This window comes from Nonomuraea sp. NPDC001699 (genome assembly GCF_053596455.1).
Map to the genome: position 1 here is coordinate 950187 of NZ_JBSFGF010000001.1, position 56927 is coordinate 1007113.

53 protein-coding genes (2 of these 53 cut by a window edge) are annotated in these 56927 nt (G+C 71.2%); 35 read left to right on the forward strand and 18 right to left on the reverse strand.

Features of this window, described 5'->3' with window-relative positions:
- On the reverse strand, positions 1 to 857 hold the 5' portion of the coding sequence (locus ACWCSU_RS04580; RefSeq protein ID WP_397040314.1) for a glutamine synthetase family protein. The gene continues 487 nt to the left of window position 1, outside the view; only the first 857 of its 1344 coding nucleotides appear in the window; its start codon is at positions 855 to 857; its stop codon lies off the left edge, out of view.
- Between the two features lie 151 nt (positions 858 to 1008).
- Here ACWCSU_RS04580 and ACWCSU_RS04585 point away from each other — a divergent pair, with 151 nt between their 5' ends.
- On the forward strand, positions 1009 to 1713 hold the full coding sequence (locus tag ACWCSU_RS04585) for a FadR/GntR family transcriptional regulator (RefSeq protein WP_357695268.1): 705 nt from the start codon (positions 1009 to 1011) through the stop codon (positions 1711 to 1713).
- Positions 1714 to 1729: 16 nt separating this feature from the next.
- Here ACWCSU_RS04585 and ACWCSU_RS04590 read toward each other — a convergent pair whose 3' ends face one another.
- A complete protein-coding gene (locus ACWCSU_RS04590) occupies positions 1730 to 3463 on the reverse strand; it encodes a DUF2264 domain-containing protein (protein ID WP_449933520.1) in 1734 nt (577 codons plus the stop codon).
- A 124-nt stretch (positions 3464 to 3587) separates the two neighbouring features.
- Here ACWCSU_RS04590 and ACWCSU_RS04595 point away from each other — a divergent pair, with 124 nt between their 5' ends.
- The 9 genes from ACWCSU_RS04595 to ACWCSU_RS04635 all read left to right on the forward strand — a co-directional run bounded on the left by ACWCSU_RS04595 (position 3588) and on the right by ACWCSU_RS04635 (position 13274).
- On the forward strand, positions 3588 to 4625 hold the full coding sequence (locus ACWCSU_RS04595; RefSeq protein ID WP_357695271.1) for a substrate-binding domain-containing protein: 1038 nt from the start codon (positions 3588 to 3590) through the stop codon (positions 4623 to 4625).
- A 106-nt stretch (positions 4626 to 4731) separates the two neighbouring features.
- Positions 4732 to 6039, forward strand: coding sequence for an ABC transporter substrate-binding protein (locus ACWCSU_RS04600; RefSeq protein ID WP_449933522.1), 1308 nt, complete (start codon positions 4732 to 4734; stop codon positions 6037 to 6039).
- Between the two features lie 54 nt (positions 6040 to 6093).
- On the forward strand, positions 6094 to 6990 hold the full coding sequence (locus tag ACWCSU_RS04605) for a carbohydrate ABC transporter permease (RefSeq protein ID WP_357695275.1): 897 nt from the start codon (positions 6094 to 6096) through the stop codon (positions 6988 to 6990).
- A 5-nt stretch (positions 6991 to 6995) separates the two neighbouring features.
- Positions 6996 to 7820 carry a carbohydrate ABC transporter permease gene (locus ACWCSU_RS04610; protein ID WP_357695420.1) on the forward strand — a complete coding sequence of 275 codons (825 nt, stop codon included), beginning with the start codon at positions 6996 to 6998 and terminating at the stop codon, positions 7818 to 7820.
- Entirely contained in the window at positions 7817 to 8818 is a 1002-nt protein-coding gene (locus ACWCSU_RS04615; protein WP_449933524.1) for a hydroxyacid dehydrogenase, read from the forward strand. Before ACWCSU_RS04610 ends, ACWCSU_RS04615 begins: the two co-directional genes overlap by 4 nt.
- Before the next feature lie 45 nt (positions 8819 to 8863).
- Positions 8864 to 10945, forward strand: a complete 2082-nt coding sequence (locus tag ACWCSU_RS04620; protein WP_449933526.1) for a right-handed parallel beta-helix repeat-containing protein — start codon at positions 8864 to 8866, stop codon at positions 10943 to 10945.
- A 4-nt stretch (positions 10946 to 10949) separates the two neighbouring features.
- The gene (locus ACWCSU_RS04625; RefSeq protein ID WP_449933528.1) at positions 10950 to 11729 is read left to right on the forward strand and encodes a hypothetical protein; all 780 of its coding nucleotides are present in this window, start codon (positions 10950 to 10952) and stop codon (positions 11727 to 11729) included.
- A 58-nt stretch (positions 11730 to 11787) separates the two neighbouring features.
- Entirely contained in the window at positions 11788 to 12546 is a 759-nt protein-coding gene (locus tag ACWCSU_RS04630) for a hypothetical protein (RefSeq protein WP_364101849.1), read from the forward strand.
- A 35-nt stretch (positions 12547 to 12581) separates the two neighbouring features.
- Positions 12582 to 13274: a nucleotidyl transferase AbiEii/AbiGii toxin family protein gene (locus ACWCSU_RS04635; RefSeq protein ID WP_449933530.1), complete on the forward strand. Its 693-nt coding sequence runs from the start codon at positions 12582 to 12584 to the stop codon at positions 13272 to 13274.
- Here the strand turns inward: ACWCSU_RS04635 and ACWCSU_RS04640 are convergent.
- Both ACWCSU_RS04640 and ACWCSU_RS04645 read right to left on the reverse strand, forming a co-directional pair.
- Entirely contained in the window at positions 13241 to 14038 is a 798-nt protein-coding gene (locus tag ACWCSU_RS04640; RefSeq protein ID WP_449933532.1) for an SGNH/GDSL hydrolase family protein, read from the reverse strand. The genes ACWCSU_RS04635 and ACWCSU_RS04640 overlap by 34 nt on opposite strands.
- Positions 14035 to 14610, reverse strand: a complete 576-nt coding sequence (locus ACWCSU_RS04645) for a PadR family transcriptional regulator (RefSeq protein WP_357695288.1) — start codon at positions 14608 to 14610, stop codon at positions 14035 to 14037. Before ACWCSU_RS04645 ends, ACWCSU_RS04640 begins: the two co-directional genes overlap by 4 nt.
- Before the next feature lie 270 nt (positions 14611 to 14880).
- On the opposite strand from ACWCSU_RS04645, the gene ACWCSU_RS04650 reads away from it, so the two are divergent.
- The 3 genes from ACWCSU_RS04650 (at position 14881) to ACWCSU_RS04660 (ending at position 19239) form a co-directional block, all read left to right on the forward strand.
- Positions 14881 to 16587 carry an ABC transporter ATP-binding protein gene (locus ACWCSU_RS04650; protein ID WP_364101860.1) on the forward strand — a complete coding sequence of 569 codons (1707 nt, stop codon included), beginning with the start codon at positions 14881 to 14883 and terminating at the stop codon, positions 16585 to 16587.
- 99 nt (positions 16588 to 16686) lie between these two features.
- Positions 16687 to 18336 (forward strand): urocanate hydratase, encoded by a 1650-nt coding sequence (hutU, locus tag ACWCSU_RS04655; protein ID WP_364101863.1) that lies wholly within the window; start codon positions 16687 to 16689, stop codon positions 18334 to 18336.
- 69 nt (positions 18337 to 18405) lie between these two features.
- Positions 18406 to 19239, forward strand: coding sequence for a MurR/RpiR family transcriptional regulator (locus ACWCSU_RS04660; RefSeq protein WP_364101866.1), 834 nt, complete (start codon positions 18406 to 18408; stop codon positions 19237 to 19239).
- On the opposite strand, the gene ACWCSU_RS04665 is transcribed toward ACWCSU_RS04660, so the two are convergent.
- Genes ACWCSU_RS04665 through ACWCSU_RS04675 form a run of 3 tightly spaced genes read right to left on the reverse strand, consistent with a single transcriptional unit; the run spans position 19219 to position 21460 of the window.
- Entirely contained in the window at positions 19219 to 19968 is a 750-nt protein-coding gene (locus ACWCSU_RS04665) for an ABC transporter permease (RefSeq protein ID WP_449933536.1), read from the reverse strand. The genes ACWCSU_RS04660 and ACWCSU_RS04665 overlap by 21 nt on opposite strands.
- A complete protein-coding gene (locus ACWCSU_RS04670; protein WP_449933538.1) occupies positions 19965 to 20918 on the reverse strand; it encodes an ATP-binding cassette domain-containing protein in 954 nt (317 codons plus the stop codon). The genes ACWCSU_RS04665 and ACWCSU_RS04670 overlap by 4 nt, the downstream gene beginning before the upstream one ends.
- An 8-nt stretch (positions 20919 to 20926) precedes the next feature.
- Positions 20927 to 21460 carry a PadR family transcriptional regulator gene (locus tag ACWCSU_RS04675; protein WP_357695299.1) on the reverse strand — a complete coding sequence of 178 codons (534 nt, stop codon included), beginning with the start codon at positions 21458 to 21460 and terminating at the stop codon, positions 20927 to 20929.
- A 54-nt stretch (positions 21461 to 21514) separates the two neighbouring features.
- On the opposite strand from ACWCSU_RS04675, the gene ACWCSU_RS04680 reads away from it, so the two are divergent.
- The 5 genes from ACWCSU_RS04680 to ACWCSU_RS04700 all read left to right on the forward strand — a co-directional run bounded on the left by ACWCSU_RS04680 (position 21515) and on the right by ACWCSU_RS04700 (position 26907).
- Positions 21515 to 22201, forward strand: coding sequence for an SDR family oxidoreductase (locus tag ACWCSU_RS04680; RefSeq protein ID WP_357695301.1), 687 nt, complete (start codon positions 21515 to 21517; stop codon positions 22199 to 22201).
- 33 nt (positions 22202 to 22234) lie between these two features.
- Positions 22235 to 23404 (forward strand): allantoate amidohydrolase, encoded by a 1170-nt coding sequence (locus ACWCSU_RS04685; protein WP_357695303.1) that lies wholly within the window; start codon positions 22235 to 22237, stop codon positions 23402 to 23404.
- Positions 23395 to 24717: a formimidoylglutamate deiminase gene (locus tag ACWCSU_RS04690; protein WP_449933541.1), complete on the forward strand. Its 1323-nt coding sequence runs from the start codon at positions 23395 to 23397 to the stop codon at positions 24715 to 24717. Before ACWCSU_RS04685 ends, ACWCSU_RS04690 begins: the two co-directional genes overlap by 10 nt.
- Positions 24714 to 25859, forward strand: a complete 1146-nt coding sequence (hutI, locus tag ACWCSU_RS04695) for an imidazolonepropionase (protein WP_449933543.1) — start codon at positions 24714 to 24716, stop codon at positions 25857 to 25859. Before ACWCSU_RS04690 ends, hutI begins: the two co-directional genes overlap by 4 nt.
- A gap of 106 nt (positions 25860 to 25965) precedes the next feature.
- Positions 25966 to 26907 carry a sigma-70 family RNA polymerase sigma factor gene (locus ACWCSU_RS04700; RefSeq protein ID WP_364101887.1) on the forward strand — a complete coding sequence of 314 codons (942 nt, stop codon included), beginning with the start codon at positions 25966 to 25968 and terminating at the stop codon, positions 26905 to 26907.
- A gap of 184 nt (positions 26908 to 27091) precedes the next feature.
- Here ACWCSU_RS04700 and ACWCSU_RS04705 read toward each other — a convergent pair whose 3' ends face one another.
- A complete protein-coding gene (locus ACWCSU_RS04705) occupies positions 27092 to 27658 on the reverse strand; it encodes a TetR/AcrR family transcriptional regulator (RefSeq protein ID WP_357695311.1) in 567 nt (188 codons plus the stop codon).
- Positions 27659 to 27736: 78 nt separating this feature from the next.
- Here ACWCSU_RS04705 and ACWCSU_RS04710 point away from each other — a divergent pair, with 78 nt between their 5' ends.
- Both ACWCSU_RS04710 and ACWCSU_RS04715 read left to right on the forward strand, forming a co-directional pair.
- Positions 27737 to 28540 (forward strand): alpha/beta fold hydrolase, encoded by an 804-nt coding sequence (locus ACWCSU_RS04710; RefSeq protein ID WP_449933546.1) that lies wholly within the window; start codon positions 27737 to 27739, stop codon positions 28538 to 28540.
- Positions 28541 to 28550: 10 nt separating this feature from the next.
- The gene (locus tag ACWCSU_RS04715) at positions 28551 to 29315 is read left to right on the forward strand and encodes an MOSC domain-containing protein (protein WP_357695315.1); all 765 of its coding nucleotides are present in this window, start codon (positions 28551 to 28553) and stop codon (positions 29313 to 29315) included.
- Here the strand turns inward: ACWCSU_RS04715 and ACWCSU_RS04720 are convergent.
- On the reverse strand, positions 29299 to 30219 hold the full coding sequence (locus tag ACWCSU_RS04720) for an ABC transporter substrate-binding protein (RefSeq protein ID WP_449933548.1): 921 nt from the start codon (positions 30217 to 30219) through the stop codon (positions 29299 to 29301). The genes ACWCSU_RS04715 and ACWCSU_RS04720 overlap by 17 nt on opposite strands.
- A gap of 192 nt (positions 30220 to 30411) precedes the next feature.
- Here ACWCSU_RS04720 and ACWCSU_RS04725 point away from each other — a divergent pair, with 192 nt between their 5' ends.
- From ACWCSU_RS04725 to ACWCSU_RS04755, 7 genes are all read left to right on the forward strand, one after another.
- Entirely contained in the window at positions 30412 to 31740 is a 1329-nt protein-coding gene (locus ACWCSU_RS04725; RefSeq protein WP_449933550.1) for an ammonium transporter, read from the forward strand.
- Positions 31737 to 32075, forward strand: a complete 339-nt coding sequence (locus ACWCSU_RS04730; protein ID WP_357695321.1) for a P-II family nitrogen regulator — start codon at positions 31737 to 31739, stop codon at positions 32073 to 32075. The genes ACWCSU_RS04725 and ACWCSU_RS04730 overlap by 4 nt, the downstream gene beginning before the upstream one ends.
- A complete protein-coding gene (locus ACWCSU_RS04735; RefSeq protein ID WP_449933552.1) occupies positions 32072 to 34297 on the forward strand; it encodes a [protein-PII] uridylyltransferase in 2226 nt (741 codons plus the stop codon). Before ACWCSU_RS04730 ends, ACWCSU_RS04735 begins: the two co-directional genes overlap by 4 nt.
- 224 nt (positions 34298 to 34521) lie before the next feature.
- On the forward strand, positions 34522 to 37476 hold the full coding sequence (locus ACWCSU_RS04740) for a nitrate- and nitrite sensing domain-containing protein (RefSeq protein WP_449933554.1): 2955 nt from the start codon (positions 34522 to 34524) through the stop codon (positions 37474 to 37476).
- 21 nt (positions 37477 to 37497) lie between these two features.
- A complete protein-coding gene (locus tag ACWCSU_RS04745; RefSeq protein WP_449933556.1) occupies positions 37498 to 37920 on the forward strand; it encodes a roadblock/LC7 domain-containing protein in 423 nt (140 codons plus the stop codon).
- A gap of 26 nt (positions 37921 to 37946) precedes the next feature.
- The gene (locus tag ACWCSU_RS04750) at positions 37947 to 38309 is read left to right on the forward strand and encodes a DUF742 domain-containing protein (RefSeq protein ID WP_125631446.1); all 363 of its coding nucleotides are present in this window, start codon (positions 37947 to 37949) and stop codon (positions 38307 to 38309) included.
- A complete protein-coding gene (locus ACWCSU_RS04755) occupies positions 38290 to 38868 on the forward strand; it encodes a GTP-binding protein (RefSeq protein WP_357695329.1) in 579 nt (192 codons plus the stop codon). The genes ACWCSU_RS04750 and ACWCSU_RS04755 overlap by 20 nt, the downstream gene beginning before the upstream one ends.
- On the opposite strand, the gene ACWCSU_RS04760 is transcribed toward ACWCSU_RS04755, so the two are convergent.
- Entirely contained in the window at positions 38865 to 39266 is a 402-nt protein-coding gene (locus tag ACWCSU_RS04760; protein ID WP_364101913.1) for a hemerythrin domain-containing protein, read from the reverse strand. The genes ACWCSU_RS04755 and ACWCSU_RS04760 overlap by 4 nt on opposite strands.
- A 75-nt stretch (positions 39267 to 39341) precedes the next feature.
- Between ACWCSU_RS04760 and ACWCSU_RS04765 the strand changes: the two genes are divergently transcribed.
- Positions 39342 to 39794: a MarR family winged helix-turn-helix transcriptional regulator gene (locus tag ACWCSU_RS04765; RefSeq protein ID WP_357695333.1), complete on the forward strand. Its 453-nt coding sequence runs from the start codon at positions 39342 to 39344 to the stop codon at positions 39792 to 39794.
- Here the strand turns inward: ACWCSU_RS04765 and ACWCSU_RS04770 are convergent.
- On the reverse strand, positions 39783 to 40550 hold the full coding sequence (locus tag ACWCSU_RS04770; RefSeq protein ID WP_449933560.1) for a TetR/AcrR family transcriptional regulator: 768 nt from the start codon (positions 40548 to 40550) through the stop codon (positions 39783 to 39785). The genes ACWCSU_RS04765 and ACWCSU_RS04770 overlap by 12 nt on opposite strands.
- 80 nt (positions 40551 to 40630) lie before the next feature.
- Between ACWCSU_RS04770 and ACWCSU_RS04775 the strand changes: the two genes are divergently transcribed.
- On the forward strand, positions 40631 to 41569 hold the full coding sequence (locus tag ACWCSU_RS04775) for an ATP-binding cassette domain-containing protein (RefSeq protein ID WP_449933562.1): 939 nt from the start codon (positions 40631 to 40633) through the stop codon (positions 41567 to 41569).
- Entirely contained in the window at positions 41566 to 42354 is a 789-nt protein-coding gene (locus ACWCSU_RS04780) for an ABC transporter permease (RefSeq protein ID WP_364101923.1), read from the forward strand. Before ACWCSU_RS04775 ends, ACWCSU_RS04780 begins: the two co-directional genes overlap by 4 nt.
- A gap of 7 nt (positions 42355 to 42361) precedes the next feature.
- Here ACWCSU_RS04780 and betA read toward each other — a convergent pair whose 3' ends face one another.
- From betA to ACWCSU_RS04805, 5 genes are all read right to left on the reverse strand, one after another.
- Complete coding sequence (gene betA, locus ACWCSU_RS04785) at positions 42362 to 44008, reverse strand: choline dehydrogenase (protein WP_449933564.1); 1647 nt, start codon at positions 44006 to 44008, stop codon at positions 42362 to 42364.
- A complete protein-coding gene (locus ACWCSU_RS04790; RefSeq protein WP_357695342.1) occupies positions 43984 to 44919 on the reverse strand; it encodes an ABC transporter substrate-binding protein in 936 nt (311 codons plus the stop codon). Before ACWCSU_RS04790 ends, betA begins: the two co-directional genes overlap by 25 nt.
- Positions 44920 to 44981: 62 nt before the next feature.
- A complete protein-coding gene (locus tag ACWCSU_RS04795) occupies positions 44982 to 45959 on the reverse strand; it encodes an ABC transporter substrate-binding protein (RefSeq protein ID WP_449933566.1) in 978 nt (325 codons plus the stop codon).
- Positions 45956 to 47869, reverse strand: coding sequence for an ABC transporter permease (locus ACWCSU_RS04800; protein WP_397040200.1), 1914 nt, complete (start codon positions 47867 to 47869; stop codon positions 45956 to 45958). The genes ACWCSU_RS04795 and ACWCSU_RS04800 overlap by 4 nt, the downstream gene beginning before the upstream one ends.
- The gene (locus ACWCSU_RS04805) at positions 47866 to 48807 is read right to left on the reverse strand and encodes a quaternary amine ABC transporter ATP-binding protein (protein ID WP_449933569.1); all 942 of its coding nucleotides are present in this window, start codon (positions 48805 to 48807) and stop codon (positions 47866 to 47868) included. The genes ACWCSU_RS04800 and ACWCSU_RS04805 overlap by 4 nt, the downstream gene beginning before the upstream one ends.
- 456 nt (positions 48808 to 49263) lie before the next feature.
- Here ACWCSU_RS04805 and ACWCSU_RS04810 point away from each other — a divergent pair, with 456 nt between their 5' ends.
- The 3 genes from ACWCSU_RS04810 to ACWCSU_RS04820 are packed head-to-tail and all read left to right on the forward strand — an operon-like array spanning position 49264 to position 52787.
- Entirely contained in the window at positions 49264 to 51984 is a 2721-nt protein-coding gene (locus ACWCSU_RS04810; RefSeq protein WP_449933571.1) for a sensor histidine kinase, read from the forward strand.
- Complete coding sequence (locus ACWCSU_RS04815) at positions 51984 to 52406, forward strand: roadblock/LC7 domain-containing protein (protein ID WP_352321436.1); 423 nt, start codon at positions 51984 to 51986, stop codon at positions 52404 to 52406. The genes ACWCSU_RS04810 and ACWCSU_RS04815 overlap by 1 nt, the downstream gene beginning before the upstream one ends.
- A gap of 12 nt (positions 52407 to 52418) precedes the next feature.
- Positions 52419 to 52787: a DUF742 domain-containing protein gene (locus ACWCSU_RS04820; protein WP_364101944.1), complete on the forward strand. Its 369-nt coding sequence runs from the start codon at positions 52419 to 52421 to the stop codon at positions 52785 to 52787.
- A gap of 9 nt (positions 52788 to 52796) precedes the next feature.
- On the opposite strand, the gene ACWCSU_RS04825 is transcribed toward ACWCSU_RS04820, so the two are convergent.
- Positions 52797 to 53756 carry an SIS domain-containing protein gene (locus ACWCSU_RS04825; RefSeq protein WP_357695354.1) on the reverse strand — a complete coding sequence of 320 codons (960 nt, stop codon included), beginning with the start codon at positions 53754 to 53756 and terminating at the stop codon, positions 52797 to 52799.
- The gene (locus ACWCSU_RS04830) at positions 53753 to 54874 is read right to left on the reverse strand and encodes a hypothetical protein (protein WP_449933574.1); all 1122 of its coding nucleotides are present in this window, start codon (positions 54872 to 54874) and stop codon (positions 53753 to 53755) included. The genes ACWCSU_RS04825 and ACWCSU_RS04830 overlap by 4 nt, the downstream gene beginning before the upstream one ends.
- 593 nt (positions 54875 to 55467) lie before the next feature.
- Here ACWCSU_RS04830 and ACWCSU_RS04835 point away from each other — a divergent pair.
- Positions 55468 to 56589, forward strand: coding sequence for a polyamine ABC transporter substrate-binding protein (locus ACWCSU_RS04835; protein ID WP_357695358.1), 1122 nt, complete (start codon positions 55468 to 55470; stop codon positions 56587 to 56589).
- Positions 56590 to 56696: 107 nt separating this feature from the next.
- On the forward strand, positions 56697 to 56927 hold the start of the coding sequence (locus ACWCSU_RS04840; protein WP_357695360.1) for an ABC transporter permease. The gene runs 528 nt beyond the window's last position; only the first 231 of its 759 coding nucleotides appear in the window; it begins with the start codon at positions 56697 to 56699; its stop codon lies off the right edge, out of view.

Consider the following 56927-nt stretch of genomic DNA (forward strand, 5'->3'; position numbering starts at 1 on the left):
AACCGCGCGCCGAGCGGCGAGAGCCCGTACGGCCCCTCGCCCGCCATCGCGGGGTCGCCGTCGGGGCCGCGCAGCGAGATGTGGATGTGGCAGGAGTTGCCCTCGCGCTGGTTCGGCTTGGCCATGAAGGTGATCGAACGGCCCTCCTGGGCGGCGATCTCCTTGGCGCCGTTCTTGTAGATCGAGTGGTTGTCGCAGGTGCGCAGCGCCTCGTCGAAGCGGAAGGCGATCTCGTGCTGGCCCAGGTTGCACTCGCCCTTGGCCGACTCGACGTACATGCCGGCGCCCTCCATGTCGCGCCTGATGCGCCGGAGCAGCGGCTCGACGCGGGCGGTGCCGAGGAGGGAGTAGTCGACGTTGTAGAGGTTGGCGGGGGTCAGGTCGCGGTAGGCGCGCCGCCAGGCCTCCTCGTAGCTGTCGTCGTAGACGACGAACTCCAGCTCGGTGCCCACGTACGCGGCCAGCCCCCGGTCGGCCAGGCGGGCGAGCTGGCGGCGCAGGATCTGGCGCGGTGAGGCGGTGACCTCGCCGCCCTCCTCCCAGGCCAGGTCGGCCATGACCAGGGCGGTGCCGTCCTGCCAGGGGACCCGGCGCAGGGTGGACAGGTCGGGTTTCATCGCGAAGTCGCCGTAGCCCCGGTCCCAGGAGGACATGTCGTAGCCCGAGACGGTGTTCATGTCCACGTCGACCGCGAGCAGGTAGTTGCATCCCTCGGAGCCGTGGTGCAGCACCTCGTCCAGGAAGTAGCGGGCGGAGAGCCGTTTGCCCTGCAACCTGCCCTGCATGTCGGCGATGGCGAGCAGCACCGTGTCGATCCGCCCGATCGCGGCCTCGCCCCGCAGTTCCTCGACGGACAGGAATCCGTTGCCCGCTGGTTCGCTCACCCTAGGTCGCTCCGATCTCGTCTGAAGCGCTTTCCCGTTGATTGGGCTAGTCTCAGACCATTGATGTGCATGCCGGGATCGCTTGTCAAGACCTGAGGACACCTTGGACGATTCGGCGCGTTTGATGACAGTGCTCCGCCCGGTGAGGGCGGGAAACGCCTTCGAGGAGACCGTGGAACGGCTGCTCCAGGCGATCAAACTGGGCGTGGTGGCGTACGGCGACAAGCTGCCGCCCGAGCGCGAGCTCGCCGTGCGGCTGGGCATCAGCAGGGTCACCCTGCGCGAGGCCATCCGCGCCCTGCAGGACGCGGGCTACCTCGACGTGCGGCGCGGCCGGTACGGCGGCGCGTTCGTCACCTACGTGCCGCCCCGGCCCGACGCGGGCGACCTGCGGCAGGCGGTGGCCGACATGGGCATGGCCGAGCTGTCCGACGCGCTCACCTTCCGGCTGGCGGTCGAGTGCGGGGCGGCGCAGGTGCTGGCCACCTCCGAGCTCACCCCCGGCAAGCGGGAGGTGCTGCTGCGCCGGCTGACCGAGCTGAACGAGGCGCCGCTGGAGGACTACCGGCGCCTCGACACGGCCTTCCACCTGTCGATCGCCGAGCTGACCGGCTCGACGCTGCTCGCCACCACGTGCGCCGACGCCCGCTCCCGGGTGAGCGACCTGCTGAACATGATCCCGATGCTCCAGGTGAACATCGAGCACGCGGCCGTCCAGCACCGGGCCATCGTGGACGCCGTCCTGGCCGGCGACCCGGACGCGGCCCGCCGGGCGATGGCCGAGCACCTGGAGGGCACGGCGGCACTCCTGCGCGCCTTCCTGTCCTGAGCGTGGGCCGGGGCCGTCAGGCGGTGTCGCCGCCCGGTTCGCGGACGGGGAAGGCGTGGTGCGTCCCGTCGGGCCAGGTCAGCGTGATGCCGTCATCGGTCACCGACGCCGACGGGACGCCGGCCGAGCCGTCGCCCAGGACGGCCGCGCTGACCGCCCAGCCGTCCTCCGCCACCCCTTCCAGCACGGGCACGGCCGCCGGAGCCCCGAAGGCGCTGCCCTCGGGATCGTCGGCGACGTAGGCCCGGCTGTAGCCGCAGACCGCGACCAGCTCGGAGACCAGCCCGTCGCCGTCCCGGACGCGGGCGCCGGGCCCGTCGGCCGGGTCCGCGACGAGCGCCCAGCCGGTCTGCCGGACCGGCGAGCCCGGGGCGACCCGATGGACGCGCACCTCGACCGCCCCCCTGATCACGCTCAGGCTCTCCACGCCGTCGCCCGCCGAAGCGGCCCACGCCAGGTCGCCCGCCGAGCCCGCGCCCCGGGGCGTGATCGTGCCGCGCCCGGTGACCGTGCCGTCCGGGCGGACCAGGCCGAAGTGGTTGTCGGGGACGCGGACGGTCGGGGCGGTGCGGGTGGAGTAGGCGTAGCGGTCGTACAGGGGGTCGCCGGGGTGGTGCTGGCTGCCGTGGTTGAGCAGGCGGGCGACGTCACCGGTGTTCTGGACGACCAGGCCGGGGCCGGGCAGCGCGGCCAGGCCGGTGGGGCCGGGCTCCTCGGGGGACGTCCAGACCGGGTGGTCGGCCGGCAGCAGCAGCCCGAGGAACGCCTTCGAGGCCCAGTACGGGGACGCCGAACCGGAGTAGGACTGCAACGAGGGCTCGTGAGGGCCGTGCCAGCCGAGCGTGAGCAGCCCCTCGGCGGACAGCGCGCCCGCGTCGAGGAAGCGGCGCAGGACGCCCGAGGCGATTCGGCGGGTCTGGCCGGGGGACAGCGGCGTGGCGTCCAGCAGCGCCCCCGCGAAGAGCGAGGTGGCCGAGGCGAAGCGGTAGGTGAGCGAGCGTCCCTGGTGGAGCATGCCGCCGTCCTGGTCGAAGGTGAGCGCGTAGCTCTCCAGGAAGCGGCGCAGGCGGGGGCCGGGGGAGCCGTGGCCGGACAGGTGGGCCAGCAGGGCCGGGTAGAGGTGCATGGCCCAGCCGTTGTAGTGGTCGAAGGAGCGGTTGTCGCCGTCGGCGTACCAGCCGTCGCCGGCGTACCAGGGCTCGATGCGGGCCAGGCCGCGCTCGACCGCCGCGTCGGCCTCCTCCGTGTGCAGGCCGGCGGCCGACAGGAAGCCGCCCACCATGGCGGGGAACAGCCACCAGTTGTTGTCCACCGGCTCGTGACACAGGGCCTCGGCGAGGTAGGCGGCGACGCGTTCGCGGGTGGCGGGGGGCAGCCGGTCCCACAGGCGCTCGCGGGTCAGCCAGAGGGACAGGGCGATCGAGGCGGCCTCGACCATGGGCTGGGTGCGGTCCTCGACCGGCTGCCAGACGCCGGGGCCGGACTCCAGGCCGCGCGCGTAGGGGGCGAGCAATTCCTCGGGGCCGCCGCCGGCCACGCGGAAGGCGGCGAGCAGGAAGGTGCGCGCGTACCCCTCCAGGCCGTCGCAGCGTGACCAGCTCTCGCGCCCCGGCAGGTTGATCACGGCGCCGTCCGCGGAGCGGTACGGTTCCACCGCGGCCAGCAGCCCGTCGGCCACCGCCTCCCAGTGGGCGCGGGTCCAGCCGGTGTACGGGCTGAGCGTTCGATCCTCCGGCGGAAGCGGGAACATGCGGCACTCCAAAGGGACGTCCGGTCTCCGGCGGGACCTTAGCATCCTGATCGAACGAAAGCATCCGTTCAAAAACGAAAGCACTTCCCGGTAGGATCGTAGGGTCGAGTCAGAAGGAGTCGCGGTGTTCGCCGAACAACGTCATGAACTGATCCTGCGCGAGGTGCGCGAGCGCGGTTCCGTACGCCTGGCCGAGCTGGTCGACCGGCTCAACGTCTCGATGGTCACCCTGCGCAGGGACGTCGAGCACCTGGCCGGGCAGGGCCTGGTCAACCGCGTGCACGGCGGCATCACCCGGCCCGAGTCCGTGCCCGCGCCGGCCCGGGAGCGCTCGCTGACCCTCGGCATGCTGGTGCCCTCGGCCACCTACTACTACCCGGCGGTCATCAAGGGCGCCCGCGAGCAGGCCGAACGTCTGGGCGCCCGGCTCGTCCTGGGCGTCTCGCGCTATGACGACGACGAGGACCGCACCCAGGTCAGGCAGCTCGTGGACGGCGGCATCGAGGGCCTCCTGCTGACCCCGAGCAGGCAGCCGGACGCCTCGCACGAGCACTGGCTGGCCGAGCTCGGCGTGCCGGCCGTGCTCGTCGAACGGCGGGCCGAGCTGGGCGGACCCGCCTCCCTGCTGGACGCGGCGGCCTCCCATCACGCCCATGGGGCCTTCCTCGGCGCGCGGCATCTGGCCGGGCTCGGGCACCGGCGGCTGGCCATGGTGTCGCGCGACAGCCCGACGGCCCCGCGGGTGCGGCACGGCTTCCTCGCCGCCGTCCGAGACCTGGGGCTGGACGAGCCCGTCCATCTCGACGTCGCGCAGGAGGGACCCTCGCGCGAGCAGGTGGCCGACGTGGTCGCGGCGATCAGGGGCGGGGTCACCGCGATGCTCGTGCACAACGACGAGGACGCGTTGCTGCTGGTCCAGCACCTGCGGGCGGCCGGGGTGCGCATTCCCGAAGAGGTGTCGCTGGTCGCCTACGATGACGAGGTGGCGGCGCTCAGCGACCCCCCGCTCACGGCCGTCGCGCCCCCCAAGGCCGCGGTCGGCCGCTGTGCCGTCGACCTGCTGGTGAGCCGGATCCAGGAGGGCCCGCGGCGCCCTGCCCAGCACGTGGCGCTGCTGCCCGAGCTGAGGGTCCGGGAGTCCACGGTCGCGCCGCGCCCATAAGTTACGCATCCATTTCGTTATTGATCGATTTGTGGCCTCTCTCTAGACAACCGATCGAGTCTGAGCGAATGATGCCTTATCGATCGAAAGCGATGAGGAGCCATCGATGGGACGCAAGAGCGCCGGCATTGCCGGACTGCTGGCCGGTATGAGCCTGCTCGCCGCCGCGTGCGGCAGCACGGAGCCGGCGCAGCCCGCGGGTGAGGCGGGCAAGCCCGTCCAGGTGACGTTCTGGGGCTGGGCGAAGGGCACCCAGCAGGTCGTGGACGCCTTCAACAAGTCGCACCAGGACGTGCAGATCACGTACGAGGAGATCCCCTCGGGCAACGCGGGCGGCTACGCCAAGTTCTCCAACGCCGTCAAGGCCGGCAACGCCCCCGACGTCATGTCCGTGGAGTACCCGCAGCTCCCCGACTTCGTGAACCAGGGCGCCCTCCAGGACATCTCGGCCGACGTGGCCGACGTCAAGTCCAAGTACCCGGCCGAGGTCTTCAGCCTGGTCGAGCTGGGCGGCAAGGCGTGGGCGCTGCCCATGGACGCCGCCCCGCAGGTGTTCTTCTACCGCAAGGACCTGTTCGAGAAGAACAAGATCGAGGTCCCGAAGACCTGGGACGACTTCCGCGCCGCCGCCGAGAAGGTCAAGAAGGCCGACGAGAAGTCGCGCATCGCGACCTTCTTCCCCGACGACCCGAGCGTGCTGGCCGCGCTGTCGTGGCAGGCGGGCGGCAAGTGGTTCGGCACCGAGGGCGACGCCTGGAAGGTGACGATCAACGACGAGCCCAGCAAGAAGGTCGCCGACTACTGGCAGGGCCTGGTCAAGGACGACCTGCTGAAGGTCCAGCCGTCCTTCAGCCAGGAGTGGAACGCCGCCTTCGAGGACGACACCCTCTGGGGCTACGTCGGGGCCAACTGGGGCGCGGGCGTCATGAAGGGCAACCACGCCGGCCAGTCCGGCAAGTGGGCCATCGCGCCGATCCCGAACTGGGGCACCCCGGCCAGCGGCATGCTCGGCGGCACCACGTTCGGCGTCAGCAAGGGGTCGAAGAACGCCAAGGCGGCCGTCGAGGTCGTCAAGTGGCTGACCGGCTCGGAGGAGGCGTGGACCGCCCGCCTGTCCTCGGGCACCTCCAGCGGCTTCCCGGCCATCGCCGACCTCGTGCCGGTCGCGGCCAAGAGCTTCGACGCCTCCTTCTACGGCGGCCAGGACATCTACGCGCTGTTCTCGCAGTCGTACAAGACGGTCCAGCCCGGCTGGACGTGGGGCCCGAGCATGGTGCAGACGCTGACCACCTTCAAGGACGCGCTCGGCAAGGTCGGCAGCGGCGAGACCACCATCCCCGGCGTGCTGGACACCGCGCAGACCGCCACCGTCGGCGAGATCAAGAGCCGCGGCCTCAACGTCGCCCAGCAGTAGCACGACGCGCGCGGCGGAGCGCAGGCTCCGCCGCGACCCACCGAAAGGCAGCTTGTGACTCCTCCAGCAGGAAGCGGTCGCGGCGGCGAGGGGTGGCGGCGGCGGGGGGCGATCCTGCTGTTCGTCGGGCCGTTCTTCGCGCTGTTCGCGGCCGTCATCGTGGCCCCGCTGGCCTACGCGGTCTACCTCAGCCTGTTCAGCGAGAAGTCGTCGGGGCTGGGCTTCGGCGGCGCGGAGACCGTGTTCGTCGGGCTCGGCAACTACCTGGACACGCTCAGGGACTCCGCGTTCACCGACGGCTTCCTGGTCATCCTCGGCTACTGCGTGCTGTACATCCCGCTGATGATCGGCGGCGCGCTCGCGCTGGCGCTGCTGCTCGACTCCGGGCTGGCCAGGCTGGGCAAGTTCTTCCAGCTCGCGCTGTTCATGCCGCACATCGTGCCCGGCGTGATCGCCGGGCTGATCTGGCTCTACCTGTACCTGCCCGGCATCAGCCCCATCGTGGACCTGCTCGGCGACGTCGACTTCCTCGGCGGCGACCACGTGCTCGGCTCGGTGGTCAACATCGCGCTGTGGGAGTGGGTGGGCTACAACATGATCATCTACTTCGCGGCGCTCCAGGCCATCCCGGCCGAGGTGGTCGAGGCGGCCAGGATGGACGGCGCGGGCCCGCTGCGCGTCGCGCTCCAGGTCAAGGTGCCGCTGATCCGCGGCGCCGTGGTCACCACCGTGCTGTTCACGATCATCGGCTCGCTGCAGCTGTTCACCGAGCCGATGGTGCTCGACAACGTCAGCGACGGCGTGGTCAGCACCTGGACGCCCAACATGTACGCCTACAACGAGGCGTTCGGCAACAACGACTACGGCCAGGCCGGCGCGGCCTCCATCCTGCTCGCGCTGCTCGCCGCCGTGCTGTCCTACGCCGTCACGAAGTGGGGGAACCGCCGGTGAAGTGGATGTCCCGCGCCACGGTCAACGTGCTGCTGATCATCTCCGCCCTCTACACGCTGCTGCCGCTGACGTGGCTGCTGTTCGCCTCCACCAAGTCGCTGTCCGACCTGTACTCGACGCCCGGCTTCTCCTTCGCCGGCTTCAACCTGTTCGAGAACATCAGGGCGGTCGCGCGGGAGGGCGACGGCGTCTTCTTCCGCTGGTACCTCAACAGCGTCCTGTACGCCGGTCTCGGCGCGGCGGTCAGCTCGTTCGTCACCGTGATGTGCGGCTACGCCTTCGACAAGTACTCCTGGTTCGCCAAGGAGAAGATGTTCGGGCTGGTGCTGCTCGGCGTGCTGGTGCCGACCACCGCCACCGCCGTGCCGCTGTACCTGCTGGCCTCCAAGGTCGGGGTGGTGAACACGTTCTGGTCGGTGTTCGTGCCCGTGCTGGTCCATCCGTTCGGGGTCTACCTGGCGCGGGTGCTGTCGTCCGGGTACGTGCCCGGCGAGGTGCTGGAGGCGGCCAGGTCCGACGGGGCCGGCGAGCTGCGCACGTTCGCGTCCGTGGCGCTGCCCATGCTGCTGCCGGCGTACGTGACGATCTTCCTGTTCCAGTTCACCGCCATCTGGAACAACTTCTTCCTGCCCCTGGTCATGCTGAGCGACCAGCGGCTCTACCCGCTCAGCCTCGGCCTGTACGGCTGGGAGAAGCAGGGCCACGCCTTCCCCGAGTTCCACAGCCTCGTGATCACCGGGTCCCTGCTGTCCGTGGTGCCCCTGCTGCTGGTGTTCGTGTCCCTGCAGCGCTTCTGGAAGGCCGGGATGACGGCGGGCAGCGTCAAGTGAACGAGCTCTCGGGGGAGAACATGAACAAGCCGGTGACCGTCGTCGCCATGGCCGCGGAGGTCGCCGGGCGCATGCTCACCGGCGAGGTGCGGGCCCGCCTCGACCGGCTGGCCGACGTCCGGGCCGAGGTCGCCGCGTTCGACGACGCCGACCTGTCGCGGACCGAGGTGCTGTTCACCTCGTGGGGCTGCCCGCCGGTGACCGCCGAGGTGCTGGCCCGCGCGCCCCGGCTGCGCGCGATCGTGCACGCGGCGGGCTCGGTCAAGCACCACGTCACCGACGCCTGCTGGGAGCGCGGCATCACGGTCTCCTCGGCCGCCGCGGCCAACGCCGAGCCGGTGGCCGAGTTCACGCTCGCGTCGATCCTGTTCGCGAACAAGCGGGTGGTCGACATCGCCCGTGCCTACCGCGCCCGGCGGGCCAACGACGACTGGGACGCCCGCTTCCCCGGCTTCGGCAACTACCGGCGGGTCGTCGGGGTCGTGGGGGCGTCCAGGATCGGGCGGCGGGTGATCGAGCTGCTGCGGCCGTTCGACTTCGAGGTGCTGGTCAGCGATCCGTACCTGGGGGAGGACCTGGGGGCGCGCAGGGTCGAGCTGGACGAGCTGGTCGCCCGCTCCGACGCGGTCAGCCTGCACGCGCCCGACCTGCCGGAGACCCGCCACCTGATCGACGCGCGCCGGCTGGCCGCCATGCGCGACGGCGCCACGCTGATCAACACCGCGCGGGCCGCCCTGGTCGACCAGGACGCGCTCGTCGCCGAGCTGGTGACCGGCCGGCTGTATGCGGTGCTCGACCACACCGAGCCGGAGTTCCTGCCCGCCGGGTCCCCCCTGTACGACCTGCCGAACGTGCTCGTCACGCCGCACATCGCCGGCTCGCTGGGCGGCGAGCTGGCCAGGATGGCCGACCTCGCGCTCGACGAGCTGGCCCGGCACGCCCGCGGGCTGCCGTTCGAGCACGGCGTCGAGCCGGCCACGCTCTCCCGTTCCGCCTGAACCCTCTGCTTCCCGTTTCGCCTGAACACCCCCCGGAGAGGAAACATGCGTCTTCAGTTAGTCGCGGCCCTGGTCGTGGCGGCCGGACTGGTCGCCACCCCCGCGGAAGCGGCCGCCGCCAGGAACTTCTTCGTCGACTGCCAGGCGCCGGACGGCGGCTCGGGGCGTAACGCCGCCGGGCCGCTGAACAGCCTGGACGCCGTCAACGCGATCACCTTCCGCGAGAAGGACACGATCAAGTTCAGGGCCGGGACCGTCTGCGCGGGCCGGCTCGAACCCGTCGGCTCCGGCACGGCCGCGCACCCCGTCGTCTTCACCTCCTACGGCGAGGGCCCCAAGCCGATCATCCAGGGCGACGGCGGCGAGTGGGCCGTCCACCTGGTGGACAACAGCTACGTGACGCTGGAGAAGCTGCACATCACCAACCCGGCGGCCACCACGGCCAAGCGGACCGGCGTGCAGTACAACTCGACGACCCCCGAGCCGAAGGCCGGGCTGGTCCTGCGGGACCTGGAGGTCTCCGACGTCGCGGGCTGGGGCAACAAGACCGGGACGAACGGCTCCTGGTTCTCCTACTCGGCCGGCATCAGCATCCAGGCGCTGCCCGAAGGACGGGTCGGCTACCTGGACGGCATCACGATCACCGGCAACTACGTGCACGACACGGGCGGCGGCGGCATCAAGATCAGCCGCAAGGGCACCGACTACCACCGGAACGTGCTCATCGCCCGCAATACCATCCGCGCGGTCGGCGGCGACGGCATCGTGGTGCACGCCTCGGACCGGCCGCTGGTGGAGCACAATCTGTTCGACGAGGGCGGCGCCGGGAAATACCCGTACGTAGACGGAAATTTCGCGGGAATGTGGCCGATCAACTCGGTTGACCCGGTATTTCAGTACAACGAGGTGACCCGCCAGCGGCCCACCATCTTCGACTCCACGGCCTGGGACTGCGACGGCGGCATCAAGGGCTCGTGCGTCTACCAGTACAACTACTCGCACGACAACGCCGGCGGCTTCTACCTGGGCTGCCAGAGCTGCACCGAGTTCCCGAACTACAAGGCCACGGCCATCCTGCGGTTCAACATCGCCCAGGACGACTGCCGCATCGCGGGCAACGCCTCCGGCGACAACACCAGCCCGCTGTGGTTGTACAACAACACGTTCTTCTGCCCGTCGCAGAAGCTCGACGTGGCCGTGCCCACCGGGAACTCGAAGATCGTCAACAACATCTTCTACGCGCCGTCCGGCACGCTGCCCTCGGCCCCCGGCATCGGCTACGACTCCAACGTCTACCACGGCGGCGTGGCCGTACCGGCGGCCGACGCCCGCGCGGTCACGGCCGACCCCGGGCTCGCCGCCCCCGGCACCGCCGACGGCGCCACCGACGTGGACGGCTACAAGCTGCTCGAAGGCTCGCCCGCACTCGCCTCCGGCGCGGTCGTGGACGGCCTCGGCGACCGCGACTACTTCGGCAACCAGGTCGCCGGAACCGTCTCGCGAGGGGCCTACAACGGGCCCGCCGCCGCGCCGGTCGTGTTCGGGGCGGTCGAGGAGGCGTACAACAACGTCGCGGTCAGCTCCGACCTCAACCCCAACGTCGGCGGCTTCTCCACCAGCGGCCGCAGCTACTCCGGCCAGGGGCTGGAGAAGGCGGGCCTGACACCGGGCGGGACCGTGAACGTGCTCGGCGCCGACTTCGTCTGGCATCGGCGCCCGTACGGCATGACGGACAACGTCAAGGCCGCCGGGCAGACGGTCGCCCTGTCCGGGCAGGGCGCCAGGCTGGTCCTGCTCGGGGCCGGTGGGCTGAAGGCGCGCGAGGGCGTGTTCAAGGTCGCCTACACCGACGGGACGGTCGAGGAGAAGACCGTGCGGTTCGGCGACCAGTGGGACGCGACCGCGCCCGCCGGAGGCGTGCTCGTGGCCCGCGCCGACTACCACAACATGACGCAGACCAGCTACAAGAACCCGGCCACCGGGCAGACGCGCGAGTCGGGCGTGTCGGTGTTCGGCTACGCGGTGCCGCTCGACGCGTCCAGGACGGTCGCCACGGTGACCTTCCCGGCCGGCAGCCCGCTGGCGAACGCCGGGTTCCACGTCTTCGACATGAAGATCGCGAGCTGACGCCATGACGAGCACCCCGGTCACCGCCCGCCCGCGACGGGCGTCCGATGCGCGCCCGAGGTTCCCGGCGCGGCGGGTCCTGTGGGCGGCTCTCGCCCTGGCCGGGGTGCTCGTCGGCGTGCTCGTCGTCGGCGTCGCGAGGTCCGGGGAGGAGGCCGAAGGCGGCGTTCCCGCGCGGGCGGCGTCCGCGGACGTGGCCGAGGTGCTCGGGATGCGTCCCGGGGACACGGTCGTCACGTTCGAGGGGGAGCCGGTGAGCGGGGCCGAGGTGCTGAGGGCGGCCGAGACCGTCCGCGCCGAGGTGATCTCCGAGTTCGCCGCCCAGGGGCTCGGTCCGGGCTTCTGGGACCGTCCCCGTGACGGCGTCACCGCGGCGCGGCGGCTCAGGGACAGGGCGGTGCGGGCCGCCGTACTGGACAAGGCGCGGCGGATCTGGGCCCGCGAGGCGGGCCTGCTCACCGACGTCGGCGAGCAGGGGTTCCAGCGCGAGCTGGCCGCCGAGAACGCTCGCCGCGCCGCGGCCGCGCGCTCCGGCCGCCCGATCCCCGGCGTCCCGTCCTACGACCAGTACACCTACGCCCGGGTACGGGCCGCCGAGCTGGACTCGGCGCTCGCCAAACTGCACGCGGCCGCCCTGGACCTGTCCGAACGCCGGCTGCGCGCCCAGTACGCCCGCACGGCCGGCCCCGGCGCGCCCCCCTTCGAGCAGGTACGCGACAACCTCAGGCGGCAGCTCGTCATCGACGGCTACGAACGGGCCCTCCAGGCGAGAGCCGCGTCATGAACGCCCACACGGGGGACATACAACGCTCTTCCGGCTCGTACCATCGACTTCGAAGGTCATGGGGAACTGGTTCCAGAGCAACATCGTCGCCACGGGACGGCTGCCGCTGTTCTGCTACTTCGTCATGCTCATCGTGGCCTTCATCGCCACCCGCATCAACGTCCGCCTGATCAGGGCCAAGCTCGGCTGGTTCCGCAACGTCAATGTGGGCGAGATGCACATCCACCACGTCGTGTTCGGCGTCGTGCTCATGCTCGTCGGGGGCGTGGCGGGGCTCATCGTCAACGGCGCCTCGCAGGCCGGGCAGGTGGTCGCCGCCTGCGTGTTCGGCGTCGGCTCGGCCCTGGTGCTCGACGAGTTCGCGCTGATCCTGCACCTGCACGACGTCTACTGGGAGGAGGAAGGGCGCACCTCGGTGGACGCCGTCTTCATCGCCGTCGCCGTGACCGGCCTGCTCCTCATCGGCCTGCGCCCCCTGACCTGGGACTACGGCACGCCCGTCAACCCGGCGGTGCTGATCGTGGGCAACCTCGCGCTGGCGGTGATCACGCTGCTCAAGGGCAAGATCTGGACCGGGATGGCGGGGCTGTTCCTGCCTTTGCTGCTCCTGGTGGGCGCCGTCCGACTGGCGCGACCCGGCTCCCCGTGGGCCCGCTGGTTCTTCCGCGGCGGACGCTCGCCCCGCAAGCTCGCCACCGCCGTCCACCGTGAGGAACGCTGGCGGCGGCCGGTCATCAGGGCCAAGATCGCGTTCCAGGAGTTCCTGTCGGGGCGGCACGACCTGCCCTCCACCCGGCGCGGCCGTCGGCATACTTGATCCATGACACCGCGTGCGCCCCGGACTCCGCTCTGATGCGTTTACCGCCGTTCCCCGAGCGCCTGCTGCGGGCCCTGTCGCCGGCCGGCGAGCGGCACGGGCTGCTGCTCGCGGGCGGCCACGCCCTGCGCGCCCTCGGCTTCACCGACCGCCTGGTCGAGCGGATCGAGCTGGTGACCGCCGCCGGACATCCGCTCCCGGCCGTCGCCGACGACGTCGTGGCCGCGCTGCGCGCCGGCGGCCTGCTCGCGGAGGTCGCCGAGAGCACCCCGTGGGCGGCCCGCCTGACCGTCGAGGACGCCTCCACCGGCCGGAACGGCGAGATCGTCCTCACCCGCGAGGCGCTGCGCGAGCCCCCGGTCGTGTGCGACGGCCTGCCGGTGGCGGGCGCGGCGGACGTGATCGGGCTGCGGGTGCGCGACCTGCACGAGAGAGGGCTCCCGGCCGACGTCGCCGACGCGGCGGCGGCGGCACAGGAGTTCTCCTTCCGCGACCTCGAACGCCTGGCCGCCGCCCACCTCGACGACTTCTCCCCTCGGGAGCTGCTCATGCGGCTGGAGTTCGTCGAGCTCATGAGCGACGAACGCTTCGAGGCCCACGGCCTGGACGAACGGCACATCGCCGACATCCGTGCCTGCGCGCGGGCATGGGCCGAGGACATCAAGCTGCGCAGGGCCGACGACGGCGACGCCGACTACGACGACCCCGACCTGCCCGAGATCGACTGATCCGGCACGGGCGCGAGCCCCGGGCGCTTGCACACCCGGCCGTCGCCCGACGAACGCCCCCGCATCCGCCGGGCGATCCACGGGCCCGCGAACGAGCCCAGCCAGCGCACCTCCGCCGCCGCCGTGCGCAGCCGGCCGGGCGTGGGAAGCACGGGGAGCGGAAGGCTCCAGGTGTCGTCGCTGCCGGGCAGATCCAGCGCGTACGCCACCGCCGCGGCGAACCTGGCGTGCCCGGCCGGGCTGGCGTGCAGCCGGTCGGAGCTCCACAGCCGCGCGTCGGTCACCGCCGTGTCGGGGAAGGTGTCCACCAGCGTCACGCCGTGCCGGGCGGCGGCCTCGCGGACGCGGGCGTTGAGGTCGAGCACGCGCGGCAGCAGCGGCCTGGCCATGGGAGCGATCCTGCCGATGTCGGGGAACGTCACCGTCACCACCCGGGCGCCCGCCCCGGTCAGCGCCGCGAACATGTGCTCCAGGTCGGCCGCGACGCGGGCGGCGTCGAAACCGGGACGGATGATGTCGTTCATGCCCGCCATGACCGTGGCCAGATCGGGACGGAGCTCCAGCGCGACGGGGAGTTGCTCGGCCCGGATCTGGGCGGCCACCCGGCCGCGCACGGCGAGGTTGGCGTAGAGCAGGGCGGGATTGTCGCGGGCCAGGTGCTCGGCGAGCCGGTCGGCCCAGCCGCGATGGCCGAGGACGTCGTCGCCGTCGCCGAGGCCCTCGGTCTGGCTGTCGCCGAGCGCGACATAACGGGTGTAGGTCACGGCATCTCCTCTGTGGTGCGGGCGGCGCGCTCGCCGAGTGTCCTGGCGGTGCTCAGGCACCAGTCGCGCATCTCCCGCTCCAGGCGGCAGCCGCCCAGGCAGGACAGGTACGGGCCGACGTGCTCGCCCTCGCGCAGGAACGACTCCTCGTCCAGGTCGCCGCGCAGGCGCAGCAGGGTCTTCTCGAAGAACGCGAGCCTGGCGGCGGCCTCCTCGGCGCGGTCGAGGAGCTGGGCGATCAGCGGCGCCGGGTCGAGCCGGTCGGCCGCGTGGACCTTGACGGCCAGGTCGTCGCGGAGGAGTAACGGCTTGGCCGGGGACGCGGCGAAGGCGGCCAGCTCGTCGAGGCCCGCCTGCGTGACCGAAAACAGGCGTTTGTTCGGACGGCCGCGCTGGACCACCTCCCGGCCGGTGACCAGGCCGTCGGACTCCAGCTTCGTCAGCTCGGCGTAGAGCTGCTGGGGGGCGGCGTACCAGAAGTTGGAGACGCCCACGTCGAAGACCTTGGTGAGCTGGTAGCCGCTGTACTCGCCGTCGAGCAGCGCCGCCAGCACGGCGTGCCGCAGCGCCATCAGGGATGCTCAAGACGATGACTACTCATGGACATGACTATAGAGCTGCCCGGCCGCCGACGCCAGAGGAGGACGAACGGCCCCCACGGCGCCGCCGAGCGAGCGGGGCCTCGTTCTGTGGAGGTCGGGTTCTTCTCCTTCTCAAGGAGGAGGCGTCAACGAAAGTTGACATACTTAGGTCGTCAATCTAAGTTGACCCTGTCGCGGCGGTGCGGATTGCGTCGTCCCGTTCGTTGGGAAATTTCGAGAAATGTCGTGAGGGGAGTTGGGGTGCTCAAGGAGCTGCTGGCCTACCTTCGGCCGCACCGGAAAGTCCTGGTCGCGGGCGGCCTGCTCGGGTTGATCGGCTCGGTGGCGGGGCTCGCGATGCCCCTGCTGGCCAAGTACGTCGTGGACGCCTTCGGCGAGGACCAGTCGCTGGCCGCGCCGCTGTTAGGCCTGACCGTGGCGGTGCTGGTCGGGGCCGTCGTCTCGGCCGGGGGCACCTACCTGATGGAACGCACCGGCGAGGGCGTCGTCCTCGGGGCCCGGCGCAGGCTCGTCGACCGGATGCTCCGGCTCAGGGTGGCCGACGTCGACCGGCTCAAGCCCGGTGACCTGATGTCGCGGGTGACGAGCGACACCACGCTGCTGCGCGCGGTGCTGACCAACGGGATCGTGGAGTCGGTCAGCGCGGTGTTCATGCTGGTCGGCGCGATCATCATGATGGCCACCATGGACGGCGTGCTGCTGCTGGTCACGCTGCTCGTCGTGGTGGTGATCGGCGGCCTGGTCGCGCTCATCATGCCGAAGATCCAGCGGGCGCAGACGCAGGCACAGGAGGCCGTCGGCGAGATGGGGGCCGTGCTGGACCGGGCGCTTCAGGCGTACCGGACGGTCAAGGCCAGCGGCGCGGAGGAACGGGAGATCGCCGTCGTCGGCGAGGCGGCCGAGCGCGCCCGCGACCGCGGGCTCCAGGTGGCCGGATGGACGTCGCTGGCCGGCGTGGCGACCTGGATGGCCGTGCAGATCGCCTTCCTGTGCGTGCTGGCCGTCGGCGGGTCGCGGGTCGCGTCGGGCGTGCTGGAGGTCTCGTCCCTGATCGCGTTCCTGCTCTACCTGTTCTACCTGGTGCCGCCGATCGGGCAACTCGTCCAGGGCGCGGTCCAGCTCCAGAACGGGCTGGCGGCCATGCGGCGCATCAAGGAGATCGAGGACCTGCCCGGCGAGCCGGTCGGCGTCACCGTCCCGGCCGACAGCACGCCGGTGGGGGTCCGCTTCGAGGACGTCGTCTTCCGGTACGGCGACGACCGTCCCACCGTGCACGACGGCGTCACCTTCGACGTGCCCGCGGGCGGGCTGACGGCGCTGGTCGGGCCGTCGGGCGCGGGCAAGTCCACGGTGTTCGCCCTGCTCGAACGCTTCTACGAGCACCAGGACGGCCTGATCGCGATCGGCGGCCGCGACATCCGCGACTGGCCGCTCGGCGAGCTGCGGGCCGCGCTCGGCTACGTCGAGCAGGACGCCCCCGTCCTGGCCGGCACGCTGCGGGAGAACCTGCTCTTCGCCGCCCAGGACGCCACCGAGGACGAGCTGCGCCGCGCCATCACCCGCACCCGGCTCGACGACCTGGTCGCCCGGCTGCCCGAAGGGCTCGACACGGCGGTGGGCCACCGCGGCGTGCTGCTGTCCGGCGGCGAGCGGCAGCGGGTCGCCATCGCCAGGGCGCTGCTGCGCAGGCCCAGGCTGCTGCTGCTCGACGAGGCCACCTCGCAGCTCGACGCGGTCAACGAGCTGCGGCTGCGCGAGGTCATCGCCGAGGTGGCGGCCGAGACGACGGTGCTGGTCATCGCCCACCGGCTGTCCACCGTGACGAACGCCGACCGGATCGTGGTGATGGAGGCGGGCGGCGTACGGGCGATCGGCACCCACGCCGAACTGGTGGCAGGCGACGACCTCTACCGCGAACTCGCCGCCACCCAGTTCCTCGTGAGCTAGGGGTACGCGCAAAGTCCGCTGCCTGCGGTGGACCGCTGGACGCGGTCCACCGTAGTCTTCGGGTGACAAAGGTGAATGTGTTCATTCAGGAGGGTCACCATGAGCCGCAGCGTGCGCGCACCGCGAGGCACCACGATCACCGCGAAGGGGTGGCCGCAGGAGGCGGCGCTCCGCATGCTCCAGAACAACCTGGACCCCGAGGTCGCCGAGCACCCCGAGCAGCTGGTCGTCTACGGCGGCTCGGGCAGGGCCGCCCGCGACTGGCCCTCCTTCGACGCGATGGTCAGGACCCTGACCACCCTGGAGGGCGACGAGACGCTGCTGGTCCAGTCGGGCCGCCCGGTAGGCGTGTTCCGCACCCACGAATGGGCCCCCCGGGTGCTCATCGCCAACTCCAACCTGGTCCCCGACTGGGCCAACTGGGAGGAGTTCCGCCGCCTGGAGGCCGCCGGCCTCACCATGTACGGCCAGATGACCGCCGGTTCGTGGATCTACATCGGCACCCAGGGCATCCTCCAGGGCACGTACGAGACGTTCGCCGCGGTGGCCGCGAAGAGGTTCGGCGGCACGCTGGCCGGCACGATCACCCTCACGGCCGGCCTCGGCGGCATGGGCGGAGCCCAGCCGCTGGCCGTCACCATGAACGGCGGCGTCGCGATCTGCATCGACTGCGACCCCCGCTCGGTCACCCGCCGCATCGAGCACCGCTACCTCGACGTGCAGGCCGACAGCCTGGAGGAGGCGCTGCGACTGGCCTACGAGGCCCGCGACGCGCGTCGCCCGCTGTCCATCGGCGTCGTGGCCAACGCCGCCGAGGCGCTGCCCGAGCTGCTGGCCGCGGGCGCCGAGATCGACATCGTCACCGACCAGACCTCCGCGCACGACCCGCTGATGTACCTGCCGCTCGGCGTCGCCTTCGAGGACATGTCCGCCGAACGGGACAAGGACCCGGCCGGTTTCACCGAGCGGGCGCGCACGTCGATGGCCCGGCACGTCGAGGCCATGGTCGGCTTCAAGGACGCCGGCGCCGAGGTGTTCGACTACGGCAACTCCATCCGCGGCGAGGCCCAGCTCGCCGGCTACTCGCGGGCCTTCGACTTCCCCGGGTTCGTGCCGGCGTACATCAGGCCGCTGTTCTGCGAGGGCAAGGGGCCGTTCCGGTGGGCCGCGCTGAGCGGCGACCCGGCCGACATCGCCGCCACCGACCGCGCGATCCTGGAGCTGTTCCCCGACAACGAGCCGCTGGCCAGGTGGATCGCGCAGGCCGGCGAGAAGGTGCACTTCCAGGGGCTGCCCGCGCGCATCTGCTGGCTCGGCTACGGCGAGCGCAACGTCGCGGGCGAGCGGTTCAACGACATGGTGGCCTCCGGCGAGCTCCAGGCGCCGATCGTGATCGGCCGCGACCACCTCGACAGCGGGTCGGTGGCCTCGCCGTACCGGGAGACCGAGGCCATGGCCGACGGCTCGGACGCGATCGCCGACTGGCCGCTGCTCAACGCCATGCTCAACACCGCCTCCGGCGCGGCCTGGGTGTCCATCCACCACGGCGGCGGCGTGGGGATCGGGCGTTCCATCCACGCCGGTCAGGTCACGGTCGCCGACGGCACCGCGCTGGCCGGGGAGAAGCTCAACCGCGTGCTCACCAACGACCCCGGCACGGGCGTGATGCGGCACGTGGACGCGGGCTACGACGAGGCCGCCCAGGTGGCCGAGGCCCGCGGCGTGCGCATCCCGATGCGCGAGTCCTGACGGCCCGCCGTCCCGTCCCCCACGGGGTACGGGGGATGAGAATGCGGGTCGGGGAACGTTGGAGGTGGCGTGGCTGACGGATATCACGGTGGGCTCGGCGTGCTGCTCGACGGCCGGAGGTTGTCGCCGGTGCAGCGCAGGATCGCCCATTACCTGGGCGAGCACCTCGACGAGGCCATCTTCCTGTCCAGCGTCGAGCTGGCCGAGCGGGCCGGGGTCAGCCAGCCGTCGGTGACCAGGTTCGCCATGGTGCTCGGCTTCGCCGGCTATCCCGAGCTGCGTCAGGCGCTGCGCCCGCTGGTGCTCGGCGGCGGCGTGGTCGCGCCGCAGGAGAGCCTGCTGCGGAACGCGATCGACAGCGAGATCCGCAACCTCGCCGTGGTGCGCGAGCGGCTGGCCGCGCTCCCGCTCAAGGAGCTGGGCGAGCAGCTCGCCGCCACCGAGCCGCTGCCGGTGCTGGGCCTGCGGGTCTCCTGCGGCCTGGCCACCACCTTCGCCTACTACGCCAGGCGCATCCACCCCGACGTGCGCCTGCTCACCCATGGCGGCTCGGAGCTGGTCGAGGGGCTGCACGCGGCGCGGCGGGCGGGCGCGGAGTGGGTGGTGGCCGTGGTGCTCCCGCGCTATCCGGCCGAGGTCGTCCAGGCGCTGGAGTACGCGGAGAAGCTCGGCCTGCGCGTCGCCGCGATCACCGACAAGCCGGGCTTCCCGGCCGAGGTGGTGCTCGACGGCCCGGTCGGCGACCGTCTGGTGTTCGACTCCCACGCGGCCCCTCTGGCGCTGGCCATGGCCCTGGTGGAGGCCATGGCCGACGCCGCGCCGCTGCGTACCCGGGCCAGGCTGGAGGAGTACGAGCGGATGACCGACGAGGCCGGCACCTTCCTACCCGGCGATCCTGCGTAGCGACCGCGTCGACCAGATCGTCGTGAGCACCGCGAGCGCGATGAACAGCGCGAACGCGATCGGGATCGACGGGTCGCCGAGCCGCCCGGCGAACAATGCCCGCCCGGCCTCGACCGCGTGGTACAGCGGGTTGACCGGCGCGATCGCCCGCATCCAGCCGGGTGCGAACGAGATCGGGATGAACAGCCCGGCCAGCAGCATGATCGGCAGCATGAACAGGTTGAGCGTCTGCGACATGCCGTTCTCGTCGCGTACGGTCAGCGCCAGCCCCTGCGACAGCCCGGAGGCGAACAGCCCCGTGGCCGCCATGAGCGCCAGCACCAGCACCAGCTCGACGCCGCCGATCCGCACGCCCATGGCCACGGCCACGACCAGCACCAGGATGGCCTGGCAGACCAGCACGACCATGTCCTTGGCCACCCGTCCGAGCACGACGGCCGGCCGCCAGGCGGGGCTGACGGCGTACCGTTCGAGCGAGCCGTTGCGCAGCTCGGCGATCAGGCCGAACCCCGAGAACAGCGAGCCGAACACGGCGATCATCATCATCGACGCGGGCGTGAACATGCGCAGGGCGTCGACCGTGCTGCCGCCCGGCGTCAGATCCTTGAGCAGCGGCGCGAACATCAGCAGGTAGAGCACCGGCTGCAGGATGCCGAACAGCGGCCAGACCGGGTTGCCGAAGGACTTCTTCAGCTCGTAGCCGGTGAACAGGACGAGGTGGCGGATCATGCGGCGGCTCCCGTGTCGCGGAGGGATCGGCCGGTCTTGGCCAGGAAGACGTCGTCGAGCGTGGAGCGGTCGAGCGCGATCGAGCGCAGGGCGATGCCGTGCTCCTCAAGCAGGCGCAGCAGCGCGGGCAGCGTGTGCTCGCCGTCGTCGACGTAGACGCGCAGGGCGTCCTCGTCCACGCGGACCTCGCGGGCCAGGGGCCTGAGCGCCTCGGCGGCCCGCTCGGGCTCGTCCAGCCGCAGCGTGACGACGTCGCCGGAGACCTCGCGCTTGAGCTCACCGGGCGTGCCCTCGGCCACGATCCGCCCGTGGTCCACGATCACCAGCCGGTCGCAGAGCGCGTCGGCCTCGTCGAGGTAGTGGGTGCTGAGCAGCACGCTCGTGCCGGCCTCGCGGAGCTGCCTGATGCGGTCCCAGAGGTTCGCGCGGTTCTGCGGGTCGAGGCCGGTGGTGGGTTCGTCGAGGAAGAGCAGCGGCGGCGCGTGCACCAGCCCGAGCGCGATGGCCACCCGTCGCTTCTGGCCGCCGGAGAGCGTGCGGCCGGGCCGATCGGCCATCTCGGTGAGGTCGAAGCGTTCGAGGACGTCGGCCGTGGCCTGCCTCGGGTCGGCCACGTCGTGGATCCTGGCGGCCATCATGATCTGGGCGCGGGCGCTCGTGGTGTCCTCCACGCCGCCCGCCTGGCTGACGTAGCCGAGCTTGCGGCGCACGGCCCCGGGCTCCGCGCGCAGGTCGTGCCCGGCGATGACGGCGGTGCCGGAGTCGGGCGTGATCAGAGTGGCCAGCATGCGGATCGTCGTGGTCTTGCCGGCGCCGTTGGGGCCGAGGACGCCGAAGATCTCGCCTTTTTCGACGTTGAGGTCGATGCCGCGCACGGCCTCGACGGTCTGGGAGCCCTTGCGGCTCCTGGTGGTGAACGTCTTGCGTAACTCGCGTGCTTCTATGATCACCGTTCTCCTCAGGGCAGTTCGTCCTTCTCGACCCGTGTGATCGCGCCTTCGACCCAGTCGAGCTGGGCCTGGAGCACGGCCTGGGTCAGGCGGAGGTTCTCGTCGAGGTGCCTGGGCTCGCCGTAGCGCTGCTTGGTGCCGTACGCGTGGTCGATCGTCTCGATGTTCAGTCGCAGTTGTCGGATCCTGCCATGCAGGGCGTCGAGAATCTCCTGCTTTTCCAGCCGGTTCATGAACGTCAGCGCGACCTGGAAGGGGTCCACGACGGGCCGCACCTCCGACCAGCTCTGCATGAGCAGCCGGTGGAACTCGTAGCGGCCGGCGTCGGTCAGCTCGTAGACGACCTTGCCGCCCTTCCCGGCCTCGACGACCGCGAGCAGACCCTCGTCGGCCATCTTGCCCAGGCCGTGGTAGATCGAGCCGAAGGCGACGTTCGCCCAGGCGTCGGCGCCCATCATCTCCAGCCGGCGGCGGACGCCGTAGCCGTTCATGGGGCCGTCGAGCAGGGAACCGAGGATCAGAATGCGCGTTGACACCGACATGACTCAATTTTGTACTCAAATTTGAGGGATCGTCAAGGTCATAAACTCGGCGGCATGACTGAACGACCGATCGCGCTGGTCACCGGCGCTTCCCGTGGTGTGGGCGAGGCCGTGGCGCGGGCGCTGGGCCCCACGCATCACCTCATCCTCGGTGGCAGGGACGAGTCCGCGCTCGCGAAGCTGGCCGCCGAACTGCCCGACGCGCGGCCCTGGCCCGTCGAGCTGACCCGGCTCACCGAGGCCGACGTCGCCGGCGTCGAGCGGCTCGACGTGCTCGTGCACAGCGCCGGGGTCGCGATGCTCGGCCGGATCGCCGACCAGCCGGCCGACAACTGGCGCACGACGATGGAGCTCAACGTCGTGGCGGTCGCCGAGCTGACCCGGCTGCTGCTGCCCGCGCTGCGCCGCGCCCGGGGGCACGTCGTCTGCGTGAACTCCGGGTCGGGGCAGCGGGCCAACCCCGAATGGGCCTCGTACGCGGCCAGCAAGTTCGCCCTGCGCGCCTTCGCCGACGCGCTGCGCCTGGAGGAGCCCGAGCTGCGGGTCACCACCGTCTACCCGGGCCGGGTGGCCACCGACATGCAGCGCGGCGTACGAGCCCAGGAAGGCGGCGCGTACGAACCGGACAAGTACCTCACCCCGGAGAGCGTGGCGCGGGCCGTGCTCGCCACGATCAACGCCGGACCCGACGCCCACCTCACCGAACTGACCATCAGACCGAGCGCGGGCCCGGTCAGCTGACATCTGAATGAATCCATTCACTACAGTGGACCCATGCTTGAACCACTCGCGCACATTGGACGAGATCCCCGCTCCGGCGGATACGTGAGAGACGCCTGGTCGGCCGCCGACATGGAGCTACGCGGGTGGTTCGCGGGCGAGGCCGCGCGCCGCGGGCTCGACCTGCGGGAAGACCGCAACGGCAACCTCTGGGCCTGGTGGGGCGACCCGTCGGGCCGGCCGGGCGTCGTCACCGGCAGCCACCTCGACTCGGTGCGCCACGGCGGCGCCTTCGACGGCCCGCTCGGCGTGGTGTCCGCCTTCGCCGCCCTCGACCTGCTGCGCGAACGGCAGGTCACCCCGGGCAGGCCGGTCGGCGTCGCCTGCTTCACCGACGAGGAGGGGGCCAGGTTCGGCATGCCGTGCATGGGCTCCCGGCTGCTCACCGGCGCGCTCACGCCGGAACGCGCGCTCGCGCTCACCGACGACGAGGGTGACACGCTGGCCGACGTCATGGCGCGGGCCGGCCGCAAGCCGGAGGCCATCGGACGCGACGCCGAGACCCTGGCCACCGTCGGCACGTTCGTCGAGCTCCACGTCGAGCAGGGCCGCGGCCTGGTGCACGAGGGCCGGCCGGTGGGCGTGGCCAGCGCCATCTGGCCGCACGGCCGGTGGCGCTTCGACTTCCACGGCAGGGCCGACCACGCGGGCACCACCCGGCTGGCCGACCGCGACGACCCGATGCTGCCCTTCGCCCGCCTGGTGCTGGCCGCCCGCGAGGCGGCCGAGCGGCACGACGTGGTGGCCACGGTCGGCAAGACCCGCGTCTCGCCCGGTAACGCCAACGCCGTCCCCGGCCTGGTCTCGGCCTGGCTGGACGCCCGCGGCCCGGCGGAGCCCGCGGTCCGCGCCCTGGTCGAGGAGCTGTCCGCGGCGGCCGGGGCGGACGTGCGCGAGGAGTCGTGGACCCCCGAGGTCGCCTTCGGCGCCGCGCTGAGGGACCGGCTGGCCCGCGTGGCCGGCGGCGACACGCCCGCGCCGATCCTGCCGACCGGAGCGGGTCACGACGCCGGGATCCTCGCCACGGCGGGCGTCCCGAGCGCGATGTTGTTCGTACGCAACCCCACCGGCGTGTCCCATTCACCCGAGGAGCACGCCGACCAGGCAGACTGCCATGCGGGAGTGGTGGCACTCGCGGACGTGCTGGAGGATCTGTGTCGCTGACCTACTGGTGCGAGCAGGCCTGGTTGCCCGACGGGGTCGCCCATGGCGTCCTCATCGAGGTCGAGGGCACCCGGATCGCCCGGATCGCCCGTGGCGAGCCCGGCTCGGCCGAGCGGCTGCCGGGCCTGACCATCCCCGGCCTGGCCAACGCCCATTCCCACGCCTTCCACCGGGCCCTGCGCGGCGCCACCCAGCGCGGCAAGGGCGACTTCTGGACCTGGCGCGACCAGATGTACGAGGTCGCGGGCAGGCTCGACCCCGACACCTACTTCCAGCTCGCCAGGGCGGTCTACGCCGAGATGGCGCTGGCCGGGGTGACCTGCGTGGGCGAGTTCCACTACCTGCACCACGCCCCCGACGGCCGCCCGTACGAGGACAGGAACGTGATGAGCCACGCGCTCATCCAGGCCGCCCGCGAGGCCGGGCTGCGCATCACGCTGCTCGACACCTGCTACCTGTCGGGCGGCATCGGCGTGCCGCTGTCGGGCACCCAGCTGCGCTTCAGCGACGGCAGCGCCCACGGCTGGGCCGCCCGCGCCGACGAGCTGGCCGCCGCCTACGAAGGGCAGCACGACGTCGAGATCGGGGCCGCCGTCCACTCGGTGCGCGCGGTGCCGCCCGACCAGATGCCGGTGGTGGCCGAGTTCTCCCACCGGCACGCCGCCCCGCTGCACGCGCACGTCTCCGAGCAGCGCGCCGAGAACGCGGCCTGCGCCGAGACGTACGCCGCCACGCCGGTCCAGATCCTGCACGAGCGCGGCGTGCTCGGCCCTCGCTCGACCGCCGTGCACGCCACCCATCTGACCGACTCCGACGTGGAGCTGCTCGGCCAGTCGGGCACGTACATCTGCATGTGCCCCACCACCGAGCGCGACCTGGCCGACGGCGTCGGCCCGGCCAGGGCGGCGGCCGACCGGGGCACGCAGATCACGCTCGGCTCCGACGGCCACGCCGTGATCGACCTGTTCGAGGAGGCCCGCGCGGTCGAGCTCGACGAGCGGCTGACCAGCGAGCGGCGCGGCCACTGGAGCGCCGCCGACCTGCTCACCGCCGCCACCGGCACCGGGCACACCTCGCTCGGCTTCGCCGACGCGGGCCGGCTCATCCCCGGGGCGTGGGCCGACCTGGTGTCGGTCCGGCTCGACTCGGTGCGCACGGCGGGCGCCGGCGGGCTGGAGGCGGTGGTGTTCGCGGCCACGGCCTCCGACGTGCACTCGGTGGTCTCCGGCGGCCGCAGGGTCGTCGCGCAGGGCCGCCACGAACTGGGCGACGTCGGACACATGCTCTCCGAGGCGATAGGAAAGGTGCGATGACCACCACGCTGATCGACGGGATCGGGCTGCTCTACACCGGCGACCCCGAGCGCGAGGAGATCACCGACGCGGCGCTGGTCGTCGAGGACGGCGTGGTGGCCTGGCTGGGCCCCGCCGCCCAGGCGCCCGACGCCGACGAGCGCGTGCACGTCGGCGGCCGGGCCGTGCTGCCCGGGTTCGTGGACAGCCACGCCCACCTGATCTTCGCCGGCGACCGCACGGCCGAGTTCCAGGCCCGCATGTCGGGGCAGCCGTACACCGGCGGGGGCATCAGGACGACCGTCGCCGCCACCCGCGCGGCGAGCGACGCCGACCTGGCCACGCACGCCCGCGCCCTGGTGGAGGAGATGCTCGCCCAGGGCACCACCACCGTGGAGATCAAGAGCGGCTACGGCCTGTCCGCCGAGCACGAGCGACGCTCCCTGGAGATCGCCACCACCCTCACCGACGAGACCACCTACCTCGGCGCGCACGTCGTGCCCGAGGGCGCCGACGCCGACGACTACGTCCGCCTGGTGACGGGCGAGATGCTCGACGCCTGCGCCCCCTACGCCAAATGGGTGGACGTCTTCTGCGAGCGCGGCGCGTTCGACGGCGACCAGACCAGGGAGATCCTGAACGCCGGGATCAAGGCCGGGCTCCAGGCCCGCGTGCACGCCAACCAGCTCACCGAGGGGCCCGGCGTGCGCATCGCCTGCGAGCTGGGCGCGGCCTCGGCCGACCACTGCACCCACCTGTCGGCGGCCGACGTCGACGCGCTGGCCTCCAGCGGGACGGTCGCGACGCTGCTGCCGGGGGCCGAGTTCTCCACGCGGTCGCCGTACCCGGACGCGCGGCGGCTCATCGACGCGGGCGTCACGGTCGCGCTGGCCACCGACTGCAACCCGGGCTCGTCGTTCACCTCGTCGATGCCGTTCTGCGTGGCGCTGGCCGTACGGGAGATGGGGATGACGCCGCTGGAGGCGGTGCGGGCGGCCACGTACGGCGGGGCCCGCGCGCTGCGCCGCACGGACGTAGGGTGGTTGCGTCAGGGAGCCCGCGCGGACCTCGTCGTGCTCGACGCCCCCTCCTATGTCCACCTGGCGTACCGACCCGGTGTTCCCCTTGTCCACCAGGTGTTTCAGGCCGGTCTCCTCCTTTAGGAGGACGTCCAAGACCCTCCCTCTGGCGTAGCTGTTTAGGGAATCTTTGCTTCCGGCCGGACGTTGGCGGGATATAGGACGCAGCTGCGGAACGAGGTGCCAGGGGATGGCAAGGCCTACGGGGAGTCGCACGCAGGAGCAGCACGTCGCTGACCGCGACCTGCTGGGGACGTATCTGGCCGAGATAGGCCGGGTCCCGCTGCTCACGGCGGAGGAAGAGGTGGAGCTCGCCAAGAGGATCGAGGCGGGCCTGTTCGCCGAGCAGCTTCTTGACAGCGGAGGCTCCGAGCCGCGGATCGGGGACGCGGCCGACGAGGAGCTGGAACGCCTGGCCGTCTCGGGCCAGCGGGCGAAGGACGAGTTCATCCAGGCCAACCTGCGCCTGGTGGTGGCGGTGGCCCGGAAGTACTCGGGTCGGGGGATGCCGCTCATCGACCTGGTCCAGGAGGGGAACCTGGGCCTGGTGCGAGCGGTCGAGAAGTTCGACTACCGGCGGGGGTACAAGTTCTCCACCTACGCCACGTGGTGGATCAGGCAGTCGGTCGGACGGGCCATCCACGAGCAGGCCCGTCCGGTCCGGCTGCCGACGCACGCCGGCGAGCAGATGACCCGGCTGATGCGGGTGCGCCGCGACATGCTGGCCGAGTACGACACCGAGCCGACCGACGGCGACCTCGCCGAGATCCTCGACCTGCCGATCGAGCGGGTGCGCGAGCTGCGCCGCTGGGCGTCCGACCCGGTGTCGTTGCAGCTCGGCGTGGGTGACGAGGACGAGACCGAGCTGGGTGACATGATCGCCGACGAGACGTGGGCCGATCCCGAGCAGCAGGCCATCGACATCCTTGAGCGCGAGCGGCTCGACCAGTGGCTCACCGACCTGGAGGGCGACACCAGCGAGATGTTGCGGTGGCGCTACGGGCTGGTCGACGGGCGCGAGCACACGCTGACCGAGGTGGGGGAGCGCTACGGCATCGGCCGCGACCGCGCCCGCCGCATCGAGCGCGACGCGCTGGCCCGCCTGCGCCGCATGGCCAACGCCGCCGCCTGACCTTCTTCGCGGCCTTCGCCCTTCTGGGCGTCTTCGGCGCCGCCGCCCGCATCCGGGCGGCGGCGCCGCCGCATCCGGACGCCTCCGGCGTCCCAGGGGCCCGCGGCGTGACGAAGGCCCACGGGCGGCGACCCGTTCCAGGGGCCTGTGACGTCACCAGGGCCCGCTCGTTCCAGGGGGTCTGTCACGGTCTGAGGACGCGGCGCAGGAACTCCTCGACGGCGGACTCCGCCGTGGCCGTGTCGCCGCCTCTGGCGACCAGCAGGGCGCTCTCGTTGATGGCGGCCAGCAGCATGTGGGCGTGCAGGTCGACGAACTCGTCGGGCACCGCCCCGGTCGCCTGGAGGGCCGCCTTCAGCATGCCGAACGAGTAACGCTCCTCCATCGCCCGCCAGCTCTCCCACCCGAGCACGGCGGGCGCGTCGATGAGCACGATGCGCCGGATCACCGGATCGCCCGCGAGCCTCACCCAGGCCAGCGCCCCCGCCCGCAGCGCCGCCGCGGGGTCGCCGATGCCGCGCACCGCCTTGGCGATCTTGACGCCGACGGCCGACTCCGTGGCCTCCAGCACCGCCTCGAACAGCGCGTCCTTGCCCGCGTAGTGGTGGTAGAGCGCCCCGCGGCTCAGCCCCGACTCCTGCAGCACGGTCTCGATCGACGTGTCGTCGTAGCCCCGCTCGGCGAACAGCCGCGTGGCGATGGCGAGGACCTTGTCGCGGGTGGCCGCGCCGCGCTCCGCCTTGAGGTTCATGCCCCCACTCTAGACAGACCGACCGACGGTCGGTAATTTTCTAGACCGACAGTCGGTCTGTAATCCCAAGGAGTGGACGTGGACGGCATCACCTACCTGGACGTCGGCCGGGGCCCGGTCGCCTTGTTCGTGCACGGCGTGGGCACCAGCTCGTACCTGTGGCGCAACGTCGTCGCAGAGCTGCGCGACGAACGCCGCTGCGTGGCCATCGACCTGCCCCTGCACGGCGGCAGCGACCCGCGCGACGACCTGTCCATCCCCGCGCTGGCCGAGGCCGTCGAGGAGCTGTGCGCCGGGCTCGGCCTGGACGAGGTGGACCTCGTGGCCAACGACACCGGCGGCGCCGTGGCCCAGGTGTTCGCGGTGCGCCACCCCGCGCGGCTGCGCTCGCTCACCCTCACCAACTGCGACGTGCACACCAACACCCCGCCCGAGGCGTTCAAGGACACCGTCGAGCTGGCCGTCAGGGGCGAGCTGGCCGGGCTCGTGGCCGCCGTGGTGGACCATCCCGAGCTGCTGGCCCGGACCGCCCTGGGCGCCGGCTACGAGCGCATCGACGACCCCGCCGCGCTGGTCGACGCCTACCTGCGCCCGATCCTGGCCAAGCCCGGCGGCGGCCGCGCCTTCGAACGCCTGCTGGCCTCGATCGACGCCGCGGACCTGGTCGCCATCGAGCCCCAGCTCACCGTGCTCACCGTGCCGACGCTGGTCGTGTGGGGCACCGGCGACACGTTCTTCGACGTGAGCTGGGCCCACTGGCTGCGCGACACGATCCCCGGCGTGAAGGAGGTCGTCGAGATCGAGGGCGGGCGGCTGTTCTTCCCCGACGAGCGGGCCGCCGAGCTGGTCCCCCACCTGCGCCGCTTCTGGGGCCGGCCGTAGGCTCCGGATCATGTACGTCGAAACGTTGCGCCGCTATCCGGTCAAGTCGATGCTGGGCGAGGAGATCGCCGAGAGCGAGGTGACCGAGCGCGGCCTGACCGGCGACCGGGCCAGGGCGGTGCTCGACGTCGCCACGGGGAAGATCGCCAGTGCCAAGAACCCCAGGCTGTGGCGCGACCTGCTGACCGTCGAAGGCGCCCGCGCGCCGGGCGACGAGGAGCTGTCGAAGCTGCTCGGCCGCGAGGTGCGGCTGATCGACGTGCCGCCGGAGGGCGCCGAGCTGGAGCGGTCGGTGCCCGAGCGGGTGCTGGCCGAGGGCATCGAGGCGGAGGTGCCGTACACGGTGGGCACGCTGGGCGGGGCCTCGCCGGAGGGCACGTTCTTCGACTTCGCGCCCCTGCACCTGATCTCCACCGCGACGATCGACCGCATCGGCGAGCTGAGCCCGCGCGGGCACGTCGAGGCCCTCCGCTACCGGCCCAACCTGATCATCAGGACCGACGTGGAGGGCTTCGCCGAGAACGACTGGGTGGGGCGCGAGCTGCACGTCGGGCACGAGGTCGTGCTCCAGGTCATCGTGGCCAGCCCGCGCTGCGCGGTGCCGACGCTGGCCCACGGCGCGCTCGGCCGCGACACCGAGGCGCTGCGCGTGGTCGCCCGGCACAACCGGGTCCCGGTGCTCGACGCCGGGCTCCAGGCGTGCGCGGGCGTCTATGCGCGGGTGCTGCGCCCCGGCCGGATCGTCCAGGGCGACCCGGTCAGGCCAGCGGGCTGAGGTACTTCTCCAGGTCGTCGAGGATCTTGCCGGCGGCGGTGACGCCGATGCCGGTCATCCAGATCTCGTCGTCCACGTCGTGCGCGTGGCCGGCCTTGACCGCGGCCAGGTTCTTCCACAGCGGGCCGCCGGTCACCGTGGCCTGCGACTTGGCGGCGGCCTCGCCGTAGGCGCTGTAGAAGATCGCGTCGCCGTCGGCCTGGGCGATGTTCTCCTGGCTCAGCTTGCCGAAGCGCTTGTCGTCCTGGTCGGCCAGGCGCTGGACCTCGGGCCGCTGGACGCCGGCGTCGCCGACCACGATGCCGCTGAACGACTCGGGGCCGTACATGCGGATCTCGGTGGGCATGAAGCGCACGATGCTCACCGAGAGCTTCGAGAACTTCGTGCCCACCTCCTTGGCCCGCTGCTCGTAGGACGACAGCAGCCCGGACGCCTGCTCCTTCTTGCCCAGGGCCTCGGCGTCCAGCAGGAAGTTCTCCTTCCAGGTGATGCCCACCTTCTCCGTGAACACGGTCGGAGCGATCTTGCTGAGCTTGTCGTAGAAGGCGGCCTGGCGGAACTTCGTGCCGAGGATGAGGTCCGGCTTGAGCGCCATGATCGCCTCGATGTTGGGCTGCTGGAGAGTGCCGACCGGCTTGGTGGCCGACAGCGCCGAGCCGAGGTACTCCGGCCAGGTCTGGTTCTCGCCCGCCTGAGCCGCGCCGACGGGGGCCATCCCGAGGGAGACCATCGTGTCCAGCTTGTCGGTGTCGAGCACGACCACCCGCTTGGGGGTCATCGGAACTTTGCTCTCGCCCATGGCGTGCTTGACCGTCCTGGTGGGGCCGGCGTCCTGCGTGCCGGTCGAGGTGCCGCAGGCGGCCAGGGCGAGGACGGGGAGCAGGGCCAGAAGCCGGAGACGCATGAGGGATTCCTTGATCTATTAGGTTAGGCAATCCTAAGTATCTCATGGCCCAATCGAAGCGTGTGAAGGGGCCGAAACGTACCCGAAACACCGTGCCGACGAGATTCACGAATGCGAAACACTCCAGGTCGAGCCACGAAACCCCGGCCGAACACGCTGTGGCGACACGTCACATGTAAGGAGGGTCGCGTCGTGAAGATCGATAGCGGCACCACAGCCTGGATGCTCGCGGCCACCGCGCTGGTGTTGCTGATGACTCCGGGCCTCGCGTTCTTCTACGGGGGCATGACCAGGGCCAAGAGCGTCCTGAACATGATGATGATGTCGTTCGGCGCCATCATCACGGTCACCGTGGCCTGGGTGCTGTTCGGGCACTCGATCGCGTTCACCGACAACGGCAGCACGGTGCTCAACAACATCGTCGGCGGCTTCGACGCCCTGGGCCTGCAGAGCCTGGTCGACACGGCCACCAAGGACGACGGCACCGGCATGCCGAGCCTGGTCTTCTCGGCCTTCCAGCTGACGTTCGCCATCATCACCGTCGCCCTGATCAGCGGCGCGATCGCGGACCGGGCGAAGTTCGGCGCGTGGATCCTGTTCACCGTCGTCTGGGCCACCGTGGTCTACTTCCCGGTCGCCCACTGGGTGTGGGGCACCGGCTGGCTCAACACCATGGGCATCGAGGACTTCGCCGGCGGAACCGTCGTCCACATCAACGCCGGCGCCGCGGCGCTGGCCCTGGCCCTGGTGATCGGCAAGCGCAAGGGCTGGCGCAAGGAGCCGATGCGGCCGCACAACCTCACGCTGGTGCTGCTCGGCGCGGGCCTGCTGTGGTTCGGCTGGTTCGGCTTCAACGCCGGCTCGGAACTGGCCGTGGACGGCACCGCCGGGCTCGCGTTCATGAACACCCAGATCGCCACCGCGGTCGCCGCCGGGGCCTGGCTCGTCGTGGAGAAGCTGCGCGACGGCCACGCCACCAGCCTCGGGGTCGCCTCCGGCGCGGTCGCCGGCCTGGTCGCCATCACGCCGGCCTGCGGTTTCGTGGACCCGTGGGCCGCGATGGTCATCGGGCTGGTGGCCGGGGCCGTCTGCGCCTACGCCGTGGGCCTGAAGTACCGGCTGGGCTTCGACGACTCGCTCGACGTGGTCGGCGTGCACCTGGTCGGCGGGGTCATCGGCGCCGTCTCGCTCGGCTTCCTGGCCGCCTATCCCTTCCTCGACCAGCAGAGCAAGGGCCTGTTCTACGGCGGCGGCCTCGGCCAGCTCGGGCTCCAGGTGCTCGGCCCGGTCGCGATCGGCGGCTACTCGTTCGTCGCCACCTGGATCGTCGGGAAGATCATCGACAGGACGATGGGCTTCCGCATCTCCGCCGAGGACGAGCTCACCGGCATCGACGTCACCACGCACGCCGAGACCGGGTACGACCTGGGCACGGTCTACGCGTCCGGCGTGACCACCCCGAACGGTCCGCTCACCCCGGCCCCGGCTCCGGCTCCGGCTCCCAAGAAGGTGGAGGCATGAGGCTCATCACCGCGATCATCAAGCCGTTCAAGCTCGACGACGTCAAGGCGGCGCTGGAGCAGTTCGGCGTCAAGGGCATGACGGTCAGCGAGGCCAGCGGCTACGGCCGCCAGCGCGGCCACACCGAGGTCTACCGCGGCGCCGAGTACCAGGTGGACCTGGTGCCGAAGGTGCGCCTGGAGGTGCTGGCCGAGGAGGACGACGCCGAGGACGTCCTCGACGTCATCGTCAAGGCGGCCCACACCGGCAAGATCGGCGACGGCAAGGTCTGGTCCGTGCCCGTCGACACGGTCGTGCGCGTACGCACCGGAGAGCGAGGGCCGGAGGCCCTGTGAGAGGAGAGGCGCGCTCGTACGCCGCGGCCCGCAAGGAGCGGACCGCGGACACCGACCGCTGGCTCAAGGACCTCTTCAGGACGGCGAGCGACGGCGACCAGGTCTCCCTGGTCGCCGTCGGCAGCCTCGGGCGCGGCGAGCCGGCCCCGGGCAGCGACCTGGACCTGGTCCTGCTGCACGACGGACGGGCCGACGTGGGGCGGATCGCCGACCGCATCTGGTACCCCATCTGGGACTCCGCCGTCGGCCTCGACCACTCCGTGCGGACCGTGACGGAGGCCGTGGCCGTGGCCAGGCAGGACCTCAAGGCCGTGCTCGGACTCATCCAGGCCAGGCACGTCGCCGGCGACCCCGACCTGACCAGGAAGGCCAGGGAGGCGGTGCTGGCCGAGTGGCGGGCCGACTCGCGGCGCAGGCTGGGCGAGCTGCGCGCGTCGGCCGACCACCGGGCGCAGGTCAGCGGCGAGCTGGCCTTCCTCCTCGAACCCGACCTCAAGGACGGCCGCGGCGGGCTCCGCGACGTCCAGGCGATGCAGGCCGTGGCGGCGGCGTGGGTGGCCTCGGCGCCGGGACCGCGGGCGCGCGAGGCGCACGAGTTCATCCTCGACGTGCGGCACGCGCTGCACGTCGTCACCGCGCGCGGCGCCGACCGGCTGGTGCTCCAGGAGCAGGACGCGGTGGCCGGGCTGCTCGGCCTGCTCGACGCCGAGGCCCTCATGCGCAGGCTCGCCGAGGCGGGCCGGACCGTCTCCCACGCCTTCGACGCCACCTGGCGGACGGTTGACAAGCTGCTGTCAGGGCCGGTGCCGCGGGGGCGCCGTCCGCTGGCCGACGGTGTGGTCGAGCACGGTGGGGAGGTGGTGCTCGCCAGAGGCGTCGACCCGCGCAGGGACCCCGTCCTGGTGCTGCGGGCGGCTGCCGCCGCGGCCGGTTCGGGGCTGCCGCTGGCGCCCGCGACGGTGTCCGTCCTGGCCGCTCAGTCGGCTTCGATGCCGGTGCCGTGGCCCGAGGAGGCGCGCGACGCGCTGGTGTCGATCCTCGGCGCCGGACGGGCCGCCGTGCCCGTGTGGGAGGAGCTCGACCAGGCCGGCGTCCTTGTCAAGCTGCTTCCTGACTGGGAGCGCGTACGGCATCGTCCGCAGCGCAATCCCATCCACCGCTTCACCGTGGACCGGCACCTGATCGAGACCGCCGCGAACGCCGCCGGCCTCGCCCGCGAGGTCTCCCGTCCCGACCTGCTGCTGATCGGCGCGCTCCTGCACGACATCGGCAAGGGCTGGCCGGGCGACCACTCGGCGACGGGCGAGGTCGTGGTCCGCGACCTCGCCCGCCGCATGGGGCTGCCCGCGCGCGACGTCGAGACGCTGGCCACCGTCGTACGCCACCACCTGCTGCTGCCCGAGACCGCCACCCGCAGGGACCTGGACGACCCGGTCACGATCGAGAAGGTCGCCGCCACGGTCGGCTCCCGCGAGGTGCTCGACCTGCTGGCCGCGCTGGCCGTCGCCGACGGCAACGCGACCGGGCCCGCCGCCTGGAACGCCTGGAAGGCCGGCCTGGTCGCCGACCTCGTCCGCCGGGTCAGGTCCGTGCTGTCGGGCTCGCCGCCGCCCAGGGCGCCCTCGATCTCGCCCGAGCAGGCCGCGCTGGCCCGGCACGGCGGCGGGGCGGTCCGGGTCAACGGCGGGGCGGTCACGGTCGTCGCCCCCGACCGGGCCGGGCTGCTGTGGAGCGCCGCCGGGGTGCTGGCCGCCCACCGGATGGTCGTGCGCTCGGCGTCGGCCGCGTCGGCGGGCGGCACGGCGGTGATCGAGTTCGCCGTCGTGCCCGAGTACGGCTCCCCGCCCGACCCGGCCACGCTGGAGGCCGATCTGCGGCTCGTCCTTGCCGGCCGTCTTGACATCGAGCAGCGGCTGGCCCGCCGCGCCAGGTCCGTACGGCCGCCCCGGGTACCTGTGGCTCCACCTCGCGTGACACTGGTCGACGACGCCTCCGCGACGGCCACCGTGGTGGAAGTCAGGGCCCATGACAGGCCGGGGCTCCTGTGGCGCATCGGACGGGCGTTCGGGGAGTGTGGTCTTGACGTGAGAGCCGCCCGCGTGGAGACTCTCGGCGCGGAGGCGGTGGACGTCTTCTATGTCGTGGACCGCGCCGGTCGCACCCTCAGCGACGGCGCGCAGCGAGTTCAAGTTCACGATCAGGTGCTGGCCGCACTGCGATAACCAACAGTGAACAACTGTCGGTCACATATGTAACGATTGTGTCCGAAATGCCTGTTAAGTCGGATGCTGCGGATACCTTGTGGACGGCTTGAACACCCGTCGTTGAACGGGACGATTGAGGGGTAGCGAAAGCAGTGATCACGGGGAATTCCGACAGCGGCCATGCCGCGAGGCGGGACCGCGGGAAGCGGTCGCTGCCTCGCCTGGGCCTGCGCAACTGGCGCGTGAGATGGCGTCTGACGGCGCTCATCCTCGTGCCCACCATCGCCGGCGTCGTGCTCGGGGGAGCACGTGTGGTCGGCTCGGTCCAGAGCATCGGCGACTACGACCGCACGGCCACCGCGGCCGAGCAGGCGGGCCGGATCAGGGACCTGGTGCAGGCACTCGGCCTGGAGCGTGACACGGGGGGCTGGATCGGGGCCTATCCCAAGCTGCGCAAGTCGAAGGCAGGCGAGCTCAACGAGTACAAGGGCGCCGTCGACAAGCTGGTCACGAGCGTCCGCGAGGACCTCGACGCCATCGACGACTCCTACGGCGAACGCGTCGTCAAGGCCGCCGGCCAGGCCAAGTACGACCTCAACCGGCTGGCCAAGATCCGCGCCGAGGGCCAGGCCGACACGATCCGGTACGACTTCCTGACCGACACCCTGCTCAAGCTGCACGACGAGCTGGCCCTGCTGTCGGACGACTCCCAGATCATCGGCCACTTCCGGGCCCTGAGCGCGCTCGCGCAGGCCAAGGAGGAGATGTCCCGCCAGCGCGTGCAGCTGCTGAAGAACTCCTACAACGTCGACGGCGTCGACGCCAAGGAGGTCGAGCGGTTCATCGCCTCCAACGCCCGCGAGCAGAGCGACATCGCCACCGTGGGTGCCGAGGCCGGTGTCGAGATCGGCCTGCAGCTGTCGAAGCTGCTGACCGGCAAGAACGAGTACGTCAACGTCCAGCTCACCAAGGCCCGCGCGGTCACCCTGGCCAGCGGCCGGGCCCCGGGCGTGCGCATCGCCGACAACCTGATCTCCTCCCGGTCCAACGCCCGCGAGCAGTGGTTCGGCGACAACAAGGTCGCGATCGGCGTCCTGCACGAGATCGAGAAGGATCTCGCCGACAAGGTGAACCTGCGCAGCCAGGAGCTGCGCGAGGCCGAGATCCGCAACGCCATCATCGCCGGTGTCCTGATCCTGGCGCTGCTGCTGGTCGTCCTGCTGCTCACCGTGGCCATCGCCCGTTCGCTGGTCGGCCCGCTGCGCCGGCTGCGCACGGAGGCCCTGGAGATCGCCGGCTTCCGGCTCCCCGACGTGGTGCGCCAGCTCCGCGTCTCGGGCGAGGCCAGCACCGACGTGCGTCCGATCGAGGTCGAGGGCCAGGACGAGATCGGTGAGGTCGCGCGGGCCTTCGACCAGGTCCACCGCCAGGCCGTGCGCCTGGCGGGCGAGGAGGCCGAGCTCCGCAGCAACATCAGCTCGATGTTCGTCAACCTCTCGCGCCGTACCCAGACGCTGGTCGAGCGGCAGATCTCGCTGATCGACGGCCTGGAGAAGGGCGAGCAGGACGGCGGCCGGCTGTCCGACCTGTTCAAGCTCGACCACCTGGCCACCCGCATGCGGCGCAACTCCGAGAACCTCCTGGTCCTCGCCGGCCACGAGGCCACCCGCCGGCGCAGCCAGCCGGCCAAACTGGTCGACGTCGTGCGCGCCGCGCTGTCGGAGGTCGAGGGCTACGAGCGGGTCCAGGTCAAGGTCCACCGGGCCACGTCCGTCCAGGGCAGCGCCGCCAACGACCTCGTCCACCTGGTGGCCGAGCTGGTGGAGAACGCGATCCAGTTCTCCCCGAGCAACTCCCAGGTCCTGGTCTCCAGCAGTCTCATCGAGGGCGGCGGCGCGCTGCTGTCGGTGAGCGACTCCGGCATCAGCATGACCGAGGAGGAGCTGGCCGAGGCCAACCGCCGCCTGGCCGAGCCGCCGGTCGTGGACGTGTCGGTCTCCCGCCGCATGGGCCTGTTCGTGGTCGGCCGGCTGGCGCTGCGCCACGGCATCCGGGTGCAGCTCAGGAAGGGCGAGGGCGCCGGCCTGATCGCCATGGTGCTGCTGCCGCCCACCCTGATCGCCGACGGCACGCAGCAGCCGCTGCCGCAGCGTCCGGCGTTTGGCGGCGGGACGGTGACGCCGCCCTCGCAGAACGGCTCGTTCCGGTCGTTCGGCAGCTTCGACTCGGTCGAGGCGAACGGCTCGCGGCCGGGTCCCGGCGATCCGGCCAGGTTCGGCCCGGGGCCGTCGGGGGCCTTCGGCGGCGCCCCGTCCGGGCCACCCGGGCCTTTCGACAGCGCGCCTTCAGGGCCGTCCGGGCCTTTCGACAGCGCGTCTTCAGGGCAGCCCGGGCCTTTCGACAGCGCGTCTTCAGGGCCGTCCGGGCCTTTCGACGCGCCTTCCGGGCCGTCGTCCTTCGACAGCCAGGCGCCGAGGCAGGGGCTCGGGGCGTTCAACTCCGACCCGGGCCGCAACGGGTTCAACTCCGACCCGGGCCGTCCGGTCAACGGGTTCACCGCCGACACCGACGGTGGCTCCTACCGGCGGCAGTCGTCGCCGTTCGACTCGGGGGCCTACCCGTCGTTGTCGTCGGGCAACGGCTCGTTCCCGTCGTACCCGGCGAACGGAGGGGCGTTCCCGACGCCGCCGCCGTACGCGACGAACTACGGGACGAACGACGTACGCCGTCCCGACCCGGCTCCCTCGGTGGACGTCTCGCCGATGGAACCGGAGCAGGAGGAGTTTCTGCCGATCTTCGCGTCGGTGGAGTCCGCGTGGTTCCGCAGGCCGCCGGGGGAGTCGGCGCCCGAGGCGCCCTCGTCCGGCGAAAGCGGCGGTGAGGCGAGGCCCGCGCAAGCCGTACCCTCTGGGGAGGAAGCGTGGCAGACGGCCGCGGACGCCGGTTGGCGTGCGGCGGCCAAAGCCAGCGAGCCCAGCCTCGGCGGCGTGACCGCCGCGGGGCTCCCCAAGCGCACCCCCAAGGCCAATCTGGTCCCCGGCACGGCGAGCCAGCCCGCTCAGCAGCAGGCTCAGCAGTCGCAGCCGCCGGCGCCCCCGGTCTCAGCCGACCGGATGCGCAGCCGCATGGCCAGCTACCAAAAGGGTGTGCGACGGGGCCGCCAGGAAGTACGTGGACAGGAGGAACAGAGTGAGTAAGCGTCCCGCTGGGGAGGATGCGTGACCATGCTGAGCCATGAGGCGAACCGCTTCGACTGGCTGATCACCGACTTCGTGCGCAACACCCCGGGGGTCGCGCACGCCGTGGTCGTCTCCGCCGACGGCCTGTGCCTGGCGGCCTCCGAGGGCTTCCCGCCGGACCGGGCCGACCAGCTCGCGGCGGTCTCCGCCGGTCTGCTGAGCCTGACCGTGGGCGCGTCCAGGGTCTTCGAGGGCGGCTCGGTGTCGCAGACCGTCGTCGAGATGCAGCGCGGGCTGCTCCTGGTCATGGCGATCAGCGACGGCTCCGTGCTGACGGTGCTGGCGGGTCCGGATTGTGACATGGGGCTGGTGGCGTACCAGATGACGCTGCTGGTAGACAGAGCGGGACAGGCGCTCACGCCGGCCCTGCGCGCCGAACTCCAGGCCGCAAGGACCCGGTGATGTGATGGAACTGATGGGAGAGGGCCGTGTACGGCAGTGACGGGACCGGGGACGACGAGCCCCTGTTCCGTCCTTACGCGGTGACCGGCGGCCGTTCCGAGCCGCGGTATCACCTCGCGATGGAGACGTTGATCTCATCGATGTCGATCCCGGACGACGAGATGGCCATGCTCACCCCCGAGCAGGAGGCCATCATGCAGTTGTGCAGGACGTTCCGGTCGGTCGCCGAGATCTCGGCCCTGCTCCGCGTCCCGCTGGGCGTGGCGAGGGTGCTTGTGGCGGACATGTCAGACGAAGGTCTCGTCCGCCTGCACCAGCCACGCCTCAGCCAGGGACAACCAGACCTCAACATGCTCGAAAGGGTGCTCAGTGGACTTCGCAGGCTCTAGCCCCGGGCTCACTTCGACGAAGATCGTCGTCGCTGGTGGGTTCGGCGTCGGCAAGACGACGTTCGTGGGGGCGGTGTCCGAGATCCTCCCGCTCACCACGGAAGCGGTGATGACCGACGCGTCCGCGGGCATCGACGACCTCGGGTTGACGCCGAACAAGCAGACCACGACCGTCGCCATGGACTTCGGCCGCCTCTCGCTCGACCGCGACCTGATCCTGTACCTGTTCGGCACGCCCGGACAGCACCGGTTCTGGTTCATGTGGGACGACCTGGTCCGCGGCGCGATCGGTGCGGTGGTGCTGCTCGACACCCGCCGTCTGGCCGACAGCTTCCCCGCCATCGACTACTTCGAAGAGGCCAAGCTGCCCTTCGTGGTGGGCATCAACGGCTGGGACGGCCAGTTCATGCACACCGACGAAGAGGTGCGCGAGGCGCTGGCTCTGGGCTCGCACGTGCCGATCGTGCGCACCGACGCGCGTAACAGGGAGTCGGTCAAGTCGACGCTGATCTCGCTCGTCGAGCACGTCGTACGGCTGCGCGCGGCCCCCGTCCGCTAGTCGCCGACCGCCCACGGGACGCTCTCCAGCGAGTTGAGCACGGGCACCAGCGCCCGCTCCTCATAGTCGAAATGGGCCTCCAGCTCGGCGGCGACGCGTTCGATCGTCGCCGGGTCGCCGGCCGCGCGCAGCTCCTCGACCAGCGCCGCGATCACCTCGTGCTCGCGGCGCAGCCGGTCCAGCGGCTCCTTCAGCTCCGGGCGCGTCCCCTCCAGGAACGGGAACGCCACCCGGTCCTCGCCGGAGTGGTGGAAGCTCAGCGCGTCGCAGAAGGTCAGGCAGTGGGCCCGCAGGTCGTCGGTCACCGCCTCGCCCGCGCGCAGCTTCGCCAGCTCGCCCCTGAACCATTCGTGCACCTTGACCAGCTCGTCCCCGAAGGCCCGCACCCGCTCGTCCACGTCACTATCCTTTGCCTCAGACCACGACGTTTTTGCTTTGCAAGCAAAGCTAATTTAGACAGCAAGGTATTGGCGATGTCAACCGACGGCTTGAGCGTGGACGAAGGCATCAGGACGCTGCTGCTCCTGATGCCGCGCATGGTGGGCCGGGCCAAGCGGCTCAAGGTGCCCGAGGCGCTGCGGTCGTTGTCGCTGGCCCCCCGGCACCTGTCGTTGCTGGCCTACCTGCTGTTCGACGGCCCGACGACGGTCAACGAGCTGGCCGGGCGGCTGGAGGTGGCGCCGGCCACCGTGAGCCTGATGGTGGGCGAGCTGAGCAGGAAGGGCGTGCTGGAGCGCCGCGAGGACGACGCCGACCGGCGCCGCACGATCGTCAGCATCGCCCCGGCCCATCAGGAGGCGATCACCGAATGGCTCGGCTACGGCGCCACGGCCTGGCGGGCCGCCCTCGACCCGCTGACGCCGCAGGAGCGGCAGACGTTCGTGCGCACCCTGCTGGCCTACGAGCAGGCGCTGTCAGGCCGATGACCTGCTGTTGACCAGCACCTCGACGCCGTCGAGCACGCGCTGGAGGCCGAACTCGAAGGCGTGCTCGGGGCTGTAGGGCGCCTGGAGCTCCTCCCCGGCCGCCTGGCCCACGCGCGAGGCCGTGGGGAACAGGATGGGGTCGGAGATCCGGCTGAGGAAGGGCGCGTGCGCGGCCCACCACTGCTGGTCCGTCATGCCGGTCAGGCTCTCGGCCTGGGCGGCCTCCACCGCGCCCCTGGCCGTGCCGTGCACGAAGCCGGTGACCAGTGTGATCACCGAGTCCATCTCCAGGTCGGTCAGGCCGATGCCGTCGATGGCGCGCAGCTCGTAGTCGTACTTGGCGGTGACGTTCGGGCCGAGGACCGGGCGGCTCGATGCCACCTGGAGCAGCCACGGGTGGCGCAGGTAGAGGGCGAAGTTCTCGCGGGCGATGAGCTCCAGCCGGTCGCGCCAGCCGCCGGGCACGTCCTCGGGGCGGGCGGTCTCGCCGTAGACGGTGTCGAGCATGACGTCGAGCAGCTCCGGCTTGCCCGGCACGTACGTGTAGAGCGACATCGTGCCGACGCCCAGCTTCTCCGCCACCCGGCGCATGGACAGCGCCTGCAGCCCTTCGGCGTCGGCCACGTCGATGGCGGCGCGGACGATGCGCCCGACGCCCAGCTCCGGTTTGCCCTTGCGGCTGGCCCGCTCGCTCGTCCGCCACAGCAACGCCAGACTGCGCGCCGGATCGCCCTTGCCCGGGTACTCAACTGTCACCCTCGTACGGTACACCGTACGGTTGCCGTCTTCGATCGTATGTTGTACGGTACGCCGTACGATTCAATCGGGAGGTGGCCATGTCCGCAGTGCTCGCCCAGGGCCTGCGCAAGACGTACGGCACGAAGACCGCGCTGGACGGCATCGACCTCGACGTGCCCGCGGGCACGGTCTACGGCCTGCTGGGGCCCAACGGCGCGGGGAAGACCACGACCGTCCGCATCCTCACCACGCTCCTGCGCCCGTCGGACGGCCGGGCCCAGGTGGCCGGGTTCGACGTGACGGCCGAGCCCCGCCGGGTCCGCGCCGCCATCGGCCTGGTCGGCCAGCAGACGGCCGTGGACGAGATCCTGACCGCCCGCCAGAACCTGGAGCTGTTCGGCCGCCTCTACCACCTGAGCGCGTCCGCCGCCCGCGCCAGGGCCGCCGAGCTGCTGGACCGCTTCGGCCTGGCCGAGCACGACGGCCCGGCCAAGGAGCTGTCCGGCGGCCTGCGCCGCCGCCTCGACCTGGCCGCGAGCATGATCCTGGCGCCGCCCGTGCTCTTCCTCGACGAGCCCACCACGGGCCTCGACCCGCGCAGCCGCGCCGGGATCTGGAGCGCGGTGCGCGAGCTGGTCGCGGGCGGCACGACCGTGCTGCTGACCACCCAGTACCTGGAGGAGGCCGACCAGCTCGCCGACCGCGTCGCGGTGATCGACTCCGGCCGGGTGGTGGCGGAGGGCACTCCGGAGGCGCTGAAGTCCAAGCTCGGCGGCGATCGGCTCCACGTGGTGATCAACGACCCGGGGCGGCTCGACGAGGCGGCGGCGATCCTCTCGGCGACGGCCTCGGGCGCCGCCGAGCTCGACCGGGACACCCGGCACGTCAGCGCCCCGGTGGCCGACCGCGTGAGCGCGCTCACCCGGGTCCTGCCCGCGCTGGCGGCGGCCGGCATCGAGGCCGAGGACGTCGCGCTGCGCCGGCCGACCCTCGACGAGGTCTTCCTGAACCTGACGACCACCGGAGGCGACCGATGACCGCACTCAGATGGGCGCTGGCCGACGGCTGGACCGTCGCCCGCCGCGACCTGATCCACTGGGCCAACCAGCCCATGACGGTGGTCTTCGGGGTGCTCTTCCCCGTGGTGATCACCCTGGCGTTCGGCTACCTGTTCGGCGGCGCGGTCGAGGTGCCCGCGGGCGCGGACTACTTCGCCTTCCTCATGCCCGGCATGTACGGCATGACGATGCTCTTCGGCCTGAGCTCCACCATGATGGCCGTGTCCGCGGACGTCGCCAAGGGCGTCACCGACCGCTTCCGGTCGATGCCCATGGCGCCGTCGGCCGTGCTGATCGGCCGGGCCGTCGCCGACCTGCTCAACTCGGTCCTGATCCTGGGCGGGCTGCTGCTCTGCGGCCTGGCGGTGGGCTGGCGGCCGGCGAGTGCCGGGGGAGCGCTCGGCGCGGTCGGCCTGCTGCTGCTCCTGCGCTTCTCCCTGTTGTGGGCGGGCATGTACCTGGGCCTGCTCACCCGGGAGCCGGGCGCGGTGGTCGCGATCCAGACGCTGGAGTTCCCGATCGGGTTCCTGTCCAACGCCTTCGTCGCGCCCGGCACCATGCCCGGCTGGCTGGGCGCGATCTCGGAGTGGAACCCGCTCTCCTCCACGGTCGCCGCCGCCAGGGAGCTGTTCGGCAACCCGGGCTGGGGCGGCGACTCGTGGGTGGCCCGGCACGCCGTGCCGATGGCCGTGCTGTGGCCGGTGGCGATCACCGTCGTCTTCTTCGTCCTGTCGGTACGGCTGTACCAGCGCATGGACCGGTGAGGACGGCTCAGGCGCGGCGGTGGAAGTCCACGGGGTCGGGAGGCAGGGGGGTGTTGCCGAGGATCAGGTCGGCGGACTTCTCGGCGAGCATCATGACCGGGGCGTAGATGTTGCCGTTGGTGACGTACGGCATGGCGGAGGCGTCCACGACGCGCAGGCCGTCGAGGCCGTGCACGCGCATGGTGCCGGGGTCCAGCACGGCCAGGTCGTCCACGCCCATCTTGCAGGTGCACGACGGGTGGAGGGCCGTCTCGCCGTCCTTGGCGACCCAGGCCAGGATCTCCTCGTCGGTGCTGACGTCCGGGCCGGGGGAGAGCTCGCCGCCGTCCAGGCCGGCCCAGGCGGGCTGGGACAGGATGGCGCGGGCGTGCCTGATGGCCTCCACCCACTCGCGGCGGTCCTGCTCGGTCGAGAGGTAGTTGAAGCGGAGCGCCGGCTTGTCGCGGGGGTCGGCCGACCGGATGCGCACCGAGCCGCGGGCGTCGGAGTACATCGGGCCGATGTGCACCTGGTAGCCGTGGCCGCCGGCCGGGGCCGAGCCGTCGTAGCGCACGGCGATCGGCAGGAAGTGGAACATCAGGTTCGGGTACGCCACGTCGTCGTTCGAGCGGATGAACCCGCCCGCCTCGAAGTGGTTCGTGGCGCCGGGGCCGCGCCGCAGGAACAGCCAGTCGGCGCCGATGAACGGCCGCCGCCACATGGCCAGGGACGGCTGCTGCGAGACCGGCCGGGTGCAGGCGTGCTGGACGTAGACCTCCAGGTGGTCCTGGAGGTTCTCGCCGACGCCCGGCAGGTCGTGCACCACCTTGACGCCCACGGACTCCAGGAGCGCCTTCGGGCCGACCCCCGAGAGCTGGAGCAGCTGGGGGGTGTTGATCGCGCCCCCGCACAGCACGACCTCGCGCGCCTCGATGCGCTCGCCGCCGCACTGGACGCCCACCGCCCGCGTGCCCTCGAAAAGCACCTTCTCCACGTGGGCCCGCGTCCTGACCGTGAGGTTGGGACGGCGGCGCACCGGATGCAGGTAGGCGCGGGCCGCGCTGAGCCGCCGGCCCCGGTGGATGTTGCGGTCGAAGGCGGCGAACCCCTCCTGGCGGTAGCCGTTCACGTCGTCGGTGAGGGGGTGACCGGCCTGCTGGACGGCCTCGAAGAACGCCTCGAACAGCGGGCCGCGGGCCGGGCCGCGCTCCAGCTTCAGCGGGCCGTCGTCGCCCCGGAACGGCGAGCCGGGGTCGGCCAGGCAGTTCTCCATGCGCCTGAAGTAGGGCAGGCAGTGGGCGTAGTCCCAGTTCTCCATGCCGGGATCGGCGGCCCAGCGCTCGTAGTCGAGCGGGTTGCCGCGCTGGAAGATCATCCCGTTGATGCTGCTGGAGCCGCCCAGGACCTTGCCGCGGGCGTGGTAGATGCGCCGGTCGTTCATGTGCGGCTCGGGCTCGGACTCGTACTTCCAGTCGTAGAACCGGCTGCCGATGGGGAACATCAGGGCGGCCGGCATGTGGATGAAGACGTCCCAGAGATAGTCCGGCCGGCCCGCCTCCAGCACCAGCACGGACACCGACGGATCGGCGCTCAGCCGGTTGGCCAGGGCGCAGCCGGCCGAGCCGCCGCCCACGATGACGAAGTCGAAGCTCAACGCGGGATCCAGTCCTTCCACACGATCTTGTTCTCCTCCACCCACTGCCGGGCGGCCTGCGCGGCGGACTTCCTGCCGTTGAGCATGTCGCTCGCCACGGCGTTCTGGTTGTCGTTGGTCCAGGTGAAGTTGCGCACCAGCTCGTACGCCTTCCCGCCGCGCTCGGCGAACCGCCTGCTGACGATCTTGTCCAGCAGGTACGGCGGGTAGTCGCAGGCGACCTTGGCGGGCACGTCGTCGCAGCCGATCGCGTACGCGGGCAGGTTGACCTTGACCAGTTTGACCCTGGTGAACAGCCATTGCGGCTCGTAGAAATACATGAGCAGGGGCGTGCGATTCTTCGTCGCGGACTGCGCGGCCTTGATCAGGGCGTCCTCGCTGCCGGAGTAGACGACCTTGTAATCGAGGTTGAGGTTCTTGATGAGAGCCTCGTCGTTGGTGACGAATGCCGGGTCCCCGTCGAGCACCTGACCCAAATTTCCGGTTTTGGAGGTCCGGAATAGGGGGGCGTACTTGTTCAGGTTCCGATAGTCGGTTATGTCGGGATATTTCTTGGCCATCCACTCGGGGACGTACCAACCGATCACACCTTTGTTGCCGGTGAGGCCGGCCGACAGCGCCACCTTCTTCTGCTCGATGTACTCCTTCTTCAGATCGTTGTGTCCCCAGTTCTCGACGATCACGTCGACCTTGCCGGATTCGAAATCGCGCCAGGAATCGCTCTCGTTCATCTTGCGCGTGTTGACCTTGTAGCCCAGCTCGTGTTCGAGCAGGTAGGCCAGGACGGCGGCCTGGGCCTCGTACCCGACCCAGGCGTGGACGTCGAGGTTGACCGTCCCCTTGGGCGCGGCCCCGGTCTCGGGGGCGCCGCCGGAGCAGGACGTCAGGAGCAGGGCCGCGAGCGGCGGCCCGATCAGCTTCTTGGTTCGCATGAGAGGTCTCCGCGACCGCGACCCCTCCGGCGCGCGGCCGGAGGGGGCACGGTCAAGAGGGGTCACTTGGGGATCCAGCCCTGCCACTTGGCGGTGTTCGCCTCGACCCACTTCTTGGCGGCCTGCTCGCCGGTCAGGCCGTTGTTGGTCATGTCGTTGGCGACCGCGTTCTGGTCCTCGTTGGTCCAGCTGAAGTTCTTGACCAGCTCGTACGCCTTGCCGCCGGTGTCGGCGAACTTCTTGCTGACGATCTTGTCGAGGTCCAGCTCGGCGTAGTCGCAGGCGACCTTCTTGGCGTCGGCGTCACAGCCCTCGGTGTACGGGGGCAGGTTCACCCGGGCCAGCTCGACCTTGTCGAACAGCCAGTGGGGCGTCCAGAAGTAGAACAGCAGCGCCTTCTTCTGCGCCTGCGCCTGCTCGGCCGCCTTGAGCAGGGCCGCCTCGCTGCCGCCGGTCACCACCTTGTAGTTCAGCTTGAGGTTCTTGACCAGGGCCTCGTCGTTGGTGACGTAGCTGGGGTCGCCGTCGAGGAGCTGGCCCTTGCCGCCGGACTCCGACGTCTTGAACAGGTCGGCGTACTTGTTCAGGTTCTTGGAGTCGGTGATGTCCGGGTACTTGTCGGCCATCCACTTGGGCACGTACCAGCCGATGACGCCCTTGTTGCCGGTGGAGCCCGCCGAGAGCGCGACCTTCTTCTCGTCGATGAACTTCTTCTTCAGGTCCGGGTGACCCCAGTTCTCGATGATGACGTCGACGTCGCCCGTCTCGAAGCCCTCCCAGGCGACCTGCTCCTTGATCTCGGGCAGCTCCACGTCGTACTTGAGCTCGTTCTTCAGCAGGTAGGCGACGACGTTCGCGCTGGCCTCGTACCCGACCCACGGGTTGATCGCGATCTTGACGGTGCCCGTCGTCGCCGCGCCGGAGGCGGCGCCGGTCGACGGGGCGGCGGAGCTGGGGGAGGTCTCCACCTTGGCGCCACCGCCGCAACCCACGGCGGTGAGGCCGACAACGAGCAGGCCTGCGAGCAGGCGAATCTTCATGTGCGCTTCCTCTTTCGGGGGGAAGGGCGCCTGTCGGCGCCCTGCGTGATGCGGTCGAGCATGACTCCGAGCAGGACGGTCGCGATGCCCGCCACGAAGCCCATGCCGAAATCCGTGCGCTGGGAGAAGCCGACGACCACGTCGTAGCCGAGCGCGCCCGCCCCGACCAGGCCGCCGACGACGACCATGGCCAGCGTCATCACGATGCCCTGGTTGGCCGCGAGCAGGATCGCCCGCCGCGCCATCGGGAGCTGCACCTTCCACAGGAGCTGGCCCGGGGTCGAGCCCGCCGACGCGGCCGCCTCGACGACCGTGGCGGGCACCCCTCTGATGCCGTCCTCGACCAGGCGCACCACGGGCGGCACCGCGTAGATCACCGAGGCGAAGATCGCGGTGAACCGGGTCGTCTCGAACAGGGCCAGCGCCGGCAGCAGGTAGACGAACGCGGGCATGGTCTGGGCGGCGTCCAGCAGCGGGCGCTGGATCGCCGAGTAACGCGGCGAGCGGGCCGCGGCCACGCCCAGCAGCAGGCCGACGACCAGGGTGACGAACACCGCCACCGCGACCGTGGTCATCGTCTGCATGGCGTGCTCCCACACGCCGAGCAGCGCGATCGCCAGCAGGCAGCCGAGCGCGGTCAGCGCCGGGCGCAACCCGCTCACCCGCCAGGCCAGCGCCAGCACCGCGAGGGCGATCAGCCACCACGGTGCCGAGATGAGCAGGCCCTCCAGCGGGTTGAGCAGGACGGCCGAGGTCAGATCCTTGACGAACGTCGTGACCGGGTACCAGGTCGTCTCGGCCCAGCGCACGGCGTCGTTCACCGCGCCGGCGAAGGTGACGGTCAGGCCGTCCGGCCAGCCCGCCGGCAGCGCGAACCCGGCCACCACCCCCACGCCGGCCAGCGCCGCCGCGACCACCAGGTCGAGCCGGCCGGCCCTCGCGTGCGCCTGGCGGCGGGCCACCGACATGAGCATGCGGTCGAGCACCACGGCCATCACCACGATCGCCAGGCCGGCCGGGAGCATGATGCCGACCTGGGCCCGCGACAGGCCGCGGATGATGTCGCCGCCCAGGCCGGGGGCCGAGATCAGGTTCGCGATCACCACCATGGACAGCGCCATCATGATGGTCTGGTTCACCGCCAGCGCCATCGTCGAGCGGGCCAGCGGAAGTTGCACCTTGAACAGGGTCTGCCGGCGGGTGGCGCCCAGCGACGCCGACGCCTCGACCGCCGTGGCGGAGACCCCCTCGACGGCCAGCGCCGTGATGCGGATCGCGGGCGGGATCGAGTAGATCATCGTCGCGATCGCCCCGGCCGGCGCGCCGATGTGGAAGAACAGCACGAGCGGCGCCAGGTAGGCGAACGTCGGCATGATCTGCATGACGTCGAGCACCGGCGTCAGCACCCGGCGCACCCGCGCCGACAACCCCGCCCACACGCCGAGCGGCACGCCGACCGCCAGTGACAGCAGCACCGAGGCCGCCACCAGCGCCAGCGTGTCCACGCTCGACTGCCACAGGCCGAGCACCCCGAACGCGCCCACGCCCGCCGCCGCGAGCAGCGCGACGCGCCGGCCACCGGCGAGCCAGCCGAGCGCGCCCAGGACGCCGATCAGCCCCGGCCAGTTCAGGGCCGTGAGGACGGTCTGGAAGAAGGTGTAGACGCCGTCGACGAACAGCCGGATGTAGTTGAGGAAGTACAGGAAGAGCGGGCTCTCGTTCCGGTGGTCGTCGATCCACTCGCGCAGGTCGGTGACCGCCAGGAACTGCGGCGCCTCCTTGTCGTGCGGCAGCGTGCCGGTGTCCCGGAAGAGCAGGTACGCCACGGCGAACAGCACCGCGACCCCGGCCGGACCGGCCCACCTCGGGATCCTGAGCCTGCCGGGGGCGCTGACCGCGGTGGTGCTCACGCGCCTGCCCTAACCGCCGCGTCCTCGCCGGCCAGGAAGGACAGCAGGTCTACGCGGTCCACGACGCCGGCCAGCTCGTCGCCGTCCATCACCCGGATCGGGCGGGAGGAGGCCGAGGCCGCGGCGATGGCGTCCTTGATCAGGGTGGTGACGGGGAGCTGCGGGCCGTCCAGCGGCTCGCCGGGCTCGGGATCGCGGCGGATCCAGCGCAGCGTCAGCACGTGGCTGCGCGGCACGTCCCGGACGAAGTCGGCCACGTAGTCGTCGGCCGGCGCGCCCACCAGCTCCTCGGCCGTGCCGAGCTGCACGATCGAGCCGTCGCGCATGATGGCGATCCGCTCGCCCAGCTTGAGCGCCTCGGACAGGTCGTGGGTGATGAACACCATCGTCTTGCCGACCTCGCGGTGCAGCCGGATCACCTCGGCCTGCATGTCGCGCCGGATCAGCGGGTCGAGCGCGCTGAACGGCTCGTCGAACAGCATCACCTGGGGATCGACGGCCAGCGCGCGGGCCAGGCCGACACGCTGCTGCATGCCGCCGGAGAGCTGGTCGGGATAGGCGTCGGCGTGGCCGTCGAGGCCCACGAGGGAGAGGATCTCGGCGGCCCGCGCGTGCCTGGCCGCCTTGGCGGTGCCCTGGATCTCCAGACCATAGGCAACGTTGTCAACGACCTTACGGTGCGGCAACAGCCCGAAATGCTGGAAGACCATGCTCACCTGGTGGCGGCGCAGCTCGCGCAGCCGGGCGGGGGAGGCGCGGCCGACGTCCTCGCCGCCGATCCTGATCTCGCCGGCGCTGGGCTCGACCAGCCGGGTCAGGCAGCGTACGAGGGTGGACTTGCCGCTTCCCGACAGGCCCATGACGACGAAGACCTCGCCGGGGCGCACCTCGAAGCTCACGTCGCGGACGGCGGCGGTGCAGCCGGTCCTCTCTCGCATCGCGGCGGGGTCGAGGTGTCTGTCCTCGCTGTCCAGCACCTTTTGCGCCCTGGATCCGAAGATCTTCCAAAGCCCGTCGACGCTGATAGCCGCGCTGTCGGGAGAATCCCGCACCCTCGCCTCCTCGATTGCCGGGGGCTCAACATATGCGGTGAATAACGCAAATCTCAACGCTGTGACCCGTGAGAGACCTGGCCGCTCCTCCCGTGTTATGTGCTTGGAACGCGCTAATCGCCCAAACGTGGACATATAAACAGATGGCGGGTTATTTCTGGCCGGACGATCGGCGAGATGGGGCTCCAGCTTCTCGTCTCACTGGACACAGAAGTTGAATTGCGTCCCGATATGTGCGGGTGGCCACGCCCGCTTAGGATGTGTTCCAATTACCCGCACTTGCTGATTTCTCTCAAGGGGCACAGCCCTGACAAATACGCCGATTCGGGCGAGGTGCGTTCGGTGACAACACAGCTGGGCGAGAGGCAGGCCGCCGAAGGCAACTGGCGCCTGCGCAATTGGCGCGTACGTGCGCGCCTGGTCGCCCTCATCCTGGTGCCGACGGCCGCCGCCGTGCTGCTGGGCGGCGTCCAGGTGCTGTCCTCGACGGGCGCCGCCGCCGACTACGACCGGACGAACCGATTAGCCATGCTCTCGGAGCAGGTGGGCGACCTGACCCACCAGCTCGCCGGCGAGCGGGCCAAGACCGCCTGGTACATCGCCAGGAACCGGCCCGTCGTCGGGATCGGCGCCGTCCAGTCCCAGATGGACCAGGTGGACGTCGCCATCAAAGAGGTACGCGGCACCGCCCAGCAGATCCTCGCCGACGTCGAGGGCCGTACCGCCGACCAGATCGAGAACATGCTCAGCCGCCTGGACGACCTGACCTCGCTGCGTCAGCAGGCCCTGGACGCCAACCTGCTCCCCGGCCCCGCCGTCGACCTCTACACGACGGTGATCAACGAGCTGCTCTCCATCCACACCGAACTCATCAAGGGCAGCTCCGACGACGAGCTGTTCCGCCAGACCCGCATGCTGGACGGCCTGGCCCGGGCGAAGGAGAGCGTCTCCTACCAGCAGGCGCTGCTGACCACCGTCCTCGTCGAGGGCGCCTTCGGCCAGGACCAGCTCAAGCGCTTCCTCGGCGAACTGTCCAGCGAGAACGCCGAGCGCCAGGGCTTCGCCGCAGAGGCCACCGCCGACGAACGCCGCTTCTTCGACGAGACCGTGAACGGCCGCAGCGCCGACCGCATGCTGTTCCTGCGCGAGCTCGTGCTCATCAGGGCGTCGGCCTCGCTGCCGCTGCGAGGGCTGGACCTGGCCAAGCGCGACGACGCGAAGGAGTGGTTCGACGCCTCCAACGTCGTCGTGGACTCCATGCGCACGGTCGAGCAGCGCCAGGCCGCCGGGATCGTGGCGCGCAGCCGTACGCTCAGCGGCGAGGAGCAGCAGCGGGCGCTGGTCATCGCAGGCGCGGTGCTCGCGTTGCTCGTCGCCGTCCTGCTGATCACCACCGGCGTGGCCAGGTCGCTGGTCCGGCCGCTGCGCAGGCTGCGCGGCGAGGCGCTGGAGATCGCCGGGCACCGGCTGCCGGACTTCGTCCAGCATCTGCGCGAGTCGCGCGACGGCGCGGTCAACGCCGAGGTGCCGCCCATCGGCATCTTCTCCAAGGACGAGGTGGGCGAGGTCGCCCGCGCCTTCGACGAGGTGCACCGCGAGGCCGTGCGGCTGGCGGGCGACGAGGCGCGGTTGCGCTCCAACGTCAACGCCATGTTCGTCAACCTGTCGCGGCGCAGCCAGACCCTGGTCGAACGGCAGCTCACCCTGATCGAGCGCCTGGAGCGCGGCGAGCGCGACGACGAGCGCCTGGGCGACCTGTTCAAGCTCGACCACCTGGCCACCCGCATGCGCCGCAACAGTGAGAACCTGCTGGTCCTGGCCGGTCAGGAGGCCGCGCGCAAGTGGAGCGAGCCGGTCGAGCTCATGGACATCGTGCGCGCGGCGCTCGGCGAGGTCGAGAGCTACGACCGGGTCAGCGTCCAGGTGCAGTCGGACGTCGCCATCGCCGGCCAGGCCGTCACCGACGTGGTGCACCTGCTGGCCGAGCTGGTCGAGAACTCGGTCTCCTTCTCCTCCAGGGACACCAAGGTGATCATCTCCAGCAGCCGCATCGACGGCGGCGGGCTGATGGTCTCGGTGACCGACAACGGCATCGGCATGACCCCCGAGGAGCTGGCCGAGGCCAACTGGCGGCTGGCCAACCCGCCGGTGGTGGACGTGTCCGTGTCGCGGCGGATGGGCCTGTTCGTGGTCGGGCGGCTCGCGCTGCGGCACAGCATCAAGGTGCAGCTCCGCCGCCAGGACATCGGCGGCCTGACCGCGATGGTGCTGATCCCGGAGATGCTGCTCACCGCCGTCCCGGGCGCGACGGCCGGGCCCCTGCACGGCTCGATGGCGGCGCACGGCTCGATGGCCGGCGGCGTCCAGGCCGCCATGACGGGCGCGGGACGGCCGGAGCGCGGACGGGGCGAGCCCTTCCACAGCGCGGAGCCCTTCCAGAGCGCCGATCCCTTCCACAGCGCGGAGCCTTTCCAGAGTCCTGAGCCGTATGCGCCGCCCACGGCCCCGATGCCCGCCTACGGGCACCCGTCGTTCGACGCCATGCCGTTCCCGCCCGCGTCCGCGTCCGCATCGCCGGCCGAGTCGTCGCCGTCCCCGTCCGGGACGGCGTCGGAGTCGTCGTGGTTCACCTCGACCGCGTCGCACTCGGTCGAGCTGCCGCAGCCGGACGCGCAGGGCACGTCGTACCCGTCGTTCGCCACGGGCCCCGAACCGGCCGAGCCGGCGGCCACGAACGAGTTCCTGCCGATCTTCGCCTCGGTCGAGGAGAGCAGCTGGTTCAGCAAGGCCGCGCCGACCGCCGACCGGCGGGACCCGTCCTGGTCATCGCCCGCCGACCAGGGCTGGCAGGCGGCGAACACGACCGCCGAGCCCGCCAGGAGCGGCACCACGAACTCCGGCTTGCCCAGGCGCACGCCGCGAGCGAATCTGGTGCCGGGCACCGCGGTCCCCCAGCCGCCGCCCGCACCAGTTCCTCCGCTGTCCCCTGACCGGCTGCGCAACAGGCTGGCCAGCTACCAGCAGGGCGTGCGCAAGGGCCGCGCCGAGCTAGAGGAGGACTGATGAAGGAGCTGAGCCAGGGGGCCAGGGACATCAACTGGCTGGTGAGCGCGTTCGTCGAGGAGGTGCCCGGCGTGGCCCACGCCGTGGTCGTCTCCGCCGACGGGCTGCCGATGGCCTTCTCCCGCGGCTTCCCCAAGGACCGGGCCGACCAGCTCGCCGCCATCGCGGCCGGGTTGGTCAGCCTCACGCAGGGGTCGGCGCGGGTCTTCGAGGGCGGCGGCGTCACCCAGACCCTGGTGGAGATGGAACGCGGGCTGCTGCTGGTGATGTCCATCAGCGACGGCTCGTGCCTGGCGGTACTGGCCGCACCCGACTGTGACATGGGCCTGGTGGCGTACCAGATGACGATTCTGGTGGAACGCACGGGGCAGGTGCTGACCCCTGCCGTACGGGCGGAGTTGTCATCCGCGCGCCCCTGGTGATGGGAGTGGACGTTGGCATCGTGGCATGACCGTGAGCCGGAGCCCGAGCGCAGCTCGCTGGTGCGCATGTACGCCGTCACCGGCGGCAGGACGGCGCCACGCACCGGCCTGGCCATGGAGGCGCTGGTCTCGTCGGCGACCTCCGCGCGGCTCGGCATGACCTACACCCGCGAGTTTCGCGCCATCAGCGAGCTGTGCCGCCAGGTGCGCTCGGTGGCCGAGATCTCCGCGCTGCTGGCCGTCCCGCTCGGCGTCGCGCGGGTGCTGGTCGCCGACATGGAGGCCGACGGGCTGGTCAAGATCTACCAGCCGCAGCTTGAGGCCGGCCTGCCGGACAGGAGGCTGCTCGAAAGGGTCCTGAGCGGGCTCCGCCGCCTCTGACGCCCATGCCTACTGGGCGTTCCACCAGTGCGCGGCCACCAGTTCGGCCACCAGCGTCTCGGTGAGCAGCGCCACGTCGGGGTCGTCGTCGTGCGCGTAGCGGATCGCCGCCGCGGCGTCCTTCACCTCGCCGCCCACGGAGATCACCGTGGAGCCGCGTTCGCGCACCCAGTCCATGGCCTGCCCGTCGTAGCGGGAGCCGGGGAAGAGCAGCGCCCGGTAGTCGAGGGTCTTGGTGAGGTAGACGTCCACGTGCGACCAGTCGCCCGCCTCGCAGGCGTCGGCCGCGCGGCGCGGGCCCTCGCGGAGCATCAGCGCCGACTGCTCGGCCGACGACAGCCGCTCGGCCGGGGCGATCGTGTAGACGCCGTCGGGGCCGTCGAGCAGCTCCAGGGTCGGCGGGAGCCAGTCGTCGCGGCGGTCCAGCAGGTCGCCGGTGGCCTCCGCGGCCCGGTCGAGCAGTGCGGGCAGGTCGCGTCCGGCTCCGGTGAGGCGGGCTTCGAGCGCGAGCAGCAGGGCCAGCGTGTGCTGGAACGTCCGGCAGGCCACGCCGCCGCGCTCCTCGCCCGCGCTCATGGGGACGACCAGGTCGGCCGCCTCGGTGACGGGCGAGCCGGGCACGTTGGTGATCGCGGCCACGTACGACGGGCCCCCGGCGTAGCGGGCGAGCGCGTCGAGGGTCTCGCGGCTGCCGCCGGTGGCCGAGATCGGCACGACCAGCGTGCCGGGACCGGCCGGGTAGGTCGCCGCGGCCGAGGCGTAGTCGGCGTAGGCGTCCACGCCGGCCGCGCGCAGGCGCAGGGCCGCCACCCCGGCGGCGTACCGGGAGCTGCCCATGCCGAGGAACAGCACCCGGCGCACCCCTTCCGGCAGCCCGGCGAAGGGGTCGGCCGCGCGCAGCCCGTCGGCGAGGGCGGCCAGGGCGGCGGGCTTGGCCTCCAGGTCGGCCAGGTAGAGCTCGGAATTCACGGCAGGTTCTCCTCGGGGTACCAGGTGCGCAGCACGCCCATGGGGGCGTAGCGCCAGCGGGGCAGGTGGCGGGCGGCGTAGATCAGCTCGCGGCACTCCTGCTCGACCTCGAACGGGCGCAGCAGCGTCTCGTCCAGGAGGTCGGGCCGGCCCTTGTCGGACAGGCGGCGGCGGTAGGCGGCCAGCAGGCCGGCGCGGGCCTTCGCCGCCCAGGCCGCGGCGTGGGCGGACGGGGTGCCCCGGCGGACGATCGCGACCTGGGCCACGTGCTCCAGGCTGGTGGTGAGCTGGGCGACGTCCCTGGCGGCCGGCTGACGGGCGGCGGTGTCGGCCACGGTGGGGTTGCCGTCGAAGTCGATCACGGCGTACCCGTCGCGCCACCGCAGGATCTGGCCCACGTGCAGGTCGCCGTGGATCCTGATCGACGGGCCCGTGACGCCCGCCCGCAGCGGCTCCAGCTCGCGGGCCAGATCGGCGGCCCGTGCGGCCAGCCATTCGCCGTCGGCGCCGTCGGTGAGGGCGAGCGCCTCGGCCAGCGCGTCCGCGGCGCGCGCGGCCGGGTCCGCCTGCCGCCCGGACGAGCCGCCGGGCAGGGTGGCCAGCGCCACGTGCAGGTCGGCGGCCAGGCGGCCGAGCTCGCCGGCGAACTCCGTGCCGCCCGACTCGGCCTCGTCCACGCACCACTCCCAGCCGTCGCGCGCCTCGGGCAGGTAGCCCGTCACCAGCGCCAGCAGCTCCTCACCGGCGTCCGACGCGCGGGTCAGGGCCAGGTAGGGAGGCGCGGTGCCGGCGAAGCCGACCTCGACGAGATGGGCGAAGATCTCGGGCGTCGGGTGGGGGAGCGGGACCGGCGGGGTCAGCCACTTCACGACCACCCGCTCGTCCACCACGACCGAGTGGTTGGTCTGGTCGACGTGCGGCCCGAAACCGCGCTCGGCGGCCGTCGCCGCGAGGTCGGGAAGGTCATGGAACCGGCGGACGGCGAACGGGGACGGCGGGTCGTGCGCCAGCGCGCGCAGGAGGCTCGTGGACAGGCCGTGGTCCCGGTCGCAGACGGGCTCCTCCGCGACGGCGGCGAGCCGGCGCGCAATTGAATCCCAGTTCAACAGATTGCCCATGGTTCCCGATCGACGTGTGGGTAGGAAGTCTCGCTCATGTTGATATCGGCTGCAACTTGGTCCGGCCGCCGGTAATCGGAGCGGGTCATCGCATTAGCGCAAATGCCGCCTCGCCAGGCAGGAGGGTACTGTCCTGATCGAGGTGGTCACTCCGGACTCTCCGGAGGGGGCGCCTGCGGGCGGACGGCTCGTCTCGACCGGTCCGACGGGGACCGTGGCGGCGAAGTCGATCGGACCGGCCGGCCCGGCGGCGCCCCTCATCCCGCCCTGGGCGGATCCTGATCCGTCGCCCGATTCCTGAGCACCCGCCAGGTACCGCACGCTCCCGAACCGCTAGATTACGGCTGGGAGAGATGGCGCGAAGAGCGCGGCCCAAAGGCGGTCCGTACGCGAGGTGAGAGGCCCCTCACGGACCGGGATGAGGCGACTCCGTTATTGAATCCAGATTCAACACTCTGATCAAACTTCCTGGTAGCAATGTCGGGAAAAGTCTTGCTCATGTTGATTTCTGCTGCAACACTCCTGCTCTGGTCTGCCGTGTCCAGTAAGGTCGCGCGACCCCTCAATCCTCAGCACCAGAAGGAGTAGCGGCCGTGTCCCGTAACCGGTTCACCCGTCGTCTTCCGGCCGCCGTGGCGGTGGCCGGCCTCGCGCTAGCCGTCGCGGCGTGCGGCGGTGAGTCGTCGACCAGCTCAGACGGCACGACCGCGGCCAAGGCAGAGCAGCTCCAGCCCAACGCCGACCTGACCAAGCAGTCGCTCAAGGTGACGGTCTGGCCGGGTTACACGCCCGAGGAGCTGCCCGAGAAGGTCAAGCAGCAGCTCAAGGTCAAAGAGATGGCGATCACCAACCACGACACCAACGAGCTGGCGATGGCCAAGCTGACCGCCTCCGGCGACAGCGGCATCGACGTGGCGTTCGTGTCCGGTCAGTACGCCCAGGCGCTCAACGCCCAGGGCCTGCTGGAGCCCATCCACGCCGAGCTGATCCCCAACCTGGCCAATCTCTACCCCGAGGCCACCCAGCTCTCCTACGACAAGGGCAACAAGTACTCGGTGCCCTACACCTGGGGCACCACCGGCATCTGCTACCGCAGCGACCTGGTGAAGACGCCGCCGACGAGCTGGAACGACATCCTCAAGCCCGCGTCCTGGGCCGAGAAGAAGGTCACCATGATGACCACCGAGCGCTGGCTGGTCCTGCCCGCGCTCAAGTCGCTCGGCTACTCGGTCAACACCGAGAAGGACGAGGAGATCGCCAAGGCCAAGGAGCTCCTGGTCTCGCAGAAGCCGCACCTGCTCTCCTATGACGACACCACCTTCGGCGACAAGCTGAAGTCCGGCGAGGCGATCATGGTCGAGGCGTGGGACGGCTGGTGCCCCACCACGGACGAGAAGCAGAACATCAAGTTCGTGGTGCCGAAGGAGGGCAGCGACCTCTGGGTGGACACCATGGTGATCATGAAGTCCTCCAAGAACAAGGAGGCGGCCCACGCCTTCATCAACATGATCCTCGACCCGGAGATCCACCGCTGGGCGGCCGAGAACATCAACTACAAGGTCCCCAACAAGGCCGCCATGGACAAGGTGACCATCGCCAAGGGCTCGCTGCTGGACATCAAGCCGGCGGAGCTGCTCAACGGTGAGTCGATCATCGACCTGGGGCAGGCGTCGACCAAGTTCAGCCGCCTGTCGCAGGAAGTCACGGCCGGATAGTCGTTGGTGCAGTGAGATCCGAGGTCAAGGCCCGGCCGGTGTCCCGTAAGCGGGGTCGCCGGCTGGGCGCGTTCGTTTTCCTTTCGCCAGGTCTGACGTACCTGGTCGTGCTCCTCCTCGTGCCGCTGGGGCTGGTGCTCAGCTACACGGTCTTCCAGCGGGGGCGCTTCGGCGGCATCTTCTACGAGTTCACGCTGGAGAACTTCCAGCGCCTGTTCGACTCCCTCTACCTGGGGGTCGTCGGCGACTCGCTGAAGATGGCGGCGATCGCCACGCTGATCGCGTTGCTGCTCGGCTACCCGACGGCGTACCTGATCGCCCAGCTTCCGCCGAAGTGG

Coding starts and splice junctions, on each gene's coding strand:
- ACWCSU_RS04795 (WP_449933566.1), bottom strand. CDS start 45,959: ATGAAGATTCGCCTGCTCGCAGGCCTGCTCGTTGTCGGCCTCACCGCC.
- ACWCSU_RS04665 (WP_449933536.1), bottom strand. CDS start 19,968: ATGATCCGCCACCTCGTCCTGTTCACCGGCTACGAGCTGAAGAAGTCC.
- ACWCSU_RS04720 (WP_449933548.1), bottom strand. CDS start 30,219: ATGCGTCTCCGGCTTCTGGCCCTGCTCCCCGTCCTCGCCCTGGCCGCC.
- ACWCSU_RS04635 (WP_449933530.1), top strand. CDS start 12,582: ATGCGTTTACCGCCGTTCCCCGAGCGCCTGCTGCGGGCCCTGTCGCCG.
- ACWCSU_RS04600 (WP_449933522.1), top strand. CDS start 4,732: ATGGGACGCAAGAGCGCCGGCATTGCCGGACTGCTGGCCGGTATGAGC.
- ACWCSU_RS04715 (WP_357695315.1), top strand. CDS start 28,551: ATGTACGTCGAAACGTTGCGCCGCTATCCGGTCAAGTCGATGCTGGGC.
- ACWCSU_RS04815 (WP_352321436.1), top strand. CDS start 51,984: ATGAAGGAGCTGAGCCAGGGGGCCAGGGACATCAACTGGCTGGTGAGC.
- ACWCSU_RS04775 (WP_449933562.1), top strand. CDS start 40,631: ATGTCCGCAGTGCTCGCCCAGGGCCTGCGCAAGACGTACGGCACGAAG.
- ACWCSU_RS04620 (WP_449933526.1), top strand. CDS start 8,864: ATGCGTCTTCAGTTAGTCGCGGCCCTGGTCGTGGCGGCCGGACTGGTC.
- ACWCSU_RS04705 (WP_357695311.1), bottom strand. CDS start 27,658: ATGAACCTCAAGGCGGAGCGCGGCGCGGCCACCCGCGACAAGGTCCTC.
- ACWCSU_RS04805 (WP_449933569.1), bottom strand. CDS start 48,807: ATGCGAGAGAGGACCGGCTGCACCGCCGCCGTCCGCGACGTGAGCTTC.
- ACWCSU_RS04680 (WP_357695301.1), top strand. CDS start 21,515: ATGACTGAACGACCGATCGCGCTGGTCACCGGCGCTTCCCGTGGTGTG.
- ACWCSU_RS04780 (WP_364101923.1), top strand. CDS start 41,566: ATGACCGCACTCAGATGGGCGCTGGCCGACGGCTGGACCGTCGCCCGC.
- ACWCSU_RS04590 (WP_449933520.1), bottom strand. CDS start 3,463: ATGTTCCCGCTTCCGCCGGAGGATCGAACGCTCAGCCCGTACACCGGC.
- ACWCSU_RS04700 (WP_364101887.1), top strand. CDS start 25,966: ATGGCAAGGCCTACGGGGAGTCGCACGCAGGAGCAGCACGTCGCTGAC.
- hutU (WP_364101863.1), top strand. CDS start 16,687: ATGAGCCGCAGCGTGCGCGCACCGCGAGGCACCACGATCACCGCGAAG.
- ACWCSU_RS04685 (WP_357695303.1), top strand. CDS start 22,235: ATGCTTGAACCACTCGCGCACATTGGACGAGATCCCCGCTCCGGCGGA.
- ACWCSU_RS04765 (WP_357695333.1), top strand. CDS start 39,342: ATGTCAACCGACGGCTTGAGCGTGGACGAAGGCATCAGGACGCTGCTG.
- ACWCSU_RS04585 (WP_357695268.1), top strand. CDS start 1,009: ATGACAGTGCTCCGCCCGGTGAGGGCGGGAAACGCCTTCGAGGAGACC.
- ACWCSU_RS04675 (WP_357695299.1), bottom strand. CDS start 21,460: ATGTCGGTGTCAACGCGCATTCTGATCCTCGGTTCCCTGCTCGACGGC.
- ACWCSU_RS04790 (WP_357695342.1), bottom strand. CDS start 44,919: ATGCGAACCAAGAAGCTGATCGGGCCGCCGCTCGCGGCCCTGCTCCTG.
- ACWCSU_RS04630 (WP_364101849.1), top strand. CDS start 11,788: ATGGGGAACTGGTTCCAGAGCAACATCGTCGCCACGGGACGGCTGCCG.
- hutI (WP_449933543.1), top strand. CDS start 24,714: ATGACCACCACGCTGATCGACGGGATCGGGCTGCTCTACACCGGCGAC.
- ACWCSU_RS04730 (WP_357695321.1), top strand. CDS start 31,737: ATGAGGCTCATCACCGCGATCATCAAGCCGTTCAAGCTCGACGACGTC.
- ACWCSU_RS04610 (WP_357695420.1), top strand. CDS start 6,996: ATGTCCCGCGCCACGGTCAACGTGCTGCTGATCATCTCCGCCCTCTAC.
- ACWCSU_RS04830 (WP_449933574.1), bottom strand. CDS start 54,874: ATGGGCAATCTGTTGAACTGGGATTCAATTGCGCGCCGGCTCGCCGCC.
- ACWCSU_RS04625 (WP_449933528.1), top strand. CDS start 10,950: ATGACGAGCACCCCGGTCACCGCCCGCCCGCGACGGGCGTCCGATGCG.
- ACWCSU_RS04645 (WP_357695288.1), bottom strand. CDS start 14,610: ATGGCGCTGCGGCACGCCGTGCTGGCGGCGCTGCTCGACGGCGAGTAC.